Source organism: Enterobacter cloacae complex sp. HYC003_NIDB (assembly GCF_056673375.1).
The window spans coordinates 1-57,671 of record NZ_CP114220.1 but is presented as its reverse complement, the minus strand read 5'-3'; the positions used below and the strand labels follow the sequence as shown (position 1 = coordinate 57,671).

The window sequence follows — 57,671 nt, the reverse complement described above, 5'->3', positions numbered from 1 at the left end:
CTGGAAAGGCGCGGATGCCCCGGGCATCGCCTTGAACGACGGCGAGATCCTGGCCGGTATCTTCTTACGTCTGCGTAAAATGTACGCGGCTGAAGGCGGCGCAACGCCTGAGCCGGTGCTGAACATGACCTGGAACTACTCGACGCCAGAGAATCCGTCTCCGGAAGAAGTGGCGATGGAGAGCAACGGTAAGGCGCTGGCGGACGTTATCGACCCGGCGACCGGTGCGGTGCTGGCGAAGAAAGGCGATCAGCTCAGCACCTTTGCGCACCTGCGCGATGACGGTACGACCTCCAGCGGCTGCTGGATCTTTGCCGGTAGCTGGACGCCAAAAGGCAACCAGATGGCCAACCGCGATAACGCCGACCCGTCGGGCCTCGGCAATACGCTGGGCTGGGCATGGGCATGGCCGCTTAACCGCCGCATCCTCTATAACCGCGCCTCAGCTGACCCGCAAGGCAACCCGTGGGATCCGAAGCGTCAGCTACTGAAGTGGGACGGCGCGAAATGGGGCGGCGTGGATATTCCGGACTACAGCACTGCCGCACCAGGCAGCGATGTCGGGCCGTTTATCATGCAGCCTGAAGGGATGGGGCGCCTGTTTGCTATCGATAAGATGGCGGAAGGTCCGTTCCCGGAACACTACGAGCCGTTTGAGACGCCGCTGGGTACTAACCCGCTGCACCCGAACGTGGTCTCTAACCCGGCAGCCCGCATCTTCAAGGGCGATTTTGAAGCGCTGGGTAAAAAGGACAAGTTCCCTTATGTCGGCACCACTTACCGTCTGACCGAGCACTTCCACTACTGGACCAAGCACGCGCTGCTGAATGCCATCGCGCAGCCGGAGCAGTTTGTGGAGATCGGCGAGAAGCTGGCGAACAAACTCGGCATTGCCCATGGCGATACCGTGAAGGTCTCCTCTAACCGCGGCTACATCAAAGCCAAGGCGGTGGTGACCAAGCGTATTCGCACGCTGAACGTTCACGGTCAGCAGGTGGATACCATCGGCATCCCAATTCACTGGGGTTATGAGGGCGTGGCGAAGAAAGGGTTCATTGCGAACACCCTGACGCCGTTCGTCGGCGATGCGAACACGCAGACGCCGGAGTTTAAGGCCTTCCTCGTGAACGTGGAAAAGGTGTAACGGAGACGACTTATGGCTTATCAATCTCAAGACATTATCCGTCGTTCCGCGACTAACGGTTTCACGCCCGCGCCTCAGGCGCGGGACCACCAGCAGGAAGTGGCGAAGCTTATCGACGTGACCACCTGTATCGGCTGTAAAGCCTGTCAGGTGGCCTGTTCAGAGTGGAACGACATCCGTGACGAAGTGGGTCACAACGTCGGGGTGTACGACAACCCGGCGGACCTGACCGCCAAGTCCTGGACGGTAATGCGTTTCTCGGAAGTGGAGCAGAACGACAAACTGGAATGGCTTATCCGCAAAGATGGCTGTATGCACTGTGCGGATCCGGGCTGCCTGAAGGCGTGTCCGTCAGAAGGGGCTATCATTCAGTATGCCAACGGCATCGTCGACTTCCAGTCCGAGCAGTGTATTGGCTGCGGCTATTGCATCGCGGGTTGTCCGTTTGACGTGCCGCGCCTGAACCCGGAAGACAACCGCGTCTACAAATGTACGCTGTGCGTTGACCGCGTAAATGTCGGCCAGGAGCCAGCGTGCGTGAAGACCTGTCCAACTGGCGCTATCCACTTTGGCTCCAAAGAGGATATGAAAACGCTGGCGGCAGAGCGCGTGGGCGAGCTGAAAACTCGTGGTTACGATAACGCGGGCCTGTACGATCCGGCCGGGGTTGGCGGTACGCACGTGATGTACGTGCTGCACCACGCCGACAAGCCGAACCTGTATCACGGCCTGCCGGAGAACCCGGAAATCAGCGCGACCGTGAAGTTCTGGAAAGGCATCTGGAAACCGCTGGCCGCGGTCGGTTTTGCGGCCACCTTCGCAGCGAGCATCTTCCACTACGTCGGCGTTGGTCCGAACCGTGCGGAAGAGGAAGACGACAACCTGCATGAAGAGAAAGACGAGGTGCGCAAATGAGAAAACGTGACACCATCGTGCGCTACACCGCGCCGGAACGCATCAACCACTGGGTCACCGCCTTCTGCTTCATGCTGGCGGCGATAAGCGGGCTGGGGTTCTTCTTCCCGTCCTTCAACTGGCTGATGCAGATACTGGGCACGCCGCAGCTGGCGCGCATCCTTCACCCGTTCGTGGGTGTGGTGATGTTTGCCTCGTTCATCATCATGTTTTTCCGCTACTGGCACCATAACCTAATCAATCGGGATGATATCTTTTGGGCGAAGAATATTCGTAAGATCGTCGTCAACGAGGAAGTGGGTGATACCGGGCGTTATAACTTCGGCCAGAAATGCGTATTCTGGGCGGCGATTATCTTCCTGGTCCTGTTGCTGGTGAGCGGCGTGATCATCTGGCGTCCGTACTTTGCGCCTGCTTTCTCAATCCCGGTGATCCGATTCGCGCTGATGCTGCATTCATTTGCCGCAGTGGCGTTAATTGTGGTTATCATGGTGCATATTTACGCCGCCCTCTGGGTGAAAGGCACCATTACCGCGATGGTGGAAGGCTGGGTCACCAAAACGTGGGCGAAGAAACATCACCCGCGCTGGTACCGAGAAGTCCGCCAGAAACAGGAAAAGTCATCTGAATGAGTATTCGCATAATCCCGCAAGATGAGCTGGGGTCGAGCGAGAAACGTACGGCGGAGTATATTCCGCCGTTGTTATTCCCCAGACTCAAGAACCTCTACAACCGCCGCGCAGAGCGTCTGCGCGAGCTGGCAGAGAACAACCCGCTGGGCGATTTTCTGCGTTTTGCCGCGCTGGTCGCCCATGCGCAGGAAGTGGTGCTGTACGACCATCCGCTGCAAATGGACCTGACCGCACGCATCAAAGAAGCCAGTGAGCAGGGCAAGCCACCGCTGGATATTCACGTCCTGCCGCGCGACAAGCACTGGCATAAGCTGCTGCATTCCCTGATCGCCGAGCTGAAGCCCGAGATGAGCGGCACGGCGCTGGCAGTCATTGAGAACCTGGAAAAAGCCTCCGATCAGGAGCTGGAAGAGATGGCGAGCGCGCTGTTTGCTTCCGACTTCTCACTGGTGAGCAGCGATAAAGCGCCGTTCATCTGGGCTGCGCTGTCGCTCTACTGGGCGCAAATGGCGAGCCTGATTCCAGGTAAAGCCCGCGCCGAATACGGCGAAGCGCGCCAGTTCTGCCCGGTGTGTGGTTCAATGCCGGTCTCCAGCATGGTGCAAATCGGCACCACTCAGGGGCTGCGCTACCTGCACTGCAACCTGTGTGAAACCGAGTGGCACGTGGTGCGCATCAAGTGCAGCAACTGCGAACAGACCCGCGATCTGAACTACTGGTCGCTGGAAAATGAAGACGCGGCGGTGAAAGCGGAGAGCTGCGGCGACTGCGGGACCTACCTGAAGATTCTGTATCAGGAAAAAGACCCGAAAGTCGAAGCCGTGGCCGACGATCTCGCCTCGCTGATTCTGGACGCGAAGATGGAGCAGGAGGGCTTTGCCCGCAGCTCGATCAACCCGTTCCTGTTCCCGGGTGAAGGGGAGTAATCTCCTGTGAGAGTGCCGGGCGGCGCGAGCTTGCCCGGCCTACACCTGGTAAGGCGTAAGGACCTCGTCAATACCCGCAAAATCTTTCGTGTTGCGAGAAATCAACGGACATTTTCTGCTCTGCGCTGTGGCCAGAATGATAGCATCAGGCAGTTTCATTCCATGCTTCTCACGTAGTAAAACGCTTCTTTCCGCAATATCCCGAGACACATCAATAATTTCAAAAGCGCCCATAACGGCTGCCGTTTTCGCTTCATGACCATGCCTGCGAGCGCCCACCATTACTTCCATCCAGGTAATTAAGCTGATGGCACGATGCGACGCGGTATGCTCAATCGCATCCGCAGCTTCAACACGGTTGTTGAAGAGATCAATGAGAATATTGGTATCAAACACTGCCATGTGCTCCATGATTACCACTCCTCACGCAGCTTGCGTTCATACTCAAGCCCGTCCTCTTTTCTGTCTCCCCACAGACCAAGCGCATTTCGGATAACAGAAGAACTCTGCTGGTCGAGATACAGCTCTATCGCTTCCCGAAGCAGTTCAGCACGTGGTTGATTTCGCAATTGCTTGAGATTATCCAAACGTTGAATCACGTCATCAGACAAATCGATAAGTATTCTGCCCATATCAAGTTCCGCCAAAACGCTCATATATCACCTTAGTATATCATCTTTGGTTAATTTTCAGGCAAAATACTCTTTATCAATTTAGGGTGAAAGGACGTTTTTTAGGGAATGATCGATTTTGCGAGCCGCTTTCCACAATATGCACCTCTCAACATTTCTCTGTTTTCATCTGCTGTAAACCAGGCTATAAACTGTATAAAAACACAGTAAAAGGACGTAATCATGGCACTGGAAAAGGGTATTGATAAGCTGGTACAGGAGTTTATTGTCGCAGGACGACCTTCCTCGCGAAAGCAGAGTATTGATGACCGGAGAAGCGGATATGTCGCCAGCACAGCGCTAGCCGGGGAAACAGAAACGCGTGTCCAGGTTGAAACGCTTGTTCTTGAGGATATGACCTTTCGGGTATTTTCGCCTTTCAATGCCCCTGAAACGTTATCTTGTACCCTCTACTATCATGGCGGTTGTTTTGTCAGCGGTGGGTTTGAAACCCATGATAATCAGCTTCGCCAACTGGCGTTTTACGGTAACTGTCGGGTCATTGCGGTTCAGTACAGACTCGCACCCGAGCATACTTTCCCCGCTGCGCATGACGATGCAGAGAGAGCGGCAGATCTTGTCTGGCAAAATGCCGAAAAATTAGGTGTAGATAAAAACCGGATTAAACTTTGTGGAGACAGCGCGGGAGGTCATCTTGCGCTGGTAACGTCATTGCGGCTTAAGGCCAAAGGTCTCTGGGATCCCGCGCAGCTCATTCTTATCTATCCCATGCTCGACGCTACCGCCAGTTTTGAAAGCTATACCCTCAATGGCATGGATTACGTGATTACTCGCGATACCCTTTTGAGCGGCTATGAAATGTATCTGGCTGGAGCCGACCGTCAACATCCTGAAGTCAGCCCACTGTGGCGCAACGACTTTAGCGGTCTGCCGAAGGTCCATATTGTTACCGCGGAATATGATCCGTTACGCGACGAAGGCGAGGCGCTTTATCAGCGCCTCACGGAGCAAGGCGTGAAGTGTACCGCTCAACGATGGCGGGGTGTAATACACGGCTTCTTCCAGTTGGGTGGAATTAGCCAGTCAGCGCGAGACGTTATGCGAGATATTGCCTGGCGCATTAACCATGCCGGGCGAGAGTGAGAAGGAGACTACTCCTCCTCGTTCCCGCCCTCTTCATACGCGCCATACGGCTTCGCAGGCAGAACGATATAGGTGCCTTCAAACACCGCGCCTGGCGTTTCATCGCCGAACAGCTCCACCTGCATCTGTACGCGTGCTTTACGTCCACGCGCCAGACGGTCGAGATCGCCGCCCAGTGCGCCCAGGTCAGCAACCGCGCTCGGCTTGCCGCTGATCGGGGCGCTGTAGCGGATATGGGCATCGGCCAGAATAATGGTGCCGCCGAGATGACGTTCGCGCAGCATTAGCCAGATCAGTCCCCAGCCGGTGAGCGTGGCGAGTGAAAACAGGCTGCCGGCAAACAGGGTATGGTGCGGGTTCTGGTTGCCGGTTTCCGGCATGGTGGTAATAAATTTTTGCCCGGTATATTGCTGAATACGCACACCCATTTTTTCACTGAGCGGAATATGCTGATACCACGCCTGCTGGAGCTGCCCGCACCAGTCGGCGCGATGGAGAATATCGTCCAGCGTGGCGATGGGTTTGATCATCAAAAAGTGACGAATCGGCGTAGTTTGCGGGGCGGTGATTTCCCCCTGATTCACGAAACCAAGCTTGGCAAAGAACTCAACGGCATCTTCGCGGGCGCTACAGGTGACACGCTTGACCCCTTCCTGACGGGCAACGGATTCCAGCGTCATAGCCATCAGCGTTCCAAGGCCTTTGTCCTGCACGGAGGGATGAACGGCCATAAAGCGGATTGAAGCTTCGTTGTCGGCATTGATATACAGACGTCCCACGGCAACGAGGTTGCCCTCTTCATCAACCACCATCTGGTGGTGCGCCATCGCGTCCCAGGCGTCGCGTTCAGAGCCTTTAGGTTGATGCAGTGGCTTGCGCAGCATTTCCCAGCGGAAATGGTAATAAGCGTCTAATTCTTCTTCCGTTTGCGGTACTCGAAGGTGATACATAGCTGTACTCTCTCTTGTTACCCGCGGCCATGCCGCCAGTTGGCTCATACCTGGAGCCAGAATGTGACGGGGCCATCGTTCACCAGCGAAACCTGCATATCCGCAGCGAATCGTCCGGTTTGTGTATTCATGTCCTGTTGGCGACAGCGCTCAACAAAGTACTCGTAAAGGGCTTCTGCGCGATCCGGTGCCGCGCCCTTCGAAAAACTTGGGCGCATGCCGCGTTCGGTATCCGCGGCCAGCGTAAACTGGGAGACCACCAGCACGCTGCCGCCCGCCTGCTGAACGTTCAGGTTCATCTTGCCTTCCGCATCGCTGAAAATGCGGTAGCCCAGTACGCGCTCACACAAGCGGTTGGCTTTTTGTTCGTCGTCATCCTTTTCGACACCCAGGAGCACCAAAAGTCCTGGGCCAATTTCACCCGTCACCTCATCCGCCACGGTGACGCTGGCACGGGTTACGCGCTGAATCAATGCAATCATGGTTGGTCTGCTTCTTGTTGTTTTTCAGCTTCTGCTGCTTTTTTGAGTTCGCGGTAGACCCCGAGAGTGACAGTTATTTCGGCGCCAAGCAAGACGATACACCACGTCCAGTAGACCCAGACAAACAAAATGGGGATCACCGCCAGCACGCCGTAAATCAGCTGATAAGAGGGGAACATGGTGATATAAAGCGCGAATCCTTTCTTGCCCAGCTCAAAGAGCAACGCCGCGACCAGCGCACCCACCACGGCATCCCGGTTGGGTACGCGCGTGGTTGGTACCACGCTGTAGAGCAGCCAGAACGAAAGCCACGATAAAATCAGCGGGAAGATACGCAGCACGTTATCGATCACGCTGTTTAAGTCGGTCGCCCAGCGCAGCGAAAGAAGGTAGGAACTGATCGCCAGGCTTGCCCCCGCCAGCAATGGGCCAAGGGTTAAAATCATCCAGTAGACGGCAAAGGAGTAAACCTTCGGGCGGACTTTTTTGCTCCGCCAGATGGTGTTGAGCGCACTGTCGATGGAGTACATCAGCAGCAGCGCGGTAACAATAAGCCCACATGCCCCCACCGCCGTCATCTTGCTGGAGTTTGCGACAAACTGTTCAATGTAGTTCTGGATCACATCGCCAGTGGCAGGAATAAAGTTCGCGAAAACAAAATGGCGAAGCTGCATGCTCACATCGGCAAACATCGGAAACGCCGAAAAAAGCGCAAAAATCACCGCCACCAGCGGCACCAGCGAGAGCAAGGACACGTAAGCGAGATTGCCCGCCAGCGTGGTCATGTTGTCCTCGTCAATGCGATGCCAGAGGAGTTTCAGCCACGCCCTCAGCGGGCGCGTGTGGTGATTGGCTTTTTGATGAACGGTTTTTAGCATAACTGCTTCGCAAAGTAGTTCGGTATCGTCTCTTTTCCGGTCACCAGAATGGAGGTGATACCTAACTGATTAGCCCCTTCTATATTATCGGCGTTGTCGTCAAAAAAGACCGCATCCGCCGCCGTGAATCCTTCTTCCTGCAATACCGCCTGATAGATGCGCGCCTCAGGTTTACGCATCCCCATCTCCTGGGAGAGATACACCTTATCTGCCGCCGCGTGGATTTCCGGGTATTCATCCGGCCAGAAGGTGGTATGCAGGCGGTTGGTATTCGACAGGACGACGACACGATGCCCCTGCTCGCGCAGCTTGTGCATGATGTCGATCACTTCGGGGCGGATCGCGACAAATATGGCCTGCCAGCCGTGGGAAAACTGCTCGTAGCTTAACGAGAGACCCATTTCCTGACAGAAACGCTCTGCGAACGCTTCATCGCTGATCTCACCGCGCTCGTGCAGATGGAAAGTCTCACCCATCGCGAAATTCTGCTTTAACGTCGCCAGCGGAACACGGCTAAAATCGCTCCATGCGCCCAGCACCCGGTTAAAATCGATATCGACGATTACATTTCCTAAGTCAAAGATATAAAGCATGTTTATCTCCTTTCGCCGTGGAAAAGTAACTGTAGCGGGAAAGAGAAACTTTAGCTATGCGCCAGATTCAGCTTAGAGAAAGGAAAGGCCCGAATCGCAATATCGGGCCATAGGATTTTCAGCCAGCCTGCTGCTCTTCTCCGGAATTGACTTCGACAACCTCAACCTTGCTGGATTTGAGGTGATTTTGCAGCGCCGGGCCGGGCAGCTCATCGGTGAACAGCGCCGTCGCCTGCGCCACGTTGCCAATTTCAACCGCCGCGGAGGCGTGGTATTTCGTATGATCGGCCGCCAGTAAAATGTGACGGGAGTGAGCGATCATGGTTTTCACCACGCTGGCTTCGTTAACGTCAAATTCCATCATCGCGCCGTCGTGCTCTATCGCCCCGACGCTGGTGACCAGGTAATCTGCGCGAAATCCTGACACGAACGCCGTTGCCGCAGGACCGATAATGCCGCCGTTATGCGGGCGCAGCGTACCGCCGGGCACCATCACCTCAAAGCGCGGATTCTTATAAAGAATGTGCGCCACCCGCAGGCTGTTAGTGATGATGCGCAGATGATTATGGTTAAGCAGTGCCCGGGCAACGTGCTCCACGGTCGTCCCGATGGTGATAAAAATGGTCGAACCGTCGGGAATATAGTCCGCAATCGCTTCGGCAATCGCCCGTTTCTCTTCGGTAAGCGAGACTTCACGCTGTTCGAACGCCGTGTTGACCACGCTGGATGCCCTGCCCGCGCCGCCGTGATGACGGGTGATCAGCCCCTGCTCGCTGAGCTTACGGATATCCCGGCGCACGGTTTGCGTGGAGACATCCAGCAGCTGCGCCAGTTCATCAATGTTCATATAGCCGCGATCGGCAATCAGCGTCAGCAGCTGATCGTGACGCGGGTTGCCGGTCAGTTCGGTAAGGCTCATGGGCTGTCCTCTGAAAACCATCACGCCCCGCATTTTATACAAAAAGTGACAAAAAAGAGCGGGTTTGATCACAGTCGGGTATACCCGCGCGCCCGCCGGGCTTTGTACATTTCAGTGCTGCGACGGCGCTGGCAAAACGCACGGCGTCTGCGGCGGGTAATTTCTGCCCCAGGCTGACCGCCAGCGCACCGTGGAACACGTCGCCCGCCCCGGTGGTATCAATGACGTTCACTTCAAAACCAGGCTGATGACATAGCGTGTCGTTTTCCAGCCAGAAACAGCCGTCTCGCCCCTGTGTGACATACACATGTCCATTTGTGAGCGTTTGTGCTTTCTTCAGCGCGTTTTCGGTTTCATCCAGCTGCGTTAACCGCCGCAGTCCTGGCGCGGAGAAGGCCGCGTGGTCGCTTAAGGCAATCAGATCCGCGATGTCCTGCGGGGTGACATCCGCATCCAGCAGCGTCGGTACGCCCTGCTGGCGGGCCAGGGTAAATGCCTGTTTTGCCCCGTCATGCCAGCGCACGTCGGCTAAGACAATGTCCCACTGAGAGAAGTCGATTTCATGCAGCCAGTCTGCCGCCGCAGGGAGATCGGGGCTGGGGTAGTTGGCAATAACGCGCTCTCCGCTTGCGTCCACCAGCACCGCCGATTGCGACGATCGGGCTCCCTTAACTATGCGCGTATAGCGGGTGTTCACCCCCAGGGATTCCAGCTCCGCAAGCAGTCGTCTGCCGGTATCGTCGTCCCCCACCCGGCCAATAAAATCCACTTCCGCGCCCAGTTTCGCGGCTGCCACTGCCGCCGTTGCCGCCGGGCCGCCGCCCACTTCCGTATAGTCTTTTGCGACATATTTCCCACCTTCTTTCGGTAAATCATCGAGATACCAGATGCGATCCAGCACGGTAATGCCGACACAAACGATGCGAGTCATGGTGATTCCTTCTGCGATTTCTGATGCCTTCATTTTAATTTCACCAAATGTTTAAAAAGTGACCCGTGTCAATTTTTTGACTATAAATTACAAATACGATCAAAAACAGACACCACAAACGCGCAAAAATTGACACGATGTGACAGGAGAGAGGCATGTCAGCAATCGCATTTATCGGCTTAGGACAGATGGGCGCGCCCATGGCGAAGAATCTGTTGAAACAGGGCCACCAGCTTAACGTTTTTGATGTGAACCCGCAGGCGGTTCAGGCGCTGGTAGAGAGCGGCGCCCGGGCGGCGGGAACGCCAGCGCAGGCCGTAACGGAGGCCGAATTCGTCATTACCATGCTGCCAAACGGCGACCTGGTGCACAGCGTGCTGTTCGGCGAGCACGGCGTATGCGAAGGGTTATCCCGCGACGCGCTGGTCATTGATATGTCCACCATTCACCCGCTGCAAACCGACGCACTGATCCGCGACATGGCTGAGCAAGGCTTCAGCCTGATGGACGTGCCCGTCGGACGCACCTCTGATCATGCCATCGCCGGTACGCTGCTCCTGCTGGCGGGCGGTACGGCGCAGCAGGTTGAGCGCGCCACCCCCGTTTTAATGGCGATGGGCAATGAAATGATTAACGCCGGCGGGCCGGGAATGGGCATCCGCGTGAAGCTCATCAATAACTACATGAGCATCGCCCTGAACGCCCTTTCCGCCGAAGCCGCCGTACTGTGCGAAGCGCTTGGCCTCTCCTTTGACGTGGCGCTCAAGGTGATGAGCGGCACGCCGGCGGGTAAAGGCCACTTCACCACGTCATGGCCGAACAAGGTACTGAAAGGGGATCTTTCACCCGCCTTTATGATCGATCTTGCGCATAAGGATCTGGGGATCGCCCTCGACGTGGCCAACCAGCTCCACGTTCCGATGCCGCTGGGCGCGGCTTCCCGCGAAGTTTACAACCAGGCACGCGCCGCCGGGCGCGGGCGCGAAGACTGGACAGCCATTCTTGAACAGGTTCGCGCATCTGCCGGGCTGAAAAAAACACACTGATACGAAAGGACTGAGGAATGACGATGTACACCCTGAAAGATATCACCCGACCTTCCGGCGGTTTTGCGATGCTGGCCGTGGATCAGCGCGAAGCGATGCGCCTGATGTTTGCTGCCGCAGGCGCGCCGGTGCCGGTAACCGACCAGCACCTGACGGATTTCAAGGTCAATGCGGCGAAAATTCTGTCGCCGTACGCCTCTGCGATCCTCGTCGACCAGCAGTTCTGCTACCGCCAGATTGTCGAGCAGCAGGCCGTGGCCAAAAGCTGCGCAATGATTGTCGCCGCCGACGAGTTTATCCCGGGGAACGGCATTCCGGTCGACAGCGTGGTGATCGACAAGAACGTTGACGCGCAGGCGGTCAAACGCGATGGCGGTAAGGCGCTGAAGCTGCTGGTGCTGTGGCGCAGCGATGAAGATCCGCAGCAGCGCCTGGAAATGGTGAAAGCGTTCAATACGCTGTGCCACGACAACGGGCTGCTGAGCATTATCGAGCCGGTGGTGCGTCCCCCGCGCCGCGGCGCCGCGTTTGACCGCGAGCAGGCGATCATCGATGCGGCCAAAGAGCTGGGCGACAGCGGCGCCGACCTCTACAAAGTGGAAATGCCGCTGTTTGGTAAGGGCACACAGCACGAGCTACTGACGGCCTCGCAGAAGCTGAACGAGAACATCGCCATGCCGTGGGTGATCCTCTCCTCCGGCGTGGACGATAAGTTATTCCCGCGTGCCGTAAGCGTCGCCATGCAGGCGGGGGCATCGGGCTTTTTAGCCGGGCGCGCCGTCTGGTCATCGGTGATTGGCCTGCCGGACACCGAGCTGATGCTGCGTGATATTTCCGTGCCAAAACTTCAGCGTCTGGGTGAGATCGTCGACGAAATGATGGCTCGCCGTTAAGAAAGGACCCGAACATGAAATGGTTTAACACCCTGAGCCATAACCGCTGGCTCGAACAAGAGACCGACCGCATTCTCGATTTCGGTAAAAACGCCGCCGTACCGACCGGCTTTGGCTGGCTGGGCAATAACGGGCAGGTGCGCAGCGATATGGGCACCCATCTGTGGATCACCGCCCGCATGCTGCACGTTTACGCGGTGGCGGCGAACATGGGGCGCCCCGGCGCGTACGCGCTGGTTGAGCACGGCATTAATGCCCTGAACGGTCCGCTGCGCGATAAACAGCACGGCGGCTGGTACGCCTGCGTAAACGATGAAGGCGTGATTGATGCGTCCAAGCAGGGCTATCAGCATTTCTTCGTCCTGCTGGGCGCGGCGAGCGCCGTCACCACCGGCCACCCGCAGGCACGCAAGCTGCTGGACAATGCCATCGAGGTGATTGAGCGCTACTTCTGGAGCGAACAGGAGCAGATGTGCCTGGAGTCCTGGGACGAAGCCTTCAGCAAAACGGAAGACTATCGCGGCGGTAACGCCAATATGCACGCCGTGGAAGCCTTCCTCATCGTCTATGACGTGACCCACGACCGGAAATGGCTCGACCGCGCCTTGCGTATCGCCTCGGTGATTATTCACGACGTGGCGCGCAAAGGGGAGTACCGCGTTAACGAGCATTTCGACACCAGCTGGAACCCGATCCGCGATTACAACATCGATAACCCTGCCCACCGCTTCCGCGCCTACGGCGGCACGCCGGGGCACTGGATCGAGTGGGGCCGCCTGATGCTGCACCTGCGCGCCGCGCTGGAAGCCCGCTTTGAAACCCCGCCGGAGTGGCTGCTGGAAGATGCGAAAGGCCTGTTTCACGCCACTATTCGCGACGCCTGGGCACCCGACGGGGCGGACGGCTTTGTCTACTCCGTGGGCTGGGACGGCAAGCCTATCGTGCGCGAACGCGTGCGCTGGCCAATCGTCGAGGCGATGGGCACGGCTTACGCGCTCTACACCGTCACCGGCGAGGCGCAGTACGAAGCCTGGTATCAGAAATGGTGGGATTACTGCATCAAGTACCTGATGGATTACGAAAACGGTTCATGGTGGCAGGAGCTGGACACCAATAACGAAGTGACCACCAAAGTCTGGGACGGCAAGCAGGATATTTACCACCTGCTGCACTGCCTGGTGATCCCCCGCCTGCCGCTGGCGCCGGGCTTAGCCCCTGCCGTAGCCGCCGGATTACTGGATAGCCTGGCCAAATAATAAAGACGGAGTTTTTATGCGTACCCTACACAATATTGACCTGAAAAATAACGAAAGTGGTTTCACCCTGCGCTGGCAGGACCGTCTGATTTTATCCCACTCTGCGGATGCCCCCTGCCTGTGGATCGGTGCAGGCGAAGCGGATATCGAGATGTTTCGCGGCAATTTCAGCATCAAAGACAAGCTTAACGAAAAGATTGCCCTGACGAACGCGACCGTCACGCAGCAAAGCGCGGGCTGGGCGATCCGCTTTACCCGCGGCGATGCGGTGAGCGCCACGCTGCTGGTGGGCGTCGATGCGGAAGGCCGTCTTGAGCTGAAGCTGAAAAATGACGCCGCCAGCCATAACCGCATCTGGCTGCGGCTGGCGGCTCAGCCTGACGATCATATCTACGGCTGCGGCGAGCAGTTCTCGTATTTCGATCTGCGCGGCAAGCCGTTCCCGCTGTGGACCAGCGAGCAGGGCGTGGGCCGCAATAAGCAGACCTACGTCACCTGGCAGGCCGACTGCAAAGAGAACGCGGGCGGCGACTACTACTGGACCTTCTTCCCACAGCCTACCTTCGTGAGCACCCAGAAGTACTACTGCCACGTGGATAACAGCTGTTATATGAACTTCGACTTCAGCGCGCCGGACTTCCACGAGCTGGCATTCTGGGAAGATAACGCCACGCTGCGCTTCGAATGCGCAGAAACCTACGTCGATCTGCTGGAAAAACTGACCGGCCTGCTGGGGCGTCAGCCTGAACTGCCGGACTGGGTTTACGACGGCGTGACGCTGGGTATTCAGGGCGGCACCGAGGTGTGTCAGCAGAAGCTCGACGCCATGCGCGAGGGCGGCGTGAAGGTAAACGGCATCTGGGCGCAGGACTGGTCCGGCATCCGGATGACCTCCTTTGGCAAACGCGTAATGTGGAACTGGAAGTGGAACAGCGCGCTCTATCCGCAGCTTGATGAGCGGATTGCGCAGTGGAAAGAGGAAGGCGTGCAGTTCCTCTCCTATATCAACCCGTACGTCGCCAGCGATAAAGATCTCTGCGAAGAGGCGTCGAAGCGCGGCTATCTGACCAAAGATGCCGACGGCAAGGATTACCACGTTGAGTTCGGCGAGTTCTACGCGGGCGTTATCGACCTGACTAACCCGGAAGCCTACAGCTGGTACAAAGAGGTGATCAAAAAGAACCTGATCGAACTGGGCTGCGGCGGCTGGATGGCCGATTTCGGGGAATATCTGCCGACCGATACCTTCCTGCACAACGGCGTGAGCGCGGAGATCATGCATAACGCCTGGCCTGCCCTGTGGGCGAAATGTAACTACGAAGCGCTGGAGGAGACCGGCAAGCTCGGGGAGATCCTGTTCTTCATGCGCGCGGGCTACACCGGCAGCCAGAAGCACTCGGTGATGATGTGGGCGGGGGATCAGAACGTCGACTGGAGCCTGGACGATGGTCTGGCGTCCGTCGTACCGGCGGCGCTGTCGCTGGCAATGACCGGGCACGGGCTGCACCACAGCGACATTGGCGGCTATACGACGCTCTTCGAGATGAAGCGCAGCAAAGAGCTGCTGCTGCGCTGGTGCGACTTCAGCGCCTTTACGCCGATGATGCGTACCCACGAGGGCAACCGCCCTGGCGATAACTGGCAGTTCGACGGCGACGCGGAAACCATCGCCCACTTCGCGCGCATGACCACCGTCTTCACCACCCTGAAGCCGTATATCAAAGCTGCGGTTGCGCAGAACGCGAAAAGCGGCCTGCCGGTGATGCGCCCGCTGTTCCTGCACTACGAGGACGACGCGCGCGCCTACACGCTGAAATACCAGTACCTGTTTGGCCGCGATCTGCTGGTGGCGCCGGTTCATGAAGAGGGACGCCGCGACTGGTCGCTCTATCTGCCGCAGGACACCTGGGTCAATGCGTGGACCGGCCAAACCTGCCAGGGCGGTGACATCACCGTTGATGCCCCGCTCGGCAAACCGCCGGTCTTCTATCGCCAGCACAGCGAATGGGCAGATCTGTTTAGCACCTTACGTCATATCTGATAAGGCTCGCCCGCGGGGAAACCTGCGGGCAGACGGAGAACAATAATGAGTCAACATACTTCTGATCCGGCAACCCTGCGCCTGCCGTTTAAAGAAAAACTCGCCTACGGGATGGGCGATCTCGGCTCTAACATCCTGCTTGATATCGGCACGCTGTATCTGCTGAAGTTCTACACCGACGTGCTGGGGCTGCCTGGCACCTACGGCGGGATTATCTTCCTGATTGCGAAGTTTTTTACCGCCTTCACCGACATGGGCACCGGGATCATGCTCGATTCCCGGCGCAAGATCGGCCCGAAAGGGAAATTCCGCCCGTTCGTGCTGTATGCAGCCTTCCCGGTAACGTTGCTGGCCATAGCTAACTTCGTCGGCACACCGTTTGAAATTACCGGTAAAACGGTGATGGCGACGGTGCTGTTCATGCTGTACGGCCTGTTCTTCAGCATGATGAACTGCTCCTACGGCGCGATGGTGCCCGCCATTACCAAAAACCCGGACGAGCGTGCTTCGCTGGCCGCCTGGCGCCAGGGCGGCGCCACGCTGGGTCTGCTGCTCTGTACGGTGGGCTTTGTCCCGGTGATGAACCTGATTGAGGGCAACGACCAGCTTGGCTACATCTTTGCCGCCACCCTCTTCTCGCTGTTCGGGTTGTTCTTTATGTGGTGGTGCTATAAGGGCGTAACCGAGCGTTACGTCGAGACGCAGCCTGCTAACCCGGCGCAGAAACCGGGGCTGTTGCAGTCGTTTCGCGCCATCGCCGGGAACCGTCCGCTGTTTATCCTGTGCATCGCTAACCTGTGCACGCTGGGCGCCTTTAACGTTAAGCTCGCCATTCAGGTCTACTACACGCAGTACGTACTGAACGACCCGATCCTGCTGTCGTACATGGGCTTCTTCAGCATGGGCTGTATTTTTATCGGCGTCTTTATGATGCCCGGCGCGGTGCGGCGCTTCGGTAAGAAAAAGGTCTACATCAGCGGGCTGATGATTTGGGTGGCGGGCGATCTGCTTAACTACTTCTTCGGCGGCGGCTCGGTGAGCTTCGTGGCGTTCTCCTGCCTGGCGTTCTTCGGCTCCGCGTTCGTTAACAGCCTGAACTGGGCGCTGGTGTCCGATACCGTGGAATACGGCGAGTGGCGCACCGGCGTACGCTCCGAGGGGACGGTCTACACCGGCTTTACCTTCTTCCGTAAGGTATCGCAGGCGCTGGCGGGCTTCTTCCCGGGGATCATGCTCACGCAGATCGGCTATGTGCCTAACGTGGTGCAATCCGCCGGCACGGTTGAAGGGCTACGGCAGCTGATATTTATCTATCCGAGTCTGCTGGCAGTCATCACCATCGTGGCGATGGGCTGCTTCTACAACCTTAACGAGAAGATGTATGTGCGCATCGTGGAAGAAATTGAGCTGCGCAAACGTACGGCATAAATGACGTGATTGAGCGCCCTGCGGGGCGCTTTGAGGATCGACCATGACACATAATACTGATCCGTTAACCCTGAAATTGAGCCTGCGAGAGAAGTGCGCCTACGGGATGGGTGATTTTGGCTCGAACCTGATGCTGTGTATTGGCACGCTGTATCTGCTGAAGTTTTACACGGACGAGCTGGGCATGCCCGCGTTCTACGGCGGCATCATTTTTCTGGTCGCCAAGTTCTTTACCGCGTTTACCGACATGCTGACCGGGGTGCTGCTGGACTCCCGGCGTAATATCGGCGCGCGGGGCAAATTCCGGCCATTCATTCTCTACGCCTCCGTTCCGGTGGCGCTGGTGGCCACGGCGCAGTTTATGGCCAACGACTTTAGCCTGACGGTGAAAACGGCCCTCGCCACCGTGCTCTTCATGATGTTTGGCCTCTGCTACAGCCTGATGAACTGCGCCTACGGTGCAATGGTTCCGGCCATCACCAAAAACCCGAACGAGCGCGCGCAGCTTGCGGCGTGGCGTCAGGGCGGCGCAACGGTAGGACTGTTGCTCTGTACTGTCGGCTTTATGCCGATTCAGGCGCTGTTCGTCAGCCAGCCCTCACTCGGCTATCTGGTGGCCGCGCTGGTATTCGTCACCGGGGGACTGTTCTGCATGTGGTGGTGCTACAGCGGGGTGAAAGAGCGCTACGTCGAGCTTACGCCCGATCACCATAAGCCCGGCATTCTGAAATCGTTCTGCGCGATTTTCCGCAATCCGCCGCTGCTGGTGCTGTGCATCGCTAACCTGTGTACCCTCGCCGCGTTTAACATCAAGCTGGCGATTCAGGTCTATTACACCCAGTACGTGCTGAACGATCTGCATCTCCTGTCGTGGATGGGCTTTTTCAGCATGGGCTGCATTCTGATTGGCGTGTTTCTGGTGCCTGGCGCGGTGAAGCGCTTTGGCAAGAAGCCGGTCTATCTGGGCGGGCTGACGCTGTGGGCGGTGGGCGACGTGCTGAACTTCGTCTGGGGGACCAGTTCCCTGCTGTTCGTGCTCTTTTCCTGCATGGCCTTTTTCGGCACCGCGTTTGTGAACAGCCTGAACTGGGCGCTGGTGCCGGATACGGTTGATTACGGCGAGTGGAAAACCGGGATCCGCGCCGAAGGGTCGGTGTATACCGGCTATACCTTCTCGCGCAAAATCTCCGCGGCGCTGGCCGGTTTTCTGCCCGGTATCATGCTGACCCAGATTGGCTATGTTCCCCATGCCGTACAGAGCGCAGGCACGCTGCTTGGGTTGCGCCAGCTTATTTTCCTCTGGCCGTGCGGCCTGGCGATCGTTGCCGCCGTGACCATGGGGCTGTTTTATAAACTCAACGAAGCGCGCTTCGCCTTTATTATCGAGGAGATTGGAAAACGGAAAAAACAGACAGCAAATACCCCTGAGATAACCACCAACAATAAAGCGTCAGCAGTCACTTTATAACAATAAATCCGGCCAGTATGTCCTTCCTGTTTATCAGGAGGGAGGCCTTTCTGTACCTGATACATGGACAAATTATGAAAAGAATCATCACTGTACTGATCGTGTCGTCTGTGTCCTGCCCGGTTTTTGCCGGGGCCTATGTCGAAACGCGCGAAGCCTACAACACCGCCTCTGAGCTGCACGAAGTGATCCTGCGTGCGGGCTATAACTTCGATATGGGCGCGGGACTGATGTTCACCAACGCTTATAACGTGGGGAAATGGGACGAACTGAAGCACAGCTATAACGAAATTGAGGGGTGGTATCCACTCTTCAAACCGACCGACAAACTGACCTTCCAGCCCGGCGGCTTGATTAATGACAGCAGCGCAGGATCAGGTGGCGCGGTTTATTTAGATACTAACTATAAATTTACGGACTGGTTTAATCTGACGTTCCGCTATCGCTATAACCATAACAATTACGATACGCCGGACTATAACGGGCAGATGGATAAGAACGACACACATGAATTTGCCAACTACTGGAATTTCAAAGTGACGGATGCGTTTTTCTACACCTTTGAGCCGCACTTTTTCCAGCGGGTGAATGATTACCACAGCAAAAATGGCAAAGACCATCACTGGGAAATTACCAATAAATTCAGCTATAAGATCGACAGAAACTGGCTGCCGTATCTTGAGCTACAGTGGCTGGACCGATGGAATGATTACAACCGCGAGCAGTACCGGATCCGTTTAGGGTTGCGGTATTCGTTCTAATAAAAAAAGCCGCTGATCGCTCAGCGGCTTTTTTGTTGCCGGGTGGCGCATGCGCTTACCCGGCCTACGGCATAACCGAATTACTCTTCTTTCGCACCGCGCATTGCACGTTTACGATCGTTCTCGGTCAGGTGACGTTTACGGATACGAATTGACTGAGGCGTCACTTCGACCAGTTCGTCATCATCGATGAATTCCAGAGCCTGCTCCAGCGTCATCTTGATCGGTGGAACCAGAACCGTTGCTTCGTCAGTACCGGACGCACGCATGTTGGTCAGTTTCTTACCGGTCAGGCAGTTTACCGTCAGGTCGTTAGAACGGCTGTGAATACCGATGATCTGGCCTTCGTAAACTTCAGCACCGTGGCCCAGGAACAGCTTACCGCGATCCTGCAAACCGAACAGCGCAAACGCAACCGCTTTACCCTGACCGTTGGAGATCAGCACGCCGTTGTTACGCTGGCCCACTTCGCCCGGACGAACGTCGTCGTAGTGGCTGAAGGTGGAGTACAGCAGACCAGTACCGGAAGTCATGGTCATGAACTCAGAACGGAAGCCGATCAGGCCACGGCTTGGGATCACGTAGTCGAGACGTACGCGGCCTTTGCCATCTGGATTCATGTTTTTCAGGTCGCCTTTACGCTCACCCAGTGCCTGCATCACAGAACCCTGGTGCTGCTCTTCAACGTCCAGCGTTACGTTTTCGAATGGCTCTTGTTTACGGCCATCGATTTCGCGGAAGATAACTTTCGGACGGGAAACCGCCATCTCGAAACCTTCACGACGCATGTTCTCAATCAGAACAGACAGGTGCAGCTCACCACGACCCGAAACGCGGAATGCATCAGCGTCTTCGGTTTCTTCAACGCGCAGCGCAACGTTGTGCACCAGCTCTTTGTTCAGGCGGTCAAGGATCTGACGAGAGGTAACAAACTTACCCTCTTTACCACAGAACGGAGAGGTGTTGACGTTGAAGAACATGGATACGGTTGGTTCATCAACGGACAGGGCTGGCAGCGCTTCGACGTTCTGCGGATCGCAGATGGTGTCGGAGATGTTCAGTTCACCCAGACCGGTGATGGCGATGATGTCGCCCGCTTCAGCGATGTCGCTCTCGATACGCTCAAGACCAAGGTGAGTCAGAACTTTACCGACTTTACCGTTACGGGTTTTGCCTTCGCTATCGATGATAGTGACCTGCTGGTTAGGCTTCACTTTACCGCGCTTGATACGACCAATGCCGATTACGCCAACGTAGTTGTTGTAGTCGAGCTGAGAGATCTGCATTTGCAGGGTGCCTTCCAGGTCAACGTTTGGCGCAGGAACGCGGTCAACAATCGTCTGGTACAGCGGAGTCATGTCTTCCGCCATGTCTTCGTGATCCAGACCGGCGATACCGTTCAGCGCAGACGCATAAACGATAGGGAAGTCCAGCTGTTCGTCGGTCGCGTCGAGGTTAACGAACAGGTCGAAGACCTGGTCAACAACCCAGTCAGGACGCGCGCCAGGACGGTCAACCTTGTTGATCACAACGATAGGTTTCAGGCCGTGGGCAAATGCTTTTTTGGTCACGAAGCGCGTTTGCGGCATAGGGCCATCAAATGCGTCAACCACCAGCAGCACGGAATCCACCATGGACATCACGCGCTCAACTTCACCACCGAAGTCGGCGTGCCCTGGGGTATCAACGATGTTGATACGGTAGTCATTCCATTTGATAGCGGTGTTTTTGGCGAGGATGGTAATCCCACGCTCTTTCTCCAAATCGTTGGAGTCCATCACACGCTCTTGAGTTTCGGCACGAGCATCAAACGTACCGGACTGCTGTAGCAGCTTATCAACCAGGGTAGTTTTACCATGGTCGACGTGCGCGATGATGGCGATATTACGCAATTTTTCGATCACAACTTTGCCTCAGGCATTTAGAAATAGCGCGTTATTGTACACGGATTAATCGCACTACAAAACAGGATCACAAACATCCCCCGCAAACAAGTATTGCAGAGATGCTTTGTGATCGCTTTCACGGAGCGGTAAAAGGGCACTTTAACGTAAATTGCACCAATATGGTGCTCGATGTTCACACAGAAGCACTATAATGGTGCAACAAATCCAATGTGGTGCAGCCCTTCTGCACTATGGTGCGCATGATAACGCCTTTTTGGGGTGTTTTAAAAGTTGGCACAGATTTCGCTTTACAGAAATACAGTAAAAATATGGCAGCCCAGCCGATTTGAAGACCTCGTTACCACGACGACAATGACCAATCTGGAGAGTTAAGTATGTCCGCTGAACACGTTTTGACGATGCTGAACGAACATGAAGTGAAGTTTGTTGATCTGCGCTTCACCGATACCAAAGGTAAAGAACAGCACGTCACGATCCCTGCTCATCAGGTGAACGCCGAATTCTTTGAAGAAGGCAAAATGTTTGACGGCTCCTCCATTGGCGGCTGGAAAGGCATTAACGAATCCGACATGGTTCTGATGCCAGATGCAACCACTGCGCTCATTGACCCGTTCTACGAAGAACCTACGCTGATCATCCGCTGCGATATCCTGGAACCTGGCACGCTGCAAGGCTATGACCGTGACCCACGCTCTATCGCAAAACGCGCTGAAGAGTACCTGCGTTCTACCGGTATCGCAGACACCGTTCTGTTCGGGCCAGAGCCAGAGTTCTTCCTGTTCGATGACATCCGTTTTGGTGCTTCCATTTCTGGTTCCCACGTCGCTATCGATGACATCGAAGGCGCATGGAACTCTTCCACCAAATACGAAGGTGGTAACAAAGGTCACCGTCCGGGCGTGAAAGGCGGTTACTTCCCGGTTCCTCCGGTCGATTCTTCACAGGACATCCGTTCTACCATGTGTCTGATCATGGAAGAGATGGGCCTGGTTGTTGAAGCGCACCACCACGAAGTGGCAACGGCTGGCCAGAACGAAATCGCAACCCGCTTCAACACCATGACCAAAAAAGCGGATGAGATTCAGATCTACAAATACGTTGTGCACAACGTTGCGCACCGTTTCGGTAAAACCGCGACCTTCATGCCAAAACCCATGTTCGGCGACAACGGTTCCGGCATGCACTGCCACATGTCCCTGTCCAAGAACGGCACCAACCTGTTCTCTGGCGACAAATACGCGGGTCTGTCTGAGCAGGCGCTGCACTACATCGGCGGTGTTATCAAACACGCTAAAGCGATCAACGCCCTGGCGAACCCGACCACCAACTCCTACAAGCGTCTGGTCCCAGGCTACGAAGCACCGGTGATGCTGGCGTACTCTGCCCGTAACCGTTCTGCTTCTATCCGTATCCCGGTGGTGGCGTCTCCGAAAGCGCGTCGTATCGAAGTGCGCTTCCCGGACCCGGCGGCTAACCCATACCTGTGCTTCGCAGCACTGCTGATGGCCGGTCTGGACGGTATCAAGAACAAGATCCACCCGGGCGAAGCCATGGACAAAAACCTGTACGACCTGCCGCCAGAAGAAGCGAAAGAGATCCCACAGGTCGCTGGCTCGCTGGAAGAAGCCCTGCAAGCGCTGGACGCAGACCGTGAGTTCCTGACCGCTGGCGGTGTGTTCACCGATGAAGCAATCGACGCTTACATCGCGCTGCGTACCGAAGAAAACGACCGCGTTCGCATGACGCCGCACCCGGTTGAGTTCGAACTGTACTACAGCGTTTAATTGATTTGTTTTACCCGGCGCATACGCGTCGGGAGTAGTTGCCGTGGAAACTTTAGCCCATCTTCGGATGGGCTTTTTTCTCCACCAACAACCTGATCTCACGCGCTTTTTACCTCTAAAACGCTATACTGCACTAAAATAGTGCAACGACTCCAGGAGACTGCTGAATGGCAACTGGCACGCTGCCCGATGCTGGGCAGATCCTCAATTCTTTGATTAACAGTATCTTGCTGGTCGACGACGAGCTGGCGGTGCATTACGCCAACCCGGCGGCGCAGCAGCTGCTCGCTCAAAGCGCCCGTAAACTGTTTGGCACGCCGCTGCCTGAACTGCTGAGCTATTTCTCGCTGAATATTGGTCTGATGCAGGAGAGTTTGCAGGCGGGTCAGGGCTTCACCGATAACGAAGTGACGCTGGTGATTGACGGACGCTCGCATATTTTGTCCCTCACCGCACAGCGCCTGCCAGATGGCATGATTCTGCTGGAAATGGCGCCGATGGATAACCAGCGTCGTCTCAGCCAGGAGCAGCTACAGCATGCTCAGCAGATTGCGGCGCGCGACCTGGTACGCGGGCTGGCTCATGAAATTAAAAACCCGCTGGGCGGCTTACGCGGTGCGGCACAGCTTTTGACCAAAGCGCTGCCTGACCCTGCCCTGGCGGAGTATACCAACGTCATTATCGAGCAGGCGGACCGTCTGCGTAATCTGGTCGATCGCCTGCTCGGGCCGCAGCAGCCGGGGATGCATGTTTCAGAAAGCATTCACAAGGTCGCGGAGCGGGTGGTGAAACTCGTCTCTATGGAGCTGCCGGATAACGTCACGCTGGTACGTGATTACGACCCAAGCCTGCCGGAGCTGGCGCACGATCCAGACCAGATTGAACAGGTGCTGTTGAACATTGTGCGTAACGCGTTGCAGGCGCTGGGCCCGGAGGGTGGCGAAATTATTCTGCGTACCCGCACCGCGTTCCAGCTGACGCTGCACGGCGTGCGTTATCGTCTGGCGGCACGTATTGATGTGGAAGATAACGGGCCGGGGATCCCGCCGCATCTCCAGGACACCCTGTTCTACCCGATGGTCAGCGGTCGCGAAGGCGGCACCGGGCTGGGGTTATCCATCGCCCGTAATTTGATTGACCAACACTCCGGCAAAATTGAATTTACCAGTTGGCCGGGACATACCGAGTTTTCGGTTTTCCTGCCGATTAAAAAATAAAGGTGACGTTTATGCAACGAGGGATAGTCTGGGTAGTCGATGACGATAGCTCCATCCGTTGGGTGCTTGAACGCGCGCTCACAGGAGCGGGATTAAGCTGCACGACGTTTGAGAGCGGCAGCGAGGTGCTCGACGCACTCACCACCAAAACGCCGGACGTTCTGCTCTCGGATATTCGCATGCCGGGCATGGACGGACTGGCGCTCTTAAAGCAGATCAAACAGCGCCACCCCATGCTTCCGGTCATCATAATGACCGCCCACTCCGACCTGGATGCCGCCGTCAGCGCCTACCAGCAGGGGGCGTTTGATTACCTGCCAAAACCGTTTGATATCGACGAAGCCGTTGCCCTGGTCGAACGCGCCATCAGCCACTATCAGGAGCAACAGCAGCCCCGCCACGCGCCGGATTTCGGGCCTACGACGGACATCATCGGTGAAGCGCCGGCCATGCAGGACGTGTTTCGCATCATCGGGCGTCTGTCGCGCTCGTCTATCAGCGTCTTGATTAACGGTGAATCAGGGACCGGTAAAGAGCTGGTTGCGCACGCCCTGCATCGCCACAGCCCGCGGGCGAAAGCGCCCTTTATCGCCCTGAACATGGCGGCGATCCCCAAAGATTTGATTGAATCTGAGCTGTTCGGCCACGAAAAAGGGGCGTTTACCGGGGCAAATACTATTCGTCAGGGACGCTTTGAACAGGCTGACGGCGGAACGCTATTCCTGGATGAAATCGGCGATATGCCGCTGGATGTGCAGACCCGACTGCTGCGCGTGCTGGCAGATGGCCAGTTTTACCGCGTGGGCGGGTATGCGCCGGTGAAGGTGGACGTGCGTATTATTGCCGCGACGCACCAGAACCTGGAGCTGCGCGTGCAGGAGGGGAAATTCCGTGAGGATTTATTCCATCGTCTGAACGTGATCCGCGTCCACCTGCCGCCACTGCGCGAGCGTCGGGAAGATATCCCGCGTCTGGCGCGCCATTTCCTGCAAGTGGCGGCCCGCGAGCTGGGCGTGGAAGCCAAGCAGCTTCATCCGGAAACGGATGCCGCCCTCACCCGTCTGGCGTGGCCGGGCAACGTGCGTCAGCTGGAAAACACCTGTCGCTGGCTGACCGTGATGGCCGCCGGACAGGAAGTGTTGATTCAGGATCTCCCCGCCGAGCTGTTTGAAGCCACCGTGCCCGAAAGCACCGCCGGACATGCGCTGCCGGAAAGCTGGGCGACGCTGCTGGCGCAGTGGGCAGATCGCGCGCTGCGTTCCGGTCATCAAAATCTGCTCTCCGAAGCGCAGCCTGAGATGGAGCGCACGCTGTTAACTACCGCGCTTCGTCATACCCAGGGCCACAAACAGGAAGCGGCTCGCCTGTTGGGATGGGGTCGAAACACCCTGACGCGCAAGCTGAAAGAGCTGGGAATGGAGTGATCTTACTCCGCTGTGTAAAGGTTACTAATTGAGCGCAAAGTGCCGTTATTTTGCGCTTTACTGTTCCGATGAGTTTTGTATGATCGTGCCCGGAAACAGGGGGGAGCATCATGCTGGAATCATTAGTGACTTTGCTTTCGAGCGGAGCAGCAGAAAGCCACACGCCACAAACTGCCGTTGCGGCGGTATTGTGTGCGGCACTGGTTGGGCTGTTTAGCTAACGAGCTGTCGATGAAAAGCCGGGTGGCGCTTCGCTTACCCGGCCTACATCTCGCACTTAAGTAGGCCGGGTAAGGCAAAGCCGCCACCCGGCATTACAGCTCAAATCACCCGCGAGAACTGCTGTAAACGCGCCTTCTGACGTAGATAGGCATCGAAGCACATGCAGATATTACGAATCAACAGACGTCCTTTCGGCGTGACGACAACCGCACTCTCCGACACATCCACCAGCCCGTCTTTCGCCAGCGGCGCCAGAAGCTTCAGGTCTTCGGCAAAGTAATCGCTGAATTGCAGATCCCATTGCGACTCCACCTCGCGAAATTCGAGACGGAAGTTGCAGATAAGCGCCTTAATTACGTCCCGACGGATGCAGTCGTCGCGCGTTAGCGCAATGCCGCGCCACAGCGCGTTGCCGGTTTCGTCTATCTGCTGATAGTACAGCTTCAGCTCTTTCTGATTCTGGGCGTAGCAGTCGCCAATCATGCTGATGGCGGAGACGCCCATTCCGAGCAGATCGGTATCGCCCTGGGTGGTGTAGCCCTGGAAGTTACGGTGGAGAACACCTTCGCGCTGGGCAATCGCCAGTTCATCGTCAGGGCGGGCAAAGTGATCCATTCCGATAAACTGATAGCCGGTTTCGGTCAGCGAGGCGATGGTCTCCTGCAAAATGTCCAGCTTCTGCTGGGCGGAAGGCAGATCCGCATCTTTGATTTTGCGCTGAGCGGCGAACAGCGTCGGCAGGTGCGCATAGTTAAAGACGCTCAGACGGTCCGGGTTAAGCTCAGCCACGCGTTTAAGCGTGTAGGCGAAGCTCTCCGGCGTCTGCTTCGGCAGGCCGTAAATCAGGTCTATATTCGTTGAGGTAAAGCCGATTTCACGCGCATGGTTGAGTAAGGCAAAGATAAACGCTTCGTCCTGCTCGCGGTTTACCAGGCGCTGTACTTCTTTGTTGAAGTCCTGTACGCCCATACTCAGGCGGTTGAAACCTTCGGCGCGTAAATGATCCAGCACATCCAGCTCGATTTCACGCGGATCGACCTCGATCGAAATTTCGGCGTCGTCGTTAAAACTAAAATTGCCGCGCAGCAGCGCCATCAGGCGGCTGATCTGCGCTTTATTCAGATAGGTTGGCGTACCACCGCCCCAGTGAAGCTGGCTGACGTGACGCCCTTTAAACAGCGGTGCGCGGTGCAGAATTTCCTGTTCGAGCGCATCGAGGTATTGATCGGCTTTGTGCTGCTGGCGGGTAACGATTTTATTGCAGCCGCAGAAGTAGCAGAGCTTATGGCAGAACGGAATATGGACGTAGAGCGACAGCGGGCGCTCGGGATAGCGCGCCACAGCTTGCTGAAAATCCGCCTCGCCGAAAGCGTCAGAAAACTCCAGCGCGGTGGGGTATGAGGTATAACGCGGCCCGGAATAGTTATATTTCTGGATCAGGGCCAAATCCCAGTCGATAGATGGTACAGACATGCTCACTCCTTCCGTTGGTGTCGCGTTCGTATACGGCGGCCCCTTCTGGTCCCGTTGCGGGACATCATTCGGGTGCGCAGCCACTTCTGTCGCCGCGACAACCGCCGTAGTTTAACGAATAACCACACCAGATAACATATAACCGGAAGGGTTATAAGCAGGACGAGTGTACCTGCCGGGTGCAAATGTTAGTTTCCACCTTTCAGCAGACGCATCATATCTTCCTGCTTTTCGTCTTCCTCTTCGTCTTCTTCATCATCGTAGGACAGACCCAGCTTCTGCATCAGTTCATCAATGCGGTCCAGTTTGGCGTCCACCCAGGACTGCTCTTCAGCGGTCAGGGTTTCACCCTCTTCAAGACGTTCCAGCAGCGCATCCAGGCGCTCATCGTTCTCCAGCATATCCAGCTCAGCCTGCGGTGAAAGCATAGGTTTCTCGCTCTTTGGTTTGTGCTGCTTAGTGACCGGCGTGTCTGTCACGCCCAGTGGAATGGGAGTTTTACTGCCGATACGAGGATCTTTCTGCTGTTTGCCTTTTGCAGAAGCGCCTGCGGCACCGCCACCGTTAGCACGGCTACCCGCAGCATGGCCACGATGTTTTTTATCGCGTTTGCGATCGCGCGCTTCCTGATTCAGTTCTTCGCGCGTTTTGCGGCGTGCTTTTGCAGGGCGTTTCACGCCCGCAGCGGAGGTCGGTTTTTTCATGATGTTTTATCTTTAAGTCGTTTTCTTCAGTATAGAATTGCGGCGAAATCTAGCAGAAAGCAAGCAAAGAAAAAAGGCGACAGAGCAATCTGTCGCCTTTTTTCCTGACTCACAACCCTTAACGGGTCAGACATTCCCTGTTTGCCTGCAACAAACCCTGTTTATCCCTTGGCTACTACCGTCCGTGATACGGTTCCGTTTCCTGTTAAAAACGCCTCCAGGCGCCGGTCGTCCTGACAATCCTGAGTCTTCGCCTCCTGGCGCTCCTGACCCTTATCCTTAAGTCGTTATCCTGTTGGCATCCTCGCCCTGGCACACACTTTACCTTGTTCCCTTAAACTAACAAGCTATGAAAAGGTACAAAACCGGATTTTCAGATAATTACTCATTAATAACTCTTTGAATTTTAATATTTTGAGTTTTTTAGCGCCTGCGATTTCTCTTAAATTTCTCATACGCTTAAGAGCAGATCTCTTACATTCCGTAGGGCTTTCACTTACATGTCAATGACGAAGGGAAAAGCCTTTTGCCCGCATTCAGGTATAATCCCCGCAGATTACGATTTTTGGAGACGACCACGTGACTACCTGGAACTACCAACAGACGCATTTTGTCACCAGTGCGCCCGATATTCGCCACCTGCCCTCAGACACAGGGATTGAAGTGGCATTTGCTGGCCGCTCCAATGCGGGAAAATCCAGTGCCCTGAATACGCTCACCAATCAGAAAAACCTGGCGCGTACCTCGAAAACACCTGGCCGTACTCAGCTGATTAACCTGTTTGAAGTGGCTGAAGGCAAACGCCTGGTCGATTTACCGGGCTACGGTTACGCGCAGGTACCGGAAGAGATGAAGATCAAATGGCAGCGTGCGCTGGGCGAATACCTGGAAAAACGCATGTGTCTGAAAGGTCTGGTGGTGCTAATGGATATTCGTCATCCGCTAAAAGATCTCGACCAGCAGATGATTGACTGGGCGGTGGCAAGCGATATTGCGGTGCTGGTGCTGCTGACAAAAGCGGATAAGCTGGCAAGCGGCGCGCGCAAGGCGCAGGTGAACAAGGTTCGTGAAGCGGTGCTGGCATTCAACGGTGATGTACAGGTTGAACCGTTCTCCTCGCTGAAAAAGCAGGGCGTGGATAAACTGCGACAGAAGCTCGACAGCTGGTTTAACGATCTGGAACCGGCGACTGAAGCGGAAGCAGAGTAACAACAGGCGCGGCGATGACCGCGCTTTTTTTTGCCAGAAACTTTCTTTGCCGCAATAAAAAACGCCCCAGTCATTACTGACTGGGGCGGCTAAAATATTCAGCCAAATCCGATTACGTGAAGTAAAAGGTCTGAAAGATAGAACATCTTACCTCTGTACCCTACGTCGTTAACTCTACTCTTTTTTTATCGCTGGACAAAGCACTTTTTGTAGTTTTTTTTCATTCTTTACATAGGGAATTCTAATGATCGTCACAAAACGCGCGTACTTATGTTGCTTACTTACATAAAACGCGCGTTATTCCGTTAACCCTTAGTGAGCCTGATCCCAGTTTTCGCCGCTACCCACTTCCACCAGCAACGGAACGTCCAGCTTCATGCTGTTTTCCATCAGTTCATGGATCTTCTGAGAGACCGTATCCAGATCGTCTTTATGAACTTCAAAGACCAGTTCATCGTGTACCTGCATGATCATTTTCACGCGCGGCTTCTCTTTTTCGAGCCAGGCATCGACAGCGATCATTGCGCGTTTAATGATGTCCGCCGCAGTGCCCTGCATGGGGGCGTTGATCGCAGCACGTTCAGCACCAGCCCGGCGCGCGGCGTTGCTGGATTTGATATCCGGAAGGTAGAGACGACGCCCATCCAGCGTTTCAACGTAGCCTTTCTCTTTCGCCTGCGCGCGGGTACGTTCCATATATTCCAGTACGCCCGGATACCGCTCGAAGTAGAGATCCATATACTTCTGCGACTCTTTACGCGGGATATTGAGCTGGCGTGAAAGACCAAAGGCACTCATGCCGTAAATCAGACCGAAGTTGATCGCTTTTGCACTACGACGCTGCTCGTTTGTCACGCTCTCCAGCGCCAGCCCAAACACTTCGGCAGCGGTTGCCCGGTGGATGTCCTTCCCTTCGGCAAAGGCCGTCAGCAGGCCTTTGTCGCGTGACAGATGCGCCATAATACGCAGTTCGATTTGCGAGTAGTCCGCGGAGACAATCAGATAATCCTCTGGCGCAATGAAAGCCTGGCGAATACGGCGGCCCTCTTCATTACGCACCGGAATGTTCTGAAGGTTAGGATCGGTTGACGAAAGTCGCCCGGTCGCCGCCACAGCCTGGTGATAGGAGGTGTGCACGCGGCCCGTTTTCGGGTTGATCATCAACGGCAGTTTGTCGGTATAGGTCGATTTCAGCTTAGCCAGACCACGGTATTGCAGAATAACTTTTGGCAGCGGATAGTCCAGCGCCAGCTCTTCCAGCACCTCTTCAGACGTTGAAGGGGCGCCACCCGGGGTTTTCTTCAGCGGCTTGATACCCTGTTTTTCAAACAGGATGGTTTGCAGCTGTTTCGGTGAAGACAGGTTAAATGCCTCGCCAGCAAGCTCATGCGCTTTCTGTTCAAGCTCGGTCAGGCGCTGCGCCAGCTCACCAGAGTGGTTATGCAGCACCGTTGGGTCGATTTTAACGCCATTGCGCTCAATGCGGGACAGCACAGGCACCAGCGGCATCTCAATGTTCTGGAACACATTCAGCGGCCCTTCGTGCTTCTGCAATTTCGGCCACATTTTGAGATGCAGCTGTAGCGTGACGTCAGCGTCTTCCGCGGCGTAGCGGCCTGCTTCTTCCAGCGCGATCTGGTTAAAGGTCAGCTGATTTTTGCCCTTACCGGCAATTTCTTCAAAGGTGATGGTTTTGTGTTTCAGCCAACGATCGGATAAGGAATCCATATCATGGCGGCCCGCCACGCTGTCCAGAATGTAAGATTCCAGCATGGTGTCAAAAGCGATACCACGCAGCTCAATGCCGTAGTTTTGCAGAATACCGCGGTCGTACTTCAGGTTTTGCCCAACCTTCAGCACTTTCTCGTCTTCCAGAATCGGCTTCAGCAGTTCTAAGGCGCGCTCGCGGGAGATTTGCTCCGGCGCATCCAGATAGTCGTGAGCCACCGGAACATAGGCTGCAATACCCGGCTCCGTTGCGAATGACAGGCCCACCATATTAGCCGTAATGTTATCAAGGCTGTCCGTTTCGGTATCGAAAGCAAATACTGGCGCTTTTTTCAGCTTTTCAATCCAGGCGATGAGCCGTGACTCTTCAAGGATGGTTTCATAGTTGTCGAAGGAGAGCGCTGCCGCCTCTTCTTCTGCCTGCTCTTCGGCATTGACAACGATGGTCTCTTTCGGCTTCGCCGCAGGTTTAGCCCCTTTCGCCTGAAGCCATTTCCCGGCTTCAACATCCGCGGTCCAGCGTTTAAATTCGTATTTTCTGAACAGGCCAAGCAGTTCGTCGGCGGCGGGTTCCTGCACTTCCAGCTGCTCGCAGGTAAGCTCCAGCTCTACGTCAGTTTTGATGGTGGCCAACTGATAGGAGAGATAAGCCACCTCTTTGTTATCGGCGAGCTTTCCGGCTATGGTTTTTGCGCCACGGAAGGTAAGACCGGCAATTTTGTCGGGTTCTGCATACAGCGTATCCAGCCCGCCCAGCCCTTGCAGCAGCGCCTGAGCTGTTTTTTCGCCTACGCCCGGTACGCCAGGAATGTTATCCGAGGAATCGCCCATCAGGGCGAGGAAATCAATAATGAGCTCTGGCGGCACGCCATATTTGGCGACCACTTCTTCCGGGCCAAGAATGGTGTTTGTCATGGTGTTGATCAGCGTGATCCCGGGCGTTACCAGCTGCGCCATGTCTTTATCACCGGTACTGATCAGAACCGGGCGGCCTGCTTTTTCCGCTTCGCGCGCCAGGGTACCAATTACGTCATCAGCTTCAACGCCTGAGACCGCCAGCAGTGGCAGCCCCATCGCTTTCACCATAGCGTGCAACGGTTCAATTTGCGCACGCAGATCGTCAGGCATAGGGGGACGGTGAGATTTGTAATGCTCAAATAATTCATCGCGGAAGGTTTTACCCTTCGCATCAAACACCACGGCCGCATGGGTTGGGTGGTATTGCAGAATCAGGCTGCGAAGCATATTCAGCACGCCGTACATTGCGCCGGTAGGTTCCCCTGCGCTGTTGGTCAGAGGAGGAAACGCATGATACGCCCGATACAGGTAAGAAGAGCCATCGACGAGTATAAGTGGGTTTTCTGGGATCTGAACCATAATGTCCGTGCCTTTTATGAATTTATGGATAAAGGATGCCACAGAAGGATGAAAACATCAGGTTTTAGCGCTTTATACAGAAAAAGATTTTGCGATCGGGAAGATCGCTCGCAAAACAAAACTGTGGATAAGTTTGTGCATATTTTTAATACAGGTGAATAACAGCTTTATAAAAGTGATACTGAAAACTTATTTATCTAATAAAATCAAAGCATTGCTATAATATCACTTAAGATCGCGCTTCACTGATGTTTATTTAGTCTATGTGGATATAAGACTTAAGCACTCTGTCTATATGCAAAAATTCGCTGCCTGGCAGGAAAAGCCGCAGCCTCCTGGTGTGAAACCGCCCTGGTCTGAGCGAATTTCTGATAAGATCGGCGCCCAGCACCGGATAGCCGGCTGCTCAATTACAGCTAACTATCTGAATAAATTCATTATGTCGAGAATACTCGCAGCGATAACATTATGGTTAAGCGTCATTTTAACTATTCTGGTTACCATCGCCTGTTCTGTGCCAATCATCGTTGCCGGAATAATTAAACTTCTGCTGCCTGTCCCTCCGGTATGGCGCGCGGTGTCTGCTTTTTGTAATTTTATGATGTACTGCTGGTGTGAAGGGCTGGCGATCCTGCTGCATCTGAACCCCTGGCTGAAGTGGGATGTTCAGGGGCTGGAGAAGCTGAACAAAAAGAACTGGTATCTGCTGATCTGCAATCACCACAGCTGGGCCGACATCGTTGTATTGTGCGTACTGTTTCGCAAACACATTCCGATGAACAAATACTTTCTGAAACAGCAGCTGGCCTGGGTGCCTTTCATTGGACTGGCCTGCTGGGCGCTGGATATGCCGTTTATGAAACGCTATTCACGCAGCTATTTAATTCGTCATCCGGAACGCCGCGGTAAGGACGTGGAAACCACGCGCCGTTCTTGCGAGAAGTTTCGCGCGCATCCCACCACCATTGTTAACTTCGTCGAAGGATCACGCTTTACCGAAGAGAAGCGCCAGCAGACTCGTTCTCCTTATCAGAACCTGTTGCCGCCAAAGGCTGCGGGCATCGCAATGGCGCTCAACGTGCTGGGTGAGCAGTTCGATAAATTGTTGAACGTAACGCTCTGCTATCCGGAAAATGACAGGACGCCGTTCTACGATATGCTCAGCGGCAGGCTGACGCGTATCGTTGTCCGCGTTGATCTGATGCCCGTCAACACTGAACTGCACGGGGATTATGTCAACGATAAAAACTTCAAACGTCGTTTCCAGCTTTGGCTTAATACACTCTGGAAAGAGAAAGACGAGCAGATAGCTAAGATTAAATCTTCATACAAAAACGCCGGTCAGTGACCGGCGTTTTTCTTTATGTTTGTTACTTTTTCTCAACCAGGTATTTCACGGTATCAGCGTACTGTTGTACGAAGATATCCATGCTGGTCGTGTCCATACCACGCATATTCACCTGGTATTTGCCGTTAACATACATCGCCGGCACGCCCTGCAACTGGAAGTCAGCGGCAGCTTTTTCCTGCTGTGCCACGAGAGATTTCACCACGAAACTGTTCCAGGCAGCGTCGTAGTCTTCACCTTTAACACCGGCATCCACGAACACTTTACGGATATCTGCCGTAGTTTGTACGGTTTGGGTTTTCTGTACGGCTTCAAACATAGGCGCGGTGATCTTATCTTCCACACCCAGCGCAATCGCGACCGCCCATGCCTGAGTCAGATCTTTACCCAGTGGGCCAAGGAACTCAACGTGGTATTTCGTCATTTTGGTGCCTTCCGGCAGCTTTTTCTTCACGTTGTCAGAAACATGAAGTACCTGCTCAAACTCATAGCAGTGCGGGCAGTAGAAGGAGAAGAACTCCAGCACCTGAGGCTCGCCAGCAACAGGCTTGTCCAGCGTAATGTACTGCTTGCCGTCGGTAAACTGCGCAGCAGTTGCGCTAAATGCCAGAATCATACCAGCCAGCGCCAGCCAAATTTTTTTCATGATTAACTCTCTCCTGGGTGTGTCCAATTAATACATCGGCGTTAATTGCAAAGGGGGTTCCTGTAGAACCTTAACCTGCGCGGTAAATGTGGATATCTGGTTGCGCCAGTAATCCTCCCCGGTAAGCCAGGGGAAATTTCGGGGAAAAGCCGGGTCTTCCCAACGCCTGATTAACCACGCGAGATAATAAACAAATCGCATCGCACGTAAAGGTTCTATCAAGGCAATTTCGTCTGAATTAAAGGGGCTAAATTCTTCATAAGCTTCAATTATGGTCTCAAGCTGCATGCGCTGCTCGGCTTTATCACCGTTGAGCAGCATCCACAGATCCTGCACCGCGGGTCCCATACGTGCGTCATCAAGATCGACAAATAGTGGGCCATCGCGCCAGAGAATATTCCCGGCGTGGCAGTCACCGTGCAGGCGCAGAGTAGTAATATTATCCCGCCAGCAGGCTTTTACAGCATCAATAAGCTTATCGGTCGCCGTGAGGAAATTATCCTTTAGCGCATTCGGGATCAGCGCCGATGTTTCGAATACCTGTCGCGGCTCAATAAGATATTCCTGAACACCAATCGTCGGACGGGCAACAAACGGTTTTTTACGTCCCGTCTGATGAATGCGCCCCAGATAGCGGGCAACCCATTCCATCTGATCGATATTATCTGCCTCAAACTGTCTTCCGCCCAGGCTCGGAAATACCGCGTAGTAAAAGCCCTGATGGGTCAGCAGCGTTTGGTTATTGAATTTAATGGGTGCCGCAACGGGAACATCGTCATCCAGCAGATCGTGGGCAAACTGATGCTCTTCCTGAATTTGTTCTGCGGACCAGCGCTGTGGACGGTAAAACTTTACGACAAAGCGCTGGCGCTCTTCGTCCTGAAATTGGTAGACACGGTTTTCGTAGCTGTTTAAAGGGGTTAACCCGGAATCCACCCGAATACCCTGTTCGAACAGCGCATCCATAATGGTATCCGGGTGTAGTGTCTGGAAAGTAAAAGCCTGGTCGTTCATCCGATCATCCGGAAATTATACGAATGATTCAGGATATCATCTTGTGGCGATTTCGGTGGCTCCGCTTACAAGCTTTTACTCTTTAATTACGCCTCGGGCACGCAGTAATGCGGTTTTAAAATCCTCTTCATAATCTTTCTGAATGCCAGGAATAACAGCATCTTTAGCCGAGTCACGCATTTTCAGGTGGTAGATCAGGATGTCGTCAGAAAGGTCTGCCAGTTCGCCATCAAAACCTGACTCTTTCGCCAGTTTCTGTAAAAATTGCATCAGATTCAGCTCTGGCTCTTTTTGCCAGGCCGGCTGGAGAAGCTCAATGACTTCATTAAGACGTTTACATTTCATGGTAGTGCTCCTTTCATTTAGAGAGACACGTTAGCAGGGTCAATCCCACAATAAAAGAGGCGATATTCGTGAATCAATGCCAGGAAATCATCGGAGTTGTTCTGGCCGGGGGCAGGGCAACGCGAATGGGCGGAAAGGATAAGGGGCTTCAGCTCCTGAACAACACACCATTATGGCAGCATGTTGCTGATACGCTTGCAGATCAGGTGTCCTCGATGGCGATCAGCGCTAACCGACATGTTGATATTTATCAGCGCAGCGGGTATCCGGTTTATCAGGATAACCTGGTGGACTACCCCGGTCCGCTGGCGGGAATGCTTTCCGTTATGCAGCAGTCGCATGGAGAGTGGTTTCTCTTTTGTTCATGTGATACGCCCTTCATCCCGTCCTGCCTGGTTGAACGTCTGGTGCAGCGGCGCGGTGGTGCTCCCGTCGTCTGGGTACACGACGGTGAACGCGACCATCCAACGATCGCATTGATTAATCGCTCGTTAATATCCGCGCTGGAAGATTACCTGGCCGCAGGAGAGCGGCGCGTCATGGTATTTATGCGTCAGTCCGGAGGGCATTCCGTTGATTTCAGCGACATGAAATCGGCGTTTGTGAATGTAAACACGACGGAAGATTTGCAGATAATGCAGGAGAAGAAATGATACCCGTATTAGCGATCTCTGCCTGGAGTGGCACCGGGAAGACTACGCTGCTAAAAAAACTAATACCTGCACTTTGCGCCAAAGGCATTCGTCCCGGATTGATTAAGCATACGCACCATAATATGGATGTCGATAAGCCCGGGAAAGATAGCTATGAGCTGCGTAAGGCTGGCGCTGCACAAACGATGGTGGCGAGTAACCAGCGCTGGGCGTTAATGACAGAAACACCGGATGAAGCACCGCTGGATCTCGCTTATCTTGTCAGCCGGATGGATCACTCCACGCTGGATCTGGTGCTGGTTGAGGGGTTTAAGCATGAGGCCGTGCCTAAGATCTTGCTGTTCAGAAACGGCGCCGGGCATGATGTTAGCGAACTAATGCTGGATGAGCATGTGATTGCCGTGGCCAGTGACGTTGCGTTGTCGCTGGAAGTACCGGTTCTGGATTTGAATAATGTGGAGGGGATTGCAGCGTTTATTTTGGCGTGGTGTGCAGTCTGAGATCTGCCGGGTGGCGGCTTCGCCTTGCCCGGCCTGCCGTTTTTCGACGTACAAACGCAAAAAGGCCATCCTTCCGGATGGCCTCTTCACTTAATTGATGCCTGGCAGTTCCCTACTCTCACATGGGGAGACCCCACACTACCATCGGCGCTACGGCGTTTCACTTCTGAGTTCGGCATGGGGTCAGGTGGGACCACCGCGCTAAAGCCGCCAGGCAAATTCTTGTGCTCTGTCCTGTGTCTTTCGCACTGATACTGCGTTGGCTGCTCTCGTAAAGTCAGTCACATACCTCAGTATGCTCCTTCCTTTCCTTCGTTTGCCGCCTTGTCTCAGCGCAAAATCCTTCGGACTCTGAATCTAAGCTGAAAATCGTGTCTGTCTCTTCGCCAAAACACCTTCGGCGTTGTAAGGTTAAGCCTCACGGTTCATTAGTATCGGTTAGCTCAACGCATCGCTGCGCTTACACACCCGACCTATCAACGTCGTCGTCTTCAACGTTCCTTCAGGAGACTTAAAGTCTCAGGGAGAACTCATCTCGGGGCAAGTTTCGTGCTTAGATGCTTTCAGCACTTATCTCTTCCGCATTTAGCTACCGGGCAGTGCCATTGGCATGACAACCCGAACACCAGTGATGCGTCCACTCCGGTCCTCTCGTACTAGGAGCAGCCCCCCTCAATTCTCCAGCGCCCACGGCAGATAGGGACCGAACTGTCTCACGACGTTCTAAACCCAGCTCGCGTACCACTTTAAATGGCGAACAGCCATACCCTTGGGACCTACTTCAGCCCCAGGATGTGATGAGCCGACATCGAGGTGCCAAACACCGCCGTCGATATGAACTCTTGGGCGGTATCAGCCTGTTATCCCCGGAGTACCTTTTATCCGTTGAGCGATGGCCCTTCCATTCAGAACCACCGGATCACTATGACCTGCTTTCGCACCTGCTCGCGCCGTCACGCTCGCAGTCAAGCTGGCTTATGCCATTGCACTAACCTCCTGATGTCCGACCAGGATTAGCCAACCTTCGTGCTCCTCCGTTACTCTTTGGGAGGAGACCGCCCCAGTCAAACTACCCACCAGACACTGTCCGCAACCCGGGTAACGGGTCTACGTTAGAACACCAGCCATTAAAGGGTGGTATTTCAAGGTTGGCTCCACGCAGACTGGCGTCCACGCTTCAAAGCCTCCCACCTATCCTACACATCAAGGACCAGTGTTCAGTGTCAAGCTATAGTAAAGGTTCACGGGGTCTTTCCGTCTTGCCGCGGGTACACTGCATCTTCACAGCGAGTTCAATTTCACTGAGCCTCGGGTGGAGACAGCCTGGCCATCATTACGCCATTCGTGCAGGTCGGAACTTACCCGACAAGGAATTTCGCTACCTTAGGACCGTTATAGTTACGGCCGCCGTTTACCGGGGCTTCGATCAAGAGCTTCGCGTTGCCGCTAACCCCATCAATTAACCTTCCGGCACCGGGCAGGCGTCACACCGTATACGTCCACTTTCGTGTTTGCACAGTGCTGTGTTTTTAATAAACAGTTGCAGCCAGCTGGTATCTTCGACTGATTTCAGCTCCGCCCGCAGGGGCTTCACCTACATATCAGCGTGCCTTCTCCCGAAGTTACGGCACCATTTTGCCTAGTTCCTTCACCCGAGTTCTCTCAAGCGCCTTGGTATTCTCTACCTGACCACCTGTGTCGGTTTGGGGTACGATTTCGTGTTACCTGATGCTTAGAGGCTTTTCCTGGAAGCAGGGCATTTATCACTTCAGCACCGTAGTGCCTCGTCATCACACCTCAGCGTTAATAAGGTACCGGATTTACCTGGAACCTCCGCCTACATGCTTAAACCGGGACAACCGTCGCCCGGCTGACATAGCCTTCTCCGTCCCCCCTTCGCAGTAACACCAAGTACAGGAATATTAACCTGTTTCCCATCGACTACGCCTTTCGGCCTCGCCTTAGGGGTCGACTCACCCTGCCCCGATTAACGTTGGACAGGAACCCTTGGTCTTCCGGCGAGCGGGCTTTTCACCCGCTTTATCGTTACTTATGTCAGCATTCGCACTTCTGATACCTCCAGCATGCCTCACAGCACACCTTCAACGGCTTACAGAACGCTCCCCTACCCAACAACACATAGTGTCGCTGCCGCAGCTTCGGTGCATGGTTTAGCCCCGTTACATCTTCCGCGCAGGCCGACTCGACCAGTGAGCTATTACGCTTTCTTTAAATGATGGCTGCTTCTAAGCCAACATCCTGGCTGTCTGTGCCTTCCCACATCGTTTCCCACTTAACCATGACTTTGGGACCTTAGCTGGCGGTCTGGGTTGTTTCCCTCTTCACGACGGACGTTAGCACCCGCCGTGTGTCTCCCGTGATAACATTCTTCGGTATTCGTAGTTTGCATCGGGTTGGTAAGCCGGGATGGCCCCCTAGCCGAAACAGTGCTCTACCCCCGAAGATGAGTTCACGAGGCGCTACCTAAATAGCTTTCGGGGAGAACCAGCTATCTCCCGGTTTGATTGGCCTTTCACCCCCAGCCACAGGTCATCCGCTAATTTTTCAACATTAGTCGGTTCGGTCCTCCAGTTAGTGTTACCCAACCTTCAACCTGCCCATGGCTAGATCACCGGGTTTCGGGTCTATACCCTGCAACTTAACGCCCAGTTAAGACTCGGTTTCCCTTCGGCTCCCCTATACGGTTAACCTTGCTACAGAATATAAGTCGCTGACCCATTATACAAAAGGTACGCAGTCACCCCATAAAGAGGCTCCCACTGCTTGTACGTACACGGTTTCAGGTTCTTTTTCACTCCCCTCGCCGGGGTTCTTTTCGCCTTTCCCTCACGGTACTGGTTCACTATCGGTCAGTCAGGAGTATTTAGCCTTGGAGGATGGTCCCCCCATATTCAGACAGGATACCACGTGTCCCGCCCTACTCTTCGAGTTCACAGCATGTGCATTTTCGTGTACGGGACTATCACCCTGTACCGTCGGACTTTCCAGACCGTTCCACTAACACACAAGCTGATTCAGACTCCGGGCTGCTCCCCGTTCGCTCGCCGCTACTGGGGGAATCTCGGTTGATTTCTTTTCCTCGGGGTACTTAGATGTTTCAGTTCCCCCGGTTCGCCTCGTTAACCTATGTATTCAGTTAACGATAGTGCAACGGATTGCACTGGGTTTCCCCATTCGGACATCGCCGGGTCAAAGGTTCATATCACCTCGCCGGCGCTTTTCGCAGATTAGCACGTCCTTCATCGCCTCTGACTGCCAGGGCATCCACCGTGTACGCTTAGTCGCTTAACCTCACAACCCGAAGATGTTTCACTTCTGATTGCGAAAATTTGAGAGACTCGAACACACATGAGCTGTGTGTCGTTTCAATTTTCAGCTTGATCCAGATTTTTAAAGAGCAAATATCTCAAACATGACTCGCAAGTCAGTTTTGAGATATTAAGGCAGGTGACTTTCACTCACGAACCAGCAAGTGGCGTCCCCTAGGGGATTCGAACCCCTGTTACCGCCGTGAAAGGGCGGTGTCCTGGGCCTCTAGACGAAGGGGACGTACAGTCTCAATCGCAAGACGCCTTGCTATTTACTTTTCATCAGACAATCTGTGTGAGCACTGCAAAGGCAGGTTCTTTAAGGTAAGGAGGTGATCCAACCGCAGGTTCCCCTACGGTTACCTTGTTACGACTTCACCCCAGTCATGAATCACAAAGTGGTAAGCGCCCTCCCGAAGGTTAAGCTACCTACTTCTTTTGCAACCCACTCCCATGGTGTGACGGGCGGTGTGTACAAGGCCCGGGAACGTATTCACCGTGGCATTCTGATCCACGATTACTAGCGATTCCGACTTCATGGAGTCGAGTTGCAGACTCCAATCCGGACTACGACGCACTTTATGAGGTCCGCTTGCTCTCGCGAGGTCGCTTCTCTTTGTATGCGCCATTGTAGCACGTGTGTAGCCCTACTCGTAAGGGCCATGATGACTTGACGTCATCCCCACCTTCCTCCAGTTTATCACTGGCAGTCTCCTTTGAGTTCCCGGCCGGACCGCTGGCAACAAAGGATAAGGGTTGCGCTCGTTGCGGGACTTAACCCAACATTTCACAACACGAGCTGACGACAGCCATGCAGCACCTGTCTCAGAGTTCCCGAAGGCACCAATCCATCTCTGGAAAGTTCTCTGGATGTCAAGAGTAGGTAAGGTTCTTCGCGTTGCATCGAATTAAACCACATGCTCCACCGCTTGTGCGGGCCCCCGTCAATTCATTTGAGTTTTAACCTTGCGGCCGTACTCCCCAGGCGGTCGACTTAACGCGTTAGCTCCGGAAGCCACGCCTCAAGGGCACAACCTCCAAGTCGACATCGTTTACGGCGTGGACTACCAGGGTATCTAATCCTGTTTGCTCCCCACGCTTTCGCACCTGAGCGTCAGTCTTTGTCCAGGGGGCCGCCTTCGCCACCGGTATTCCTCCAGATCTCTACGCATTTCACCGCTACACCTGGAATTCTACCCCCCTCTACAAGACTCTAGCCTGCCAGTTTCGAATGCAGTTCCCAGGTTGAGCCCGGGGATTTCACATCCGACTTGACAGACCGCCTGCGTGCGCTTTACGCCCAGTAATTCCGATTAACGCTTGCACCCTCCGTATTACCGCGGCTGCTGGCACGGAGTTAGCCGGTGCTTCTTCTGCGGGTAACGTCAATCGACAAGGTTATTAACCTTATCGCCTTCCTCCCCGCTGAAAGTACTTTACAACCCGAAGGCCTTCTTCATACACGCGGCATGGCTGCATCAGGCTTGCGCCCATTGTGCAATATTCCCCACTGCTGCCTCCCGTAGGAGTCTGGACCGTGTCTCAGTTCCAGTGTGGCTGGTCATCCTCTCAGACCAGCTAGGGATCGTCGCCTAGGTGAGCCGTTACCCCACCTACTAGCTAATCCCATCTGGGCACATCCGATGGCAAGAGGCCCGAAGGTCCCCCTCTTTGGTCTTGCGACATTATGCGGTATTAGCTACCGTTTCCAGTAGTTATCCCCCTCCATCAGGCAGTTTCCCAGACATTACTCACCCGTCCGCCACTCGTCAGCAAAGCAGCAAGCTGCTTCCTGTTACCGTTCGACTTGCATGTGTTAGGCCTGCCGCCAGCGTTCAATCTGAGCCATGATCAAACTCTTCAATTTAAAAGTTTGATGCTCAATGAATTAAACTTCGTAATGAATTACGTGTTCACTCGTTGAGACTTGGTATTCATTTAGTGTCCGAGGACATTAAGAATCCATGTCACTTTGAGTGCCCACACAGATTGTCTGATAAATTGTTAAAGAGCAGTGCCGCTTCGTTTTCGCTGCGGCGCGGGGTGTGCATATTACGCTTTCCCGCTTCAGAGTCAAGCGTTTGTTTTGCTTTTCTCTGCTGACCCGGCGGCTTGCGTGCCGTTGTTCCGTGTCAGTGGAGGCGCATTATAGGGAGTTCTTCTGAAGTGACAAGAGGAAATTTAAAAAAAGTTTCTGACCGTGTTTTTTTTCACCAAAAGCGATGAGATCCAGCTACAAATTGTTCTATTTGATGTATCTGCAACCACAATCACACCTGAGATGGCATAATTAACCGCATCAATATTTAAGGAATAAAAGCGATGCCATTAAGCGCACAACAGCTGGCAGCTCAAAAAAACCTGTCCTATGTGCTGGCAGAGAAACTGGCGCAGCTGATCTTAGCGGGTAAATATGCTCCAGGTAGCATCCTGCCCAGCGAGATGGAGCTGGGAGATCAGTTTGGCGTTAGCCGTACCGCCGTTCGCGAAGCGGTAAAAACATTAACGGCGAAAGGGATGGTGCTTCCACGTCCGCGCATTGGCACCCGCGTTATGCCTCAGGGAAACTGGAACTTTCTCGATCAGGAGTTACTCACCTGGTGGATGACCGAAGATAACTTTAATCAGGTCGTCGATCACTTTCTGGTCATGCGCAGCAGTCTTGAGCCTCAGGCCTGCCTGCTTGCCGCCACGCTCGGCACAGCCGAGCAAAAAGCGCAGCTCAATACTTTGATGGAAGAGATGGTGGATCTGAAAAAGCACTTTAACCGCGAGCGCTGGATAGCGGTCGATATGGCCTGGCATGAACATATCTATAATATGAGCGGAAATCCTTTCCTGACCTCCTTTGCTTCTTTATTCCATTCTGTGTACCACACTTACTTTACCTCTATCACGCAGGATGAGGTGGTGAAGCTGGATCTGCATCAGGCGATAGTCGATGCCATTCAGGAGAGCGACGGGCAGCGAGCCCTGAGTGCGTGCCAGGCGTTGCTGGCCGCGCCAACCCACCAGCAGGTAAATAAATGACAGAGAAAAAAGCACGCAGTATGGCCGGACTGCCGTGGATTGCAGCCATGGCGTTCTTTATGCAGGCACTGGATGCCACTATCCTCAATACCGCCCTTCCCGCCATAGCCCAAAGCCTTAACCGCTCCCCGCTGGCGATGCAATCCGCCATCATCAGCTACACCCTGACGGTGGCGATGCTTATTCCGGTCAGCGGCTGGCTAGCCGATCGTTTTGGCACACGCAAAGTGTTCATGCTGGCGGTGACGCTGTTCACGCTCGGTTCTCTGGCTTGCGCCCTCTCCACCTCGCTGACGGAACTGGTTATCTTCCGCGTTCTACAGGGGATAGGCGGCGCGATGATGATGCCCGTCGCGCGTCTGGCGTTATTACGCGCCTATCCGCGCAGCGAACTGCTCCCGGTGCTCAACTTTGTGACTATGCCTGGCCTGGTCGGCCCGATACTTGGCCCGGTTCTCGGCGGCGTACTGGTGACCTGGGCTAGCTGGCACTGGATCTTCCTGATTAATATTCCGATTGGTGTGGCAGGGCTGATTTATGCCCGCAAATATATGCCGAACTTCACCACGCCAAGACGCAGCTTCGATATGGGTGGTTTCTTCCTGTTTGGCCTGAGCCTGGTCCTGTTCTCCAGCGGGATGGAGCTGTTTGGCGAGAAAATCGTAGCGACGTGGCTGGCGCTGGCCGTCATCCTCAGCGGTATTCTGCTGTTCCTTCTATATATACGTCATGCGCGTCGCCATCCGACACCGCTTATCTCTTTATCTCTGTTTAACACCCGAACGTTCTCCGTCGGGATCGCGGGCAATATTGCCTCGCGTCTGGGCACGGGCTGCGTACCGTTCCTGATGCCGCTGATGCTCCAGGTCGGTTTCGGCTATCCGGCCCTGATTGCTGGCTGCATGATGGCACCCACGGCGATGGGCTCAATTCTGGCAAAATCGACGGTCACGCAGGTGCTGCGCTGGTTTGGCTATCGTAAGACGCTGGTTGGCGTGACGATCTTTATCGGATTGATGATTGCGCAGTTCTCCCTGCAATCTGCGGCGTTACCAATCTGGATGCTGATCCTGCCGCTGTTTGTGCTGGGTATGGCCATGTCGACGCAGTTTACGTCGATGAACACCATCACCCTTGCGGACCTCACCGACGAGAATGCCAGCAGCGGCAACAGCGTACTGGCGGTCACTCAACAGCTGTCGATCAGCCTCGGGGTTGCCGTGAGCGCGGCGGTACTGCGGTTTTATGAAGGGTTCGAGGGAACTAATACCGTTGAGCAGTTCCACTATACCTTTATCACTATGGGCGCGCTTACCGTGGTATCGGCGGTGGTCTTTATGTTGTTAAAACCAAAAGACGGCCGGAACCTGATTAAAGAGCGTCACAAAGAGAAGGCTAAACCGAACCGCGTTCCATCAGAACAGGAGTAAGCTGCAAACGTTGCTGTTGCAGCGTGGGCTGGGCCATGCGGTGGATCAACACATCGATGGCCAGCTCGCCCAGTTCATCTTTCGGCTGATGGATGGTGGTCAGCGGCGGCGTCATGTAGCGCGCCAGTTCGATATCATCGTAACCGACGATCGCCATGTCGTCCGGAACACGTAATCCCGCCTGATACAGCGCCTGATAAGCTCCGAATGCCATCGCATCGTTACCGATAAACACCGCCTGCGGGCGCAGCTCTTGCGCCAGCAGTTTCTGCATTGCTTCAAATCCACCGTTAAATTCGAAATCGCCGGTGATGCGATAGCCATCAGGAATGGCAAGCCCCGCCCGTTCCATGGCCGAAAGATAGCCTTCCAGACGCAGGCGCGCCGGGGTTTTATCCAGCGGGCCGGTAATACAGGCAATGCGGGTATGACCTTTATCGATCAGATGCTGAGTCGCCATATCGCCGCCCAGCAGCGAGTTATCCTGGATCAGATCGCTGGTGCCGTCGAACGGCGCCCAGTCCATCATCACCGTGGGAATAGAAGGGTAACGCTGGATGATCTCTTTCGAAGGTTGATGCGTTTCGGTACAGAGCAGCAGCAGCCCGTCGACGCGTTTTTGCATCAGCGTTTCCAGGTTACGGTTCATGCGCTGCTCATCGCCTTCGGTATTGCACAGCACCAGGCTGTAGCCGCGCTCGAAGCAGCTGCGCTCCACGCCGCGCACCAGTTCAGAATAAAAAGGGTTGGTACTGGCCGTGATCAGCATGCCGATGGTGCGCGTCTGGTTGAGCTTCAGGCTGCGGGCCAGCGCAGACGGCGCATAGTTGAGTTCTTTAATTGCAGCGTCAACTTTCTCCCGAATCGCCTCGCTGACGAAGCGATCGTTATTGATTACGTGGGAGACAGTCGAGGTAGAAACGCCCGCCATACGGGCGACATCTTTCATTGTGGCCAAGCGTTACCCCTGCTGACTTAAGAATTCATCAATCTCTTTACGCCATGGAACAGAAGGCTGAGCGCCTTTACGCGTCACCGCAATCGCAGCGGCGGCATGCGCGAAGCGGATCGCGTCATCCATTGCTTTTCCTTCCAGCAGCGCCGTTACCAGTGCACCGTTGAAGGTGTCTCCTGCGGCGATGGTATCAATGGCTTTGACCTTAAAGCCCGGTACGCGACGGCCTTCGCCATTGACGCTAGCCCAGACCCCACGGCTGCCGAGGGTGATGATTACGGTGCCGATGCCTTTTTCATGCAGTGCAAGCGCGGCACGCGCTGCATCGTCATCATTTTCGACACGGATACCCGTCAGCTTTTCCGCTTCGGTTTCGTTCGGGGTAATGATATCCACCAGCGCCAGCAGCTCGTCTGATAATACACGGGCAGGCGCAGGGTTAAGTACGACAGACGTATGATTTTCATGCGCAATTTTCGCGGCGGCCAGCACGCTTTCAACCGGTGACTCCAGCTGCATCAGCAGGGCTTCCGCTCCGGCGATGATTCCACGCTGCGCTTCGACGCGTTCAGTCGTTAACGCGGCATTAGCCCCCGCATGAATACCGATGACATTCTCACCTTCCGCATTGACGAAAATCAGCGCCACGCCGGTAGATTCCCCTGCAACCACGCTGACGGGTGCAATGTCGATGTTGTCGCTTGCCAGCTGTTTGCGTACGCGCTCGCCGGTATCGTCATCACCCGTACAGGCGATAAACGCGATATTCGCCCCGCTGCGTCCGGCGGCAACCGCCTGGTTTGCGCCCTTACCGCCGAACGCCACCTGATACTGATTGCCAGTGACGGTTTCGCCCGGAGTGGGGAACATTTCAAGGTTAAGAATGTGATCGGCATTGATACTGCCAAGGACGACGAGGTTGCCTGCGGTTTTCATGTATTGAGGTGTCCATCTGAGAGCGCCACCGGTCTTACCCGGTGGCGTATGCCACACTTTTCTTTTATTTGGTGTCCCTCAGGCAGCCAGCGACTGCCTGAATCGCCTTTACTGCTTAATGACCAGTTTCAGGTCAACAGGATATTTGGCCTGAACTTTTTCGCCCTTCAGCACTTTATCGGCAGTTTGCACGCCAGTCGCGCCAATCTGCTCAGGCAGCTGAGCGATGGTCGCAGCCAGTTTGCCATCATTTACTGCTTTTTCACCATCCGGCGTGCCGTCAAATCCGACAACCATCACATCTGATTTACCCGCAGTCTGGAGCGCACGCAGCGCACCGAGCGCCATTTCGTCGTTCTGTGCGAATACCGCCTGCACATCAGGATGCGCGGTCAGCAGGTTCTGCATGACGTTCAGGCCCTTTGTACGGTCGAAGTCTGCCGGCTGGCTCGCCAGCACGTTGAATTTGTGCGCCGCTACAGCCTGCTGGAAGCCTTCACCACGTTCACGGGCTGCGGAAGTCCCGGCGATACCCTGCAACTCGATCACTTTCGCGCCTTCACCTGCTTTCTTCGCGATGTAGTCACCGGCGATTTTACCGCCCAGTACGTTATCAGACGCAATGTGGCTGACCACATCCCCTTTCGTTGCCTGACGGTCAAGGGTGATGACCGGGATCTTCGCCTGGTTTGCCATCTTCACGGCGTTACCGACCGCGTCGGAATCGGTTGGGTTGATCAGCAGGATTTTGGTACCACGAACGGTTAAGTCCTGAACGTTAGCCAGCTCTTTCGCCGGGTTGTTCTGAGAATCCAGCACCACCAGGTTGTAGCCCAGTTTATCTGCTTCTTTCTGCGCGCCATCCTTCAGAGAGACGAAGAACGGGTTGTTCAGGGTAGAGACAACCAGCGCGATGGTGTCCTTCGCCATGGCGTTAGCACTTACGGTTGCGCTCAGCGCGACAGCAGAAACCAGGGTAGCCAGTTTTTTCATGTTCATATCTAAGATGTCCTGTAGTGTCGTCAGTTACTGTTTTTTGTTGTCTACCAGTACCGCCAGCAAAATCACCACTGCCTTAACGATCATCTGGTAATAGGAGGAAACACCTAACAAATTCAAACCATTATTCAGGAAACCGAGGATCAGTGCGCCGATCAATGTCCCAACAATGCGACCTTTACCACCCGCAAGGCTCGTACCGCCCAGAACCACTGCCGCGATGGCATCCAGCTCATAGCCCGTACCCGCCGTTGGCTGCGCGGAAGAGAGGCGCGCCACTTCGATGATGCCCGCCAGAGACGCCAGCAGGCCGCACAGGGAGTAAACGATAATTTTGACTTTATTAACGCTGATACCGGACAGGCGCGTTGCCGCTTCGTTACCGCCCAGCGCATAGATATAACGACCCAGACGGGTATGGTGCAGCATGTACCATGCCGCCAGGAAGACGATAGCCATGATCCAGACCGGGGTCGGGACACCCAGCGGGCGACCGATACCGAACCAGCCAAACAGATCGGCGTTATCGGTAAAACCGGTATTAATCGGGCTGCCGTTGGTGTACACCATGGTCACACCGCGCAGCAGCAGCATCATCACCAGCGTGGCGATGAACGCCTGAACGCGACCTTTCGCCACAATCACGCCGGTTACGGCGCCAATTGCCGCACCTGCCGCCAGGGCAGCGGCAACGGCCACCAGCGCGTTGACCTCAATACCAACAATCGACGCGGCGATCGCGCCGGTGAGGGCCAGCAGGGAACCGACGGACAGATCGATACCCGAGGTCAAAATCACCAGCGTCATCCCCACCGCCATAATGGCGTTGACGGAGGTCTGCTGAAGAATGTTGAACAGGTTATTGACGGTAAAAAAGTTCGGGCTCATGGTCGAGACAATCGCGATCAGCACCAGCAGGGCAATCAGCGATTTTTGTTCCATCAGCCATGCCTTTGTGAAATAGCGGCGACCAGAAACAGCCTGGGTAGTCATCTTCTTACTCCTGATTCACGCGATTAAGCTTGCCCACAGCGGCAGCCATCAGAACTTCCTGGGTGGCCTGCTCGCGAGTGAATTCACCGCCGAGATGCCCTTCATGCATGACGATAATGCGATCGCTCATGCCTAATACCTCTGGCATCTCGGAAGAGACCAGAATGATGCTCAGACCGTCGGCCTTGAACTGGTTAATCAGCTGATATATCTCTTTCTTCGCGCCCACGTCCACGCCGCGGGTAGGTTCATCAAGGATCAACACTTTTGGGCGCGTCATCAGCCCGCGGGCAATCGCCACTTTCTGCTGATTCCCGCCGGACAACAGGCCAATCGCCTGCTCCATCGATGGGGTTTTAACGTTAAAGAGACGGATAAAATCGCTGACCGCCTGCTGCTCATCTTTGTGTTTCAGGCTGCCGCCGCTGCGGCTGAAATAGCCTAGCGCCGTCAGGGACATGTTCTCTTTCACCGACATGCCCAGCACTAAGCCGTCGCGCTTACGGTCTTCGGAAATATAGACAATGCCGTTCGCCAGGCCATCCTGCGGCGAGCGGGTGACCACCTCATGGCCGTCAAGGGTAACGTAGCCGCTGGTGCGCGGCAGTGCGCCATAGAGCACTTTCATCAGTTCGGTGCGCCCCGCGCCCATCAGGCCCGCGACGCCAAGGATCTCGCCCTTGCGCAGAGTAAAGGAGACGTCATTCACGCCCGGCCCGCAGAGGTTATCCACCTTCAGGCGGATTTCTCCCGGCGCTTTCTCCAGATGCGGATACTGATCTTCGAGCTTACGTCCCACCATCATTTCAATCAGGGTATCTTCGGTCAGGGTTGCCACTTCGCGCTCGGCAATAAACTGCCCGTCGCGAAAGACGGTGACGTCGTCGCAGATCTCGAAGATCTCTTTCATGCGGTGTGAGATATAGACAATGCCGCAGCCCTGGGATTTCAGCTCACGGATCACGCGGAACAGGGATTCGGTTTCGGTATCGGTCAGGGCGTCGGTCGGTTCATCCATAATGATGACCTTCGACTCGAAGCTCAGCACCTTCGCGATTTCCACCATCTGCTGATCGCCGATGGAAAGGTCGCCCACCAGTCGGTCGCTCTTAAAGCGCAGATTCAGCTTCGCCAGCAGTTTGTCCGCTTCGGCATACATGGTTTTCCAGTCGATTTTGCCAAACCGGTTCACGAACTCACGGCCGAGGAAGATGTTCTCCGCAATGGTGAGCTGCGGGATCAGGTTCAACTCCTGGTGGATGATGCCGATGCCCGCTTCCTGAGAGGATTTCGGGCCGTTAAAGGTGGTCTCTTTACCCAGCCACAGCAGCGAACCGGCATCGCGTTGGTAGATACCGGTCAGCACTTTCATCATGGTGGATTTGCCGGCGCCGTTTTCGCCCACCAGCGCCATGACGCGCCCGGAATAGACGTTCAGCGCCGCACCGGAGAGGGCTTTTACGCCCGGGAACGACTTATCGATCCCTTTGAGTTGCAGTAATGCGTCCATGATGGCCTCAGAAGGTGACGCCAGCACAGAGAATGATATTCGCATACGGGGAGCACTCCCCGCTGCGAATCACCGCCTGACTGTCTGCGGTTTGTTGTTTGAACTGCTCGTGCGTTGTGTAACGAATTTCTATGGTGTTTCCCTGGTGCTGTTGCAGTTGCTCAATGTGGCTGAGCAACGTTTCGTGGAGTTGCGGATTATGTTGTTTGATTTCCGCCGCGAGAATGGCCGCCTCAACCTGCATCTCCGCGGTGACCACTTCCAGTACCTGCATGAACGAGGGTACGCCCTGCGTTAACGCCATATCGATACGGGTTGTGCTGCGCGGAACCGGTAAGCCTGCATCGCAAACCACCAGCGTATCGGTATGCCCAAGACGGGAAATCACCGATGAGATTTCTGAGTTGAGTACTGTGCCTTTCTTCATTTTTTGCTCCACTAGCGAAACGTTTCGCTAAAAACAGTGTAGCCGCAGAAGTGTTCAGAAAACCATCATGACGTAACGGATTTGTGATCAACGTCGAAACGTTTCGCTAAGTGAAATGCAATAGAGGAAAATTGCCCGGCGGCGCTACGCTTGCACGGGCCTACGGGTCTGGTAGGCCGGGTAAGCGCAGCGCCACCCGGCATATTCAGAAGGGTTAAATCTCGACCTGCGTCCCCAGCTCAATCACGCGGTTAGGCGGGATCTCAAACTGGTCAGGCGCACGCAGGGCGTTACGTTGCAGAATGAGATACAGCTTGCCGCGCAGGCGCAGATACCATGGGCGCTTGCCGATGATCAGCGACTCATGGGACATAAAGAACGACGTCTCCATCATGCGGCAACTCAGGCCTTCCAGACCGCAGCGGTGGAACACCTCTTCCACGTTCGGCGTTTCGCGCCAGCCGTAGCTTGCCACCACGCGCCAGAAGGTTGGGGACAGCTGTTCAATCTGTACGCGACGCACGTTGTGAACGTACGGCGCATCTTCGGTACGCAGCGTCAGCAGGATCACGCGCTCGTGCAGCACTTTGTTGTGCTTGAGGTTATGCATCAGCGCAAACGGGATCACGTTCAGCGCGCGAGACATATACACCGCCGTGCCCGGCACGCGCACCGGTGGGGACTTCTCCAGCGAGGCGATCATCGCCTCAAGAGAGTTACCGTGCTCGTGCATACGACGCAGCAGGCGGAAACGTTCGCTCTTCCACGTCGTCATCACAATAAACATCACCAGACCCAGCGTCAGCGGCAGCCAGCCGCCGGAGACAATCTTGTCGAGGTTCGCAGAGAACAGCGGCACGTCGATGCAGAGGAAGCCAACCAGGATCAGCCCCACGAGGAACTTATTCCAGTGCCAGTTACGGTACGCCACGGTGGTGGAGAGAATAGAGGTCAACACCATCGTTCCGGTTACCGCGATACCGTACGCCGCCGCCAGATTACTGGAGTGCTCAAAGCTGACGATAACAATCACCACCGCGAAATAGAGCAGCCAGTTGACGAAGGGAATGTAGATCTGGCCAGACTCCATCTCCGAGGTATGGATAATGCGCATTGGGGAGAGATAACCCAAACGCACGGCCTGACGCGTCAGGGAGAATACGCCGGAAATGACAGCCTGAGAGGCAATGACCGTCGCCAGCGTCGCCAGGATCAGCATCGGAACCAGCGCCCAGTCCGGCGCCAGCAGGAAGAACGGGTTTTTAATCGCTTCAGGGTGTGCAAGCAGCAGCGCGCCCTGACCGAAGTAATTCAGCACCAGTGAAGGCAAGACCACGCTAAACCAGGCGACGCGAATAGGGAGTTTCCCGAAGTGGCCCATATCCGCATACAGCGCTTCAACACCGGTAATGGACAGCACCACCGCGCCCAGCGCCACAAACGACACCACTTTATATTCAAGGAAGAAATGCACCGCCCACATTGGGTTCAGCGCGTGCAGGACATCCGGGTTGGCGATAATACTGCGTAAGCCCAGCGCCGCCAGGATCAGGAACCAGGCCAGCATAATAGGCGCGAACAGCTTACCCACCAGCCCGGTACCGTGTTTTTGTATGGCAAACAGCAATGTCAGCACGATAATAGCGAGTGGCACCACCCACGTATCAAGCTGTGGCGCGACAATCTCCAGCCCCTCTATGGCCGACATTACAGAAATCGCCGGCGTAATCACGACTTCTCCATAGAAGAAGCTGCCGCCAATCAGGCCGATGATGACCAGCACGGAGGTCATTCTTGCAGACGTATTGCGCCCGGCAAGGGACATCAGGGTCAGAATACCGCCCTCGCCCGCGTTATCAGCCCGCATTACGAAAGAGAGATACTTAAGGGAGACCACCAGGATCAGCAGCCAGAAGATGAGCGAGAGGAAACCAAATACGGCGTCACGCTCTACACCAAAACCAAACTGACCGGACAGACATTCACGAAGCGTATAAAGCGGGCTGGTGCCGATATCACCGTAGACAACCCCGATCGCCGCAAGCGTTACAGCGGGTAATGATTGCTTATTATCAGTGCTCATAGACTAGTCTTTTCGTTTGAATAACAAATGTGTGCTTAGTCCCTTGGCCCACAAAAAGCGCACAGTATGCACGATTCAATGCAAAATCGTACCCCTAAATGCAGCCGCATTAATGTAGCGCAAAGAAAATAGCGCCGCACTTCAGCCTATTACCAGGCCAGACCGAAACGTCTATACTCGCTTCAATTAGCCGCCACGACGGCGAAAGGATGCAAAACTATTATGGCTCACTCACATTTATTAGCAGAAAGAATTTCCCGCCTCAGCAGTGCGCTGGAGAAAGGCCTTTACGAGCGTAGCCACGCCATTCGTCTCTGTTTACTGGCGGCGCTGAGTGGGGAAAGCGTATTTCTGCTGGGCCCGCCGGGCATTGCCAAAAGTCTGATCGCACGCCGCCTCAAATTCGCTTTCCAGAACGCGCGCGCATTCGAGTATTTGATGACGCGCTTCTCCACGCCGGAAGAAGTTTTCGGCCCACTCTCCATTCAGGCGTTAAAAGATGAGGGACGCTATGAACGTCTGACGGCGGGCTATCTTCCGGAAGCGGAAATTGTCTTTCTTGATGAGATCTGGAAAGCCGGCCCGGCCATTCTGAATACCCTGCTGACGGCAATTAACGAACGTCGATTCCGTAACGGCGCCAGCGAAGAGAAGATCCCCATGCGCCTGCTGGTGGCCGCGTCTAACGAATTGCCCGAAGCCGACAGCAGCCTGGAAGCGCTGTATGACCGTATGCTGATCCGCCTGTGGCTGGATAAAGTCCAGGATAAATCAAACTTCCGTTCCATGCTGGTAAGCCAGCAGGATGAAAACGAAAACCCGGTGGCAGCGTCATTGCAGGTCACGGACGAGGAATACCACCAGTGGCAGGAGGAGATCGGCAAGATAAAACTGCCCGATCCCGTTTTTGAGCTGATCTTTATGCTGCGCCAGCAGCTTGATTTGCTGCCTTCCGCGCCGTACGTCTCCGATCGTCGCTGGAAAAAAGCCATTCGCCTGCTCCAGGCAAGCGCGCTGTTTAGCGGCCGCGATGCTGTCGCCCCAATCGATCTGATCCTGCTGAAAGACTGCCTGTGGCACGACGCAGAAGGGATGAATCTGATGCAACAGCAGCTGGACGTTTTGATGACCGGACACGCGTGGGGTCAACAGTCGATGCTTAATCAACTGGGCGCGATTGCCCAACGTCGCCTTCAGCTCCAGCAGCAGCAAAGTGACAAAACCGCGCTGAAGGTGAACCGTCTTGGCGGGATGTTTGCCCGTAAACCGCACTATGAACTGCCCGCCGGGCTGACTGACGCCTCGCTCACGCTTCTTCTTCAGCAACCGCTGAAGCTTCATGATATGCAGGTTGTGCACGTGACGATCGAACGCGTTGCGCTGGTTCAGTGGCTGGATAAAGGCGGTGAGATCCGCGGTAAACTCAACGGTATCGGCTTTGCACAGCCGCTGTCGATGGAAGTCGACAGCAGCCAGCACCTTGTGATCCGCGACGTCAGCCTTCAGGGATCGCGCCTGGCGCTGCCGGGCACGGCCTCCGATACTGTTCCGGAGGAGATCAAACAGCAGCTCGACGCGCTGGATAACGAATGGCATCAGCAGCACACGCGCTTCAGCGAACAGCAGAAATGCCTCTTTATCCATAGCGACTGGTTAGGTCGCATTGAAGCCAGCTTGCAGGATGTCAGCGCGCAGATCAAACAGGCGCGTCAATGCTAACGCTGGACACGCTTAACGTCATGCTGGCGGTTAGCGAGGAAGGGTTGATCGAAGAGGTCGTCATTACCCTGCTCGCTTCACCGCAGCTGGCGGCCTTCTTTGAAAAATTCCCGAAGCTCCGAAAAGCAATGACGGACGATCTGCCCCGCTGGCGCGATAACCTGCGACAGCGTTTTAAGGAGACGGAAGTCCCGCCGGAACTGACAGAGGAAATGGCTGGTTACCAGCAGTGCCAGCGGCTTTCAACACCGCAGTTTATTGCCCAGCTACAGCAAACCCTGACGCTGCTTGATAACGTTCACTCCCCGTTTGCCAGCCAGGCCAGAGCGCTGGTCACGGACAACCCCAGCTTTACTCCCGCCCTGCATACGCTGTTTTTACAGCGCTGGCGTCTGAGCCTTGTGGTCCAGGCCACGGCCCTTAATCAGCAGTTGCTGGACGAAGAGCGCGAACAGTTGCTCAGTGAAGTCCAGGAGCGAATGACCCTGAGCGGCCAGTTAGAACAGGTGCTGGTGGAGAATGAAAACGCCGCCGGTCGACTCTGGGATATGAGTGCCGGCCAGTTAAAACGGGGCGATTATCAGCTGATCGTAAAGTACGGCGACTTTCTGGCACAACAGCCGGAGCTGATGAAGCTCGCAGAACAGCTCGGCCATTCCCGGGAGGCCCGGTCGGTCCCAAAGAAAGATGCGCCGATGGAAACCTTCCGTACGCTGGTACGTGAACCCTCCACCGTACCGGAGCAGGTGGACGGGCTACAGCAAAGCGATGACATCCTGCGCCTGCTGCCTACGGAACTCAGCACGCTGGGCATGACCGAACTGGAGTATGAGTTTTATCGTCGGCTGGTGGAAAAACAGCTCATTACCTATCGACTGCATGGCGAAGCCTGGCGCGAGAAGATCAGCCAGCGTCCGGTGGTACACCAGGATTTTGATGAGCAACCGCGCGGCCCATTCATTGTTTGCGTCGATACGTCTGGATCGATGGGGGGCTTTAATGAACAGTGTGCAAAAGCGTTCTGCCTGGCTCTGATGCGCGTGGCGCTTGCCGATCGTCGTCGCTGCTACATCATGCTCTTTTCCAGCGAAGTTGTTGGGTATGAACTGACCAGCCCACAGGGGCTGGAGCAGGCGATCCGCTTTTTAAGCCAGCGCTTTCGCGGCGGCACCGATCTGGCCAGCTGTTTTCGCAGCATCATTGAGCGCATGCAGGGCGGTGACTGGTACGACGCGGATGCGGTGGTGATTTCCGATTTTATCGCCCAGCGGCTGCCGGACGACGTCGTGAATAAAGTGAAGGAGATGCAGCGCGTGCACCAGCACCGTTTCCATGCCGTGGCGATGTCTGCACATGGAAAACCCGGCATCATGCGCATCTTCGATCACATCTGGCGCTTTGATACCGGGTTGCGTAGCCGCCTGCTCAGACGCTGGCGACGTTAATTAAAGAAGAGAACCGACGCTCTCACGTACCTGCTGCGGCCAGACCCCACACTGTACCTGACCAATGTGAGAGAGTTGCAGCAGCAGCATGGTCAGACGAGACTGGCCAATCCCACCGCCGATGGTCTGCGGCATTTCACCGCGCAGCAGTGCCTGGTGCCACTCCAGTTGCAGACGATCTTCATCACCGGTCACGGCCAGCTGACGCTTCAGTGCTTCAGCATCCACGCGGATCCCCATCGAAGAGAGTTCAAACGCATCTTCCAGAACCGGGTTCCAGACCAGAATATCGCCGTTCAGACCGGCATATTCGCTTTCGCCCACGGTGCTCCAGTCATCGTAATCCGGCGCACGGACGTCGTGACGTTTACCATCAGACAATTTCCCGCCAATGCCGATAAGGAATACCGCGCCCAGCTCTTTGGCGATCGCGCGTTCACGGCCTTTGGCATCCAGATCCGGGAAACGGCTCAGCAATTCCTGACTGTGAACAAAGTGGATCGTTTCCGGCAGGAACGGTGCCAGACCAAACTCTTTGCTCACGGCCGCTTCGGTTGCTTTGATCCCGGCGTAGATCGCCTCAACAGTGGATTTCAGCGTACCGACGTGACGCTCGCCATCTCCCATTACGCGCTCCCAGTCCCACTGGTCAACGTAGACAGAGTGAATCGGGGAAAGGCGGTCTTCATCGGGGCGAAGGGCTTTCATGTGCGTGTAAAGCCCTTCGCCCGCGCTGAAGTCGTGTTGTCCCAGGGTTTGACGCTTCCACTTCGCCAGGGAATGAACCACTTCGAACTGGGCGTCTGGCAGTGTTTTCACTTTTACCTGTACCGCTTTTTCGCAACCAGACAAGTTATCCTGCGTCCCGTCACCCACGCGGCTCAGAATCGGCGCCTGAACTTCAATAAGGCCAAGCTTCTCTTCCAGCTGGCGGGAAAAATGGGATTTTACGAAACTGATCTGGCGTTGTTTTGCGATGTAAGCGGTTTTCATTATTTATACTCCTGCGTCCTGTTGATACTGATTAAGCAACAGAACAGGCGCTTAATTCAATAACCCATCAACAAAAAGCCGCCTTCACTTTTGATTCGTTAAAATAAGACGCTAGAATAGAGGGAATCATTAATCTTCATAAGAAAAACCTATGGAAAATTATCAGATCGACAATCTGGACCGCGGCATTCTGGAAGCGCTAATGGCCAACGCACGCACCGCGTATGCCGAACTGGCGAAACAATTTGGCGTCAGCCCGGGGACCATTCACGTTCGCGTCGAGAAAATGAAGCAGGCCGGGATCATCACCGGCGCACGCATTGATGTCAGCCCGAAGCAACTTGGCTACGACGTCTGCTGCTTCATTGGCATTATTCTGAAAAGCGCCAAAGATTACCCCTCCGCGCTGGAGAAACTGAACGCGCTGGATGAAGTCACCGAGGCGTACTACACCACCGGGCACTACAGCATCTTTATAAAGGTGATGTGCCGATCCATTGACGCCCTCCAGCAGGTACTTATCAACAAGATCCAAACAATCGATGAAATTCAGTCCACTGAAACCCTGATCTCCCTGCAAAACCCGATCATGCGTACTATCCGCCCGTGATCGGGCAATTTCATTCCCACATTTTCCACAGGTAGATCCCAGCTCGTTCACAGCGTACAATGGCCGCCTCTTTATCTGAGCGAGCGATCAATGGCGGACATTACTCTTATCAGCGGCAGCACCCTGGGCGGTGCGGAATATGTAGCGGAACATCTGGCTGAGAAGCTGGAAGATGCGGGCTTTTCTACACAAACGCTGCACGGACCGCTGCTGGAAGATCTCCCGACTGACGGGGTCTGGCTGCTGATCACCTCCACGCACGGCGCGGGCGATCTGCCGGATAACCTGCAACCTTTATATGACGAACTGCTGGAACAACAGCCCGATCTGTCAAACGTCCGGTTTGGCGCTGTGGGGATCGGCAGCCGTGAATATGACACTTTCTGTGGCGCTATAGAGAAAGTAGAAGCTGCGGTGACCGCCTGCGGAGCAAAACAGCTGGGTGAAACGCTGAAGATCAACATCCTCGATCATGACATTCCCGAAGATCCAGCCGAGATCTGGCTCGCGGAATGGAAAAATTTACTCAAAAACGATTAAAGATCGTGCGATCAGATGTGGATAACTCTGGTTAAAAGCTCGTATTAAGCCGTAGTTATCCAAAGAACAACGTTGGTTTAGTT

General features: G+C 55.0%; 50 protein-coding genes, 1 tRNA gene and 3 rRNA genes (1 of these 54 running past the window's edge). 26 read left to right on the top strand and 28 right to left on the bottom strand.

The features are described from left to right. The 4 genes in view from fdnG to fdhE are tightly spaced (at most 12 nt apart) and all read left to right on the top strand, a layout consistent with a single transcriptional unit that may run on beyond the window. Positions 1–1,144, top strand: the 3' end of a protein-coding gene (fdnG, locus tag O1722_RS00270) for a formate dehydrogenase-N subunit alpha (protein ID WP_086626598.1). 1,907 nt of this gene lie to the left of the window's left edge; the window shows 1,144 of its 3,051 coding nt (coding positions 1,908–3,051); the start codon falls outside the window, past its left edge; its stop codon occupies positions 1,142–1,144. Positions 1,145–1,156: 12 nt separating this feature from the next. Next, the gene (gene fdxH, locus O1722_RS00265; protein ID WP_014072386.1) at positions 1,157–2,059 is read left to right on the top strand and encodes a formate dehydrogenase subunit beta; all 903 of its coding nucleotides are present in this window, start codon (positions 1,157–1,159) and stop codon (positions 2,057–2,059) included. Further along, positions 2,056–2,691: a formate dehydrogenase cytochrome b556 subunit gene (gene fdoI / locus O1722_RS00260; RefSeq protein WP_015569914.1), complete on the top strand. Its 636-nt coding sequence runs from the start codon at positions 2,056–2,058 to the stop codon at positions 2,689–2,691. The genes fdxH and fdoI overlap by 4 nt, the downstream gene beginning before the upstream one ends. Beyond that, positions 2,688–3,617 carry a formate dehydrogenase accessory protein FdhE gene (gene fdhE, locus O1722_RS00255; protein ID WP_006808712.1) on the top strand — a complete coding sequence of 310 codons (930 nt, stop codon included), beginning with the start codon at positions 2,688–2,690 and terminating at the stop codon, positions 3,615–3,617. The genes fdoI and fdhE overlap by 4 nt, the downstream gene beginning before the upstream one ends. A 39-nt stretch (positions 3,618–3,656) precedes the next feature. Here fdhE and O1722_RS00250 read toward each other — a convergent pair whose 3' ends face one another. Next, the gene (locus O1722_RS00250; protein ID WP_077266491.1) at positions 3,657–4,028 is read right to left on the bottom strand and encodes a type II toxin-antitoxin system VapC family toxin; all 372 of its coding nucleotides are present in this window, start codon (positions 4,026–4,028) and stop codon (positions 3,657–3,659) included. Between the two features lie 2 nt (positions 4,029–4,030). Next, entirely contained in the window at positions 4,031–4,273 is a 243-nt protein-coding gene (locus O1722_RS00245; protein ID WP_015569912.1) for a ribbon-helix-helix domain-containing protein, read from the bottom strand. Positions 4,274–4,471: 198 nt separating this feature from the next. Between O1722_RS00245 and O1722_RS00240 the strand changes: the two genes are divergently transcribed. Next, on the top strand, positions 4,472–5,392 hold the full coding sequence (locus tag O1722_RS00240; protein WP_033487982.1) for an alpha/beta hydrolase: 921 nt from the start codon (positions 4,472–4,474) through the stop codon (positions 5,390–5,392). An 8-nt stretch (positions 5,393–5,400) separates the two neighbouring features. On the opposite strand, the gene fabY is transcribed toward O1722_RS00240, so the two are convergent. From fabY to O1722_RS00210, 6 genes are all read right to left on the bottom strand, one after another. Beyond that, positions 5,401–6,342: a fatty acid biosynthesis protein FabY gene (fabY, locus tag O1722_RS00235; protein WP_015569910.1), complete on the bottom strand. Its 942-nt coding sequence runs from the start codon at positions 6,340–6,342 to the stop codon at positions 5,401–5,403. Positions 6,343–6,386: 44 nt separating this feature from the next. Next, the gene (gene dtd, locus O1722_RS00230) at positions 6,387–6,824 is read right to left on the bottom strand and encodes a D-aminoacyl-tRNA deacylase (protein ID WP_015569909.1); all 438 of its coding nucleotides are present in this window, start codon (positions 6,822–6,824) and stop codon (positions 6,387–6,389) included. Next, positions 6,821–7,702, bottom strand: a complete 882-nt coding sequence (locus tag O1722_RS00225) for a virulence factor BrkB family protein (protein ID WP_003861949.1) — start codon at positions 7,700–7,702, stop codon at positions 6,821–6,823. The genes dtd and O1722_RS00225 overlap by 4 nt, the downstream gene beginning before the upstream one ends. Continuing rightward, positions 7,696–8,295, bottom strand: a complete 600-nt coding sequence (gene yihX / locus O1722_RS00220) for a glucose-1-phosphatase (protein WP_003861947.1) — start codon at positions 8,293–8,295, stop codon at positions 7,696–7,698. The genes O1722_RS00225 and yihX overlap by 7 nt, the downstream gene beginning before the upstream one ends. A 118-nt stretch (positions 8,296–8,413) precedes the next feature. Then, on the bottom strand, positions 8,414–9,214 hold the full coding sequence (locus tag O1722_RS00215) for a DeoR/GlpR family DNA-binding transcription regulator (RefSeq protein WP_003861944.1): 801 nt from the start codon (positions 9,212–9,214) through the stop codon (positions 8,414–8,416). A 34-nt stretch (positions 9,215–9,248) separates the two neighbouring features. Beyond that, entirely contained in the window at positions 9,249–10,145 is an 897-nt protein-coding gene (locus O1722_RS00210) for a sugar kinase (protein WP_026080563.1), read from the bottom strand. 155 nt (positions 10,146–10,300) lie between these two features. Here O1722_RS00210 and yihU point away from each other — a divergent pair, with 155 nt between their 5' ends. The 7 genes from yihU (at position 10,301) to ompL (ending at position 19,038) form a co-directional block, all read left to right on the top strand. Further along, complete coding sequence (gene yihU, locus O1722_RS00205; protein WP_032668942.1) at positions 10,301–11,191, top strand: sulfolactaldehyde 3-reductase; 891 nt, start codon at positions 10,301–10,303, stop codon at positions 11,189–11,191. Positions 11,192–11,208: 17 nt separating this feature from the next. After that, positions 11,209–12,084 (top strand): sulfofructosephosphate aldolase, encoded by an 876-nt coding sequence (gene yihT / locus O1722_RS00200; RefSeq protein WP_015569905.1) that lies wholly within the window; start codon positions 11,209–11,211, stop codon positions 12,082–12,084. Between the two features lie 14 nt (positions 12,085–12,098). Further along, positions 12,099–13,340, top strand: a complete 1,242-nt coding sequence (yihS, locus tag O1722_RS00195) for a sulfoquinovose isomerase (RefSeq protein ID WP_017382670.1) — start codon at positions 12,099–12,101, stop codon at positions 13,338–13,340. Between the two features lie 16 nt (positions 13,341–13,356). Then, positions 13,357–15,381, top strand: a complete 2,025-nt coding sequence (locus O1722_RS00190; RefSeq protein WP_033487983.1) for an alpha-glucosidase — start codon at positions 13,357–13,359, stop codon at positions 15,379–15,381. A 45-nt stretch (positions 15,382–15,426) separates the two neighbouring features. Continuing rightward, positions 15,427–16,809, top strand: coding sequence for an MFS transporter (locus O1722_RS00185; protein ID WP_003861932.1), 1,383 nt, complete (start codon positions 15,427–15,429; stop codon positions 16,807–16,809). A 43-nt stretch (positions 16,810–16,852) separates the two neighbouring features. After that, positions 16,853–18,277 carry an MFS transporter gene (locus O1722_RS00180; protein WP_017382668.1) on the top strand — a complete coding sequence of 475 codons (1,425 nt, stop codon included), beginning with the start codon at positions 16,853–16,855 and terminating at the stop codon, positions 18,275–18,277. 74 nt (positions 18,278–18,351) lie between these two features. Further along, positions 18,352–19,038 carry a porin OmpL gene (gene ompL / locus O1722_RS00175; protein WP_003861929.1) on the top strand — a complete coding sequence of 229 codons (687 nt, stop codon included), beginning with the start codon at positions 18,352–18,354 and terminating at the stop codon, positions 19,036–19,038. Between the two features lie 80 nt (positions 19,039–19,118). Here the strand turns inward: ompL and typA are convergent, their stop codons facing one another. Further along, complete coding sequence (gene typA, locus O1722_RS00170) at positions 19,119–20,942, bottom strand: ribosome-dependent GTPase TypA (RefSeq protein WP_006808726.1); 1,824 nt, start codon at positions 20,940–20,942, stop codon at positions 19,119–19,121. A gap of 377 nt (positions 20,943–21,319) precedes the next feature. Between typA and glnA the strand changes: the two genes are divergently transcribed. From glnA to O1722_RS00150, 4 genes are all read left to right on the top strand, one after another. Beyond that, a complete protein-coding gene (gene glnA, locus O1722_RS00165; RefSeq protein WP_003861925.1) occupies positions 21,320–22,729 on the top strand; it encodes a glutamate--ammonia ligase in 1,410 nt (469 codons plus the stop codon). 167 nt (positions 22,730–22,896) lie between these two features. Continuing rightward, positions 22,897–23,946 (top strand): nitrogen regulation protein NR(II), encoded by a 1,050-nt coding sequence (gene glnL, locus O1722_RS00160; RefSeq protein WP_003861923.1) that lies wholly within the window; start codon positions 22,897–22,899, stop codon positions 23,944–23,946. Positions 23,947–23,957: 11 nt separating this feature from the next. After that, positions 23,958–25,370, top strand: a complete 1,413-nt coding sequence (gene glnG / locus O1722_RS00155) for a nitrogen regulation protein NR(I) (RefSeq protein WP_033488189.1) — start codon at positions 23,958–23,960, stop codon at positions 25,368–25,370. Between the two features lie 110 nt (positions 25,371–25,480). Further along, the gene (locus tag O1722_RS00150) at positions 25,481–25,591 is read left to right on the top strand and encodes a YshB family small membrane protein (RefSeq protein WP_017382667.1); all 111 of its coding nucleotides are present in this window, start codon (positions 25,481–25,483) and stop codon (positions 25,589–25,591) included. Between the two features lie 100 nt (positions 25,592–25,691). Here the strand turns inward: O1722_RS00150 and hemN are convergent, their stop codons facing one another. Together hemN and yihI are read right to left on the bottom strand one after the other, a co-directional pair. Further along, on the bottom strand, positions 25,692–27,065 hold the full coding sequence (hemN, locus tag O1722_RS00145; protein WP_015569899.1) for an oxygen-independent coproporphyrinogen III oxidase: 1,374 nt from the start codon (positions 27,063–27,065) through the stop codon (positions 25,692–25,694). Positions 27,066–27,253: 188 nt separating this feature from the next. Next, on the bottom strand, positions 27,254–27,769 hold the full coding sequence (gene yihI, locus O1722_RS00140) for a Der GTPase-activating protein YihI (RefSeq protein ID WP_015569898.1): 516 nt from the start codon (positions 27,767–27,769) through the stop codon (positions 27,254–27,256). 579 nt (positions 27,770–28,348) lie between these two features. Here yihI and yihA point away from each other — a divergent pair. Continuing rightward, positions 28,349–28,978, top strand: a complete 630-nt coding sequence (gene yihA / locus O1722_RS00135) for a ribosome biogenesis GTP-binding protein YihA/YsxC (protein WP_003861913.1) — start codon at positions 28,349–28,351, stop codon at positions 28,976–28,978. A gap of 98 nt (positions 28,979–29,076) precedes the next feature. On the opposite strand, the gene spfP is transcribed toward yihA, so the two are convergent. Both spfP and polA read right to left on the bottom strand, forming a co-directional pair. Next, a complete protein-coding gene (gene spfP, locus O1722_RS00130; RefSeq protein WP_071892919.1) occupies positions 29,077–29,124 on the bottom strand; it encodes a small protein SpfP in 48 nt (15 codons plus the stop codon). 166 nt (positions 29,125–29,290) lie between these two features. After that, positions 29,291–32,083 (bottom strand): DNA polymerase I, encoded by a 2,793-nt coding sequence (gene polA, locus O1722_RS00125; RefSeq protein ID WP_033488188.1) that lies wholly within the window; start codon positions 32,081–32,083, stop codon positions 29,291–29,293. A gap of 439 nt (positions 32,084–32,522) precedes the next feature. Here polA and O1722_RS00120 point away from each other — a divergent pair, with 439 nt between their 5' ends. Further along, on the top strand, positions 32,523–33,431 hold the full coding sequence (locus tag O1722_RS00120) for an acyltransferase (protein WP_032620765.1): 909 nt from the start codon (positions 32,523–32,525) through the stop codon (positions 33,429–33,431). Positions 33,432–33,453: 22 nt separating this feature from the next. Here O1722_RS00120 and dsbA read toward each other — a convergent pair whose 3' ends face one another. The 3 genes from dsbA to O1722_RS00105 all read right to left on the bottom strand — a co-directional run bounded on the left by dsbA (position 33,454) and on the right by O1722_RS00105 (position 35,436). After that, positions 33,454–34,077 (bottom strand): thiol:disulfide interchange protein DsbA, encoded by a 624-nt coding sequence (dsbA, locus tag O1722_RS00115; RefSeq protein ID WP_003861908.1) that lies wholly within the window; start codon positions 34,075–34,077, stop codon positions 33,454–33,456. A 27-nt stretch (positions 34,078–34,104) separates the two neighbouring features. Further along, positions 34,105–35,091: a serine/threonine protein kinase gene (locus tag O1722_RS00110; protein ID WP_033488187.1), complete on the bottom strand. Its 987-nt coding sequence runs from the start codon at positions 35,089–35,091 to the stop codon at positions 34,105–34,107. 75 nt (positions 35,092–35,166) lie between these two features. Continuing rightward, a complete protein-coding gene (locus O1722_RS00105) occupies positions 35,167–35,436 on the bottom strand; it encodes a YihD family protein (protein ID WP_003861904.1) in 270 nt (89 codons plus the stop codon). 68 nt (positions 35,437–35,504) lie between these two features. Between O1722_RS00105 and mobA the strand changes: the two genes are divergently transcribed. Beyond that, positions 35,505–36,089 carry a molybdenum cofactor guanylyltransferase MobA gene (gene mobA, locus O1722_RS00100; protein ID WP_017694040.1) on the top strand — a complete coding sequence of 195 codons (585 nt, stop codon included), beginning with the start codon at positions 35,505–35,507 and terminating at the stop codon, positions 36,087–36,089. Further along, complete coding sequence (gene mobB, locus O1722_RS00095) at positions 36,086–36,589, top strand: molybdopterin-guanine dinucleotide biosynthesis protein MobB (RefSeq protein ID WP_017694039.1); 504 nt, start codon at positions 36,086–36,088, stop codon at positions 36,587–36,589. Before mobA ends, mobB begins: the two co-directional genes overlap by 4 nt. A 99-nt stretch (positions 36,590–36,688) precedes the next feature. Here mobB and rrf read toward each other — a convergent pair. The 4 genes from rrf to O1722_RS00075 form a co-directional block, all read right to left on the bottom strand. Then, positions 36,689–36,804, bottom strand: a 5S ribosomal RNA gene (gene rrf / locus O1722_RS00090). Between the two features lie 192 nt (positions 36,805–36,996). Beyond that, a 23S ribosomal RNA gene (locus O1722_RS00085) occupies positions 36,997–39,901 on the bottom strand. Positions 39,902–40,083: 182 nt separating this feature from the next. Beyond that, positions 40,084–40,159, bottom strand: a tRNA-Glu gene (locus tag O1722_RS00080). A gap of 84 nt (positions 40,160–40,243) precedes the next feature. Beyond that, positions 40,244–41,785 (bottom strand): 16S ribosomal RNA (locus O1722_RS00075). Together the 16S, 23S and 5S rRNA genes with 1 tRNA gene alongside form the textbook arrangement of a ribosomal RNA operon. Before the next feature lie 455 nt (positions 41,786–42,240). Between O1722_RS00075 and O1722_RS00070 the strand changes: the two genes are divergently transcribed. Then, positions 42,241–42,948, top strand: a complete 708-nt coding sequence (locus O1722_RS00070; RefSeq protein ID WP_003862405.1) for a FadR/GntR family transcriptional regulator — start codon at positions 42,241–42,243, stop codon at positions 42,946–42,948. Beyond that, a complete protein-coding gene (gene mdtD, locus O1722_RS00065) occupies positions 42,945–44,378 on the top strand; it encodes a multidrug transporter subunit MdtD (protein ID WP_015570156.1) in 1,434 nt (477 codons plus the stop codon). The genes O1722_RS00070 and mdtD overlap by 4 nt, the downstream gene beginning before the upstream one ends. On the opposite strand, the gene rbsR is transcribed toward mdtD, so the two are convergent. The 7 genes from rbsR to kup form a co-directional block, all read right to left on the bottom strand. After that, positions 44,344–45,336, bottom strand: a complete 993-nt coding sequence (rbsR, locus tag O1722_RS00060) for a ribose operon transcriptional repressor RbsR (RefSeq protein WP_017694038.1) — start codon at positions 45,334–45,336, stop codon at positions 44,344–44,346. The two genes, mdtD and rbsR, sit on opposite strands and share 35 nt — an antisense overlap. A gap of 3 nt (positions 45,337–45,339) precedes the next feature. After that, complete coding sequence (rbsK, locus tag O1722_RS00055; protein WP_033487053.1) at positions 45,340–46,269, bottom strand: ribokinase; 930 nt, start codon at positions 46,267–46,269, stop codon at positions 45,340–45,342. A 108-nt stretch (positions 46,270–46,377) separates the two neighbouring features. Then, a complete protein-coding gene (gene rbsB, locus O1722_RS00050; RefSeq protein ID WP_003862397.1) occupies positions 46,378–47,268 on the bottom strand; it encodes a ribose ABC transporter substrate-binding protein RbsB in 891 nt (296 codons plus the stop codon). A 27-nt stretch (positions 47,269–47,295) separates the two neighbouring features. Next, positions 47,296–48,261, bottom strand: a complete 966-nt coding sequence (gene rbsC, locus O1722_RS00045; protein WP_003862395.1) for a ribose ABC transporter permease — start codon at positions 48,259–48,261, stop codon at positions 47,296–47,298. 4 nt (positions 48,262–48,265) lie between these two features. Next, entirely contained in the window at positions 48,266–49,771 is a 1,506-nt protein-coding gene (gene rbsA, locus O1722_RS00040; RefSeq protein WP_033487051.1) for a ribose ABC transporter ATP-binding protein RbsA, read from the bottom strand. A gap of 7 nt (positions 49,772–49,778) precedes the next feature. After that, positions 49,779–50,198 (bottom strand): D-ribose pyranase, encoded by a 420-nt coding sequence (gene rbsD / locus O1722_RS00035; protein WP_003862392.1) that lies wholly within the window; start codon positions 50,196–50,198, stop codon positions 49,779–49,781. 214 nt (positions 50,199–50,412) lie between these two features. Next, complete coding sequence (gene kup, locus O1722_RS00030) at positions 50,413–52,281, bottom strand: low affinity potassium transporter Kup (RefSeq protein ID WP_006808744.1); 1,869 nt, start codon at positions 52,279–52,281, stop codon at positions 50,413–50,415. A 222-nt stretch (positions 52,282–52,503) separates the two neighbouring features. On the opposite strand from kup, the gene ravA reads away from it, so the two are divergent. Together ravA and viaA are read left to right on the top strand one after the other, a co-directional pair. Next, positions 52,504–54,000 (top strand): ATPase RavA, encoded by a 1,497-nt coding sequence (gene ravA, locus O1722_RS00025; RefSeq protein ID WP_003862389.1) that lies wholly within the window; start codon positions 52,504–52,506, stop codon positions 53,998–54,000. Then, positions 53,994–55,445 (top strand): ATPase RavA stimulator ViaA, encoded by a 1,452-nt coding sequence (viaA, locus tag O1722_RS00020; protein WP_033487050.1) that lies wholly within the window; start codon positions 53,994–53,996, stop codon positions 55,443–55,445. Before ravA ends, viaA begins: the two co-directional genes overlap by 7 nt. Here the strand turns inward: viaA and asnA are convergent, their stop codons facing one another. Beyond that, complete coding sequence (asnA, locus tag O1722_RS00015) at positions 55,446–56,438, bottom strand: aspartate--ammonia ligase (RefSeq protein WP_003862385.1); 993 nt, start codon at positions 56,436–56,438, stop codon at positions 55,446–55,448. It abuts the gene before it with no gap. A gap of 151 nt (positions 56,439–56,589) precedes the next feature. Between asnA and asnC the strand changes: the two genes are divergently transcribed. Together asnC and mioC are read left to right on the top strand one after the other, a co-directional pair. Then, complete coding sequence (gene asnC, locus O1722_RS00010) at positions 56,590–57,048, top strand: transcriptional regulator AsnC (RefSeq protein ID WP_003862383.1); 459 nt, start codon at positions 56,590–56,592, stop codon at positions 57,046–57,048. 90 nt (positions 57,049–57,138) lie between these two features. Next, on the top strand, positions 57,139–57,588 hold the full coding sequence (gene mioC, locus O1722_RS00005; RefSeq protein WP_003862381.1) for an FMN-binding protein MioC: 450 nt from the start codon (positions 57,139–57,141) through the stop codon (positions 57,586–57,588). The last annotated feature ends 83 nt before the right edge of the window (positions 57,589–57,671 follow it).

Excerpts from the sequence above, each read along its gene's own strand:
- glnL (WP_003861923.1), top strand. The coding sequence starts at position 22,897 with ATGGCAACTGGCACGCTGCCCGATGCTGGGCAGATCCTCAATTCTTTG.
- glnA (WP_003861925.1), top strand. The coding sequence starts at position 21,320 with ATGTCCGCTGAACACGTTTTGACGATGCTGAACGAACATGAAGTGAAG.
- yihU (WP_032668942.1), top strand. The coding sequence starts at position 10,301 with ATGTCAGCAATCGCATTTATCGGCTTAGGACAGATGGGCGCGCCCATG.
- mioC (WP_003862381.1), top strand. The coding sequence starts at position 57,139 with ATGGCGGACATTACTCTTATCAGCGGCAGCACCCTGGGCGGTGCGGAA.
- rbsB (WP_003862397.1), bottom strand. The coding sequence starts at position 47,268 with ATGAACATGAAAAAACTGGCTACCCTGGTTTCTGCTGTCGCGCTGAGC.
- hemN (WP_015569899.1), bottom strand. The coding sequence starts at position 27,065 with ATGTCTGTACCATCTATCGACTGGGATTTGGCCCTGATCCAGAAATAT.
- O1722_RS00215 (WP_003861944.1), bottom strand. The coding sequence starts at position 9,214 with ATGAGCCTTACCGAACTGACCGGCAACCCGCGTCACGATCAGCTGCTG.
- O1722_RS00105 (WP_003861904.1), bottom strand. The coding sequence starts at position 35,436 with ATGAAATGTAAACGTCTTAATGAAGTCATTGAGCTTCTCCAGCCGGCC.
- O1722_RS00185 (WP_003861932.1), top strand. The coding sequence starts at position 15,427 with ATGAGTCAACATACTTCTGATCCGGCAACCCTGCGCCTGCCGTTTAAA.
- fdxH (WP_014072386.1), top strand. The coding sequence starts at position 1,157 with ATGGCTTATCAATCTCAAGACATTATCCGTCGTTCCGCGACTAACGGT.
- ompL (WP_003861929.1), top strand. The coding sequence starts at position 18,352 with ATGAAAAGAATCATCACTGTACTGATCGTGTCGTCTGTGTCCTGCCCG.
- dsbA (WP_003861908.1), bottom strand. The coding sequence starts at position 34,077 with ATGAAAAAAATTTGGCTGGCGCTGGCTGGTATGATTCTGGCATTTAGC.
- kup (WP_006808744.1), bottom strand. The coding sequence starts at position 52,281 with ATGAGCACTGATAATAAGCAATCATTACCCGCTGTAACGCTTGCGGCG.
- polA (WP_033488188.1), bottom strand. The coding sequence starts at position 32,083 with ATGGTTCAGATCCCAGAAAACCCACTTATACTCGTCGATGGCTCTTCT.
- O1722_RS00070 (WP_003862405.1), top strand. The coding sequence starts at position 42,241 with ATGCCATTAAGCGCACAACAGCTGGCAGCTCAAAAAAACCTGTCCTAT.
- mobB (WP_017694039.1), top strand. The coding sequence starts at position 36,086 with ATGATACCCGTATTAGCGATCTCTGCCTGGAGTGGCACCGGGAAGACT.
- O1722_RS00120 (WP_032620765.1), top strand. The coding sequence starts at position 32,523 with ATGTCGAGAATACTCGCAGCGATAACATTATGGTTAAGCGTCATTTTA.
- glnG (WP_033488189.1), top strand. The coding sequence starts at position 23,958 with ATGCAACGAGGGATAGTCTGGGTAGTCGATGACGATAGCTCCATCCGT.
- O1722_RS00225 (WP_003861949.1), bottom strand. The coding sequence starts at position 7,702 with ATGCTAAAAACCGTTCATCAAAAAGCCAATCACCACACGCGCCCGCTG.
- mdtD (WP_015570156.1), top strand. The coding sequence starts at position 42,945 with ATGACAGAGAAAAAAGCACGCAGTATGGCCGGACTGCCGTGGATTGCA.
- viaA (WP_033487050.1), top strand. The coding sequence starts at position 53,994 with ATGCTAACGCTGGACACGCTTAACGTCATGCTGGCGGTTAGCGAGGAA.
- rbsC (WP_003862395.1), bottom strand. The coding sequence starts at position 48,261 with ATGACTACCCAGGCTGTTTCTGGTCGCCGCTATTTCACAAAGGCATGG.
- O1722_RS00250 (WP_077266491.1), bottom strand. The coding sequence starts at position 4,028 with ATGGAGCACATGGCAGTGTTTGATACCAATATTCTCATTGATCTCTTC.
- fabY (WP_015569910.1), bottom strand. The coding sequence starts at position 6,342 with ATGTATCACCTTCGAGTACCGCAAACGGAAGAAGAATTAGACGCTTAT.
- O1722_RS00150 (WP_017382667.1), top strand. The coding sequence starts at position 25,481 with ATGCTGGAATCATTAGTGACTTTGCTTTCGAGCGGAGCAGCAGAAAGC.
- rbsD (WP_003862392.1), bottom strand. The coding sequence starts at position 50,198 with ATGAAGAAAGGCACAGTACTCAACTCAGAAATCTCATCGGTGATTTCC.
- fdhE (WP_006808712.1), top strand. The coding sequence starts at position 2,688 with ATGAGTATTCGCATAATCCCGCAAGATGAGCTGGGGTCGAGCGAGAAA.
- yihS (WP_017382670.1), top strand. The coding sequence starts at position 12,099 with ATGAAATGGTTTAACACCCTGAGCCATAACCGCTGGCTCGAACAAGAG.
- ravA (WP_003862389.1), top strand. The coding sequence starts at position 52,504 with ATGGCTCACTCACATTTATTAGCAGAAAGAATTTCCCGCCTCAGCAGT.
- fdoI (WP_015569914.1), top strand. The coding sequence starts at position 2,056 with ATGAGAAAACGTGACACCATCGTGCGCTACACCGCGCCGGAACGCATC.
- yihI (WP_015569898.1), bottom strand. The coding sequence starts at position 27,769 with ATGAAAAAACCGACCTCCGCTGCGGGCGTGAAACGCCCTGCAAAAGCA.
- dtd (WP_015569909.1), bottom strand. The coding sequence starts at position 6,824 with ATGATTGCATTGATTCAGCGCGTAACCCGTGCCAGCGTCACCGTGGCG.
- yihX (WP_003861947.1), bottom strand. The coding sequence starts at position 8,295 with ATGCTTTATATCTTTGACTTAGGAAATGTAATCGTCGATATCGATTTT.
- O1722_RS00110 (WP_033488187.1), bottom strand. The coding sequence starts at position 35,091 with ATGAACGACCAGGCTTTTACTTTCCAGACACTACACCCGGATACCATT.
- asnC (WP_003862383.1), top strand. The coding sequence starts at position 56,590 with ATGGAAAATTATCAGATCGACAATCTGGACCGCGGCATTCTGGAAGCG.
- rbsA (WP_033487051.1), bottom strand. The coding sequence starts at position 49,771 with ATGGACGCATTACTGCAACTCAAAGGGATCGATAAGTCGTTCCCGGGC.
- rbsK (WP_033487053.1), bottom strand. The coding sequence starts at position 46,269 with ATGAAAACCGCAGGCAACCTCGTCGTCCTTGGCAGTATCAATGCCGAT.
- O1722_RS00210 (WP_026080563.1), bottom strand. The coding sequence starts at position 10,145 with ATGACTCGCATCGTTTGTGTCGGCATTACCGTGCTGGATCGCATCTGG.
- asnA (WP_003862385.1), bottom strand. The coding sequence starts at position 56,438 with ATGAAAACCGCTTACATCGCAAAACAACGCCAGATCAGTTTCGTAAAA.
- yihT (WP_015569905.1), top strand. The coding sequence starts at position 11,209 with ATGACGATGTACACCCTGAAAGATATCACCCGACCTTCCGGCGGTTTT.
- O1722_RS00180 (WP_017382668.1), top strand. The coding sequence starts at position 16,853 with ATGACACATAATACTGATCCGTTAACCCTGAAATTGAGCCTGCGAGAG.
- O1722_RS00190 (WP_033487983.1), top strand. The coding sequence starts at position 13,357 with ATGCGTACCCTACACAATATTGACCTGAAAAATAACGAAAGTGGTTTC.
- O1722_RS00245 (WP_015569912.1), bottom strand. The coding sequence starts at position 4,273 with ATGAGCGTTTTGGCGGAACTTGATATGGGCAGAATACTTATCGATTTG.
- O1722_RS00240 (WP_033487982.1), top strand. The coding sequence starts at position 4,472 with ATGGCACTGGAAAAGGGTATTGATAAGCTGGTACAGGAGTTTATTGTC.